A 55,533-nucleotide genomic window follows, 5' to 3' on the forward strand; every position below is an offset into this window, starting at 1 on the left:
GGCCCGCAGGTGGGAGCGCAGGGCGCGCGGGTCGGAGGTGGGCGCGTCGCAGACGAACCTGCGGCAGACATACGCCGCCGCGCGCCCGGCCCGTGTTGGGCGGCCCCGCAGCAGCGGGAACTCCCCGGCGCCCTCCTCCCCGACGGCCACCACGGCGCCGGGCGCCGCGGCCAGCAGCGCGGTGCGGTGCAGTTCCTCGGTGAGCGGGTCGCCGACCGCGCCGACGACCGCCACCTCGCGCGGCCCGTCGAGCATCGCCTCGGCCACCGCCAGCCCCCACCCGACGAAGCGCGGCGCGCGGGCGGCCAGCGCGCCCACCACCCCGAGCGCGCGCTCCGCGGTCGTACGGTGCCGCTCCGACCCGGTGTGCGCGGCGTACGACAGCAGGGCGCCGGCCGCCGCGTTCCACCCGGAGGGCACCGCGTTGTCCGTGGGGTCCTGCGGGCGGCGGATCAGCGCCTCCGCGTCGTCCGCGGTGTCGTAGAGGGTGCCGTCCGGCGCGGTGAAGCGGGTGAGCACCGTGTCCAGCAGCAGGCCGGCGAAGTCCAGCCAGACGCCCTCGCCGGTGACGGAGGCGAGCGCCAGGAAGCCCTCGGCGACGTCGCCGTAGTCCTCCAGCACGCCCGCGTTGGTGCCCGGGGTGCCGTCGCGGGAGGTGCGCAGCAGCCGCCCGTGCACGTCGAGGTGGACCCGGACCAGCAGGTCGGCGGCGTCGACCGCGGCCTGCACCAGGTCGGGGCGGTCGAAGTAGGCGCCGGTCTCGGCGAGTGCGGCGATGGCCAGGCCGTTCCAGGCGGCGACCACCTTGTCGTCCCGGCCGGGCCGCGGGCGGCGGGCCCGGGCTTCGAGCAGCCGCTCGCGTACGGCGGCCACCCGGTCGGCGTCCACCACGCCGTTGCCCTGCGGCAGGCGCAGCACCGAGGTGCCCTCCTCGAAGTTGCCCTCCTTCGCCACTCCGAAGTAGCCGGCGGCGAACTCCCCGTCGGCCGCGCCGAGTTCCTCCGCCAGTTGGGCGGGCGTCCATACGTAGTAGGCGCCTTCGACGCCGCGGCCGGTGCCGTCGTCGCTGTCGGCGTCCAGCGCGGAGGCGAACCCGCCCTCAGCGGTGCCGAGTTCGGCGACCATGAAGTCCGCGGTCTCCAGGGCGATCCGGCGGGCGAGGTCGGAGCCGGTGGCCCGCCACAGGTGCGCGTACACCCGGGTGAGCAGCGCGTTGTCGTAGAGCATCTTCTCGAAGTGCGGCACCTGCCACGCGCGGTCCACGGCGTACCGGGCGAAGCCGCCCCCGAGTTGGTCGTAGATCCCGCCGCGGGCCATCGCCTCGCAGGTGTCCCGCACCATGCGCAGGGCGCCCTCGGCGCCGGTACGGGCGTGGTGGCGCAGCAGGAACTCCAGCGCCATCGACGGCGGGAACTTCGGGGCACCGCCGAACCCGCCGTGCGTCTCGTCGTACGCCCGGGTCAAACCCACCAGCGCCGCGGTGAGTTCGCCCTCCCCCACGCTGCCGGCCGCGCCGCCGTACGCCCCGGCCCGCTCGGCCAGTTCCCGTACGATCCGGGCGGCCACCTCGCCGACCTCCTCGCGGCGCTCCCGCCACGCGCCGACGACGCCCTCCAGCACCTCCCGGAACCCGGGCAGCCCGCCCCGCGCGCGCGGCGGGAAGTACGTGCCGAAGTAGAACGGCTCCCCGTCGGGGGTGAGGAAGACCGTCATCGGCCACCCGCCCTGCCCGGTCGCCGCCTGCACCGCCTCCATGTACACCGCGTCGACGTCCGGCCGCTCCTCCCGGTCCACCTTGACCGCGACGAAGTGCTCGTTCAGGTACGCGGCGACCGCCTCGTCCTCGAAGGACTCGTGAGCCATCACATGGCACCAGTGGCAACTGCTGTAGCCCACGCTCAACAGCACCGGCACCCCCCGCTTGCGCGCGGCGGCGAAGGCGTCCTCCCCCCACGGCCACCAGTCCACCGGGTTGTCCGCGTGCTGGAGCAGGTAGGGCGACTGCGAGTTGCCCAGTCGGTTCATGCCGCCATCGTCGCACGGCTCCAGCCGCGCTGGTGGGTGGCGCGAGGCTGAACCGGCGCGGCCGGTCGCCGGGGTTCGCGTCGCCGAGGCGTCCCGCACGGCCGCCGGGGCCTGCGCGTTCGGCCCACCCGAGCGGCGACCGGTCACCTCCGCGAGGAGTTCCTCCTTGCCTTCCCGTACGGCCTCCTCGCAGCCGGCACGGGCGACGTACTCCGCGCGGATGTCCTGCCAACGGGTGTAGCCGCTCATGGCCAGGCCGACGCAGGCCGTCAGCGGGCGTCGGTCTCGGGGCGGGGCAACTCGTCCAGGTCGAGGGTGTACGTCCGCCCGTCGGCCAGTTCGATCGGCAGCTTGCCCGAGCCGTACTTGTGCGTGTGCGCGGCGATGTACCCGGAGCCGGTCGGCCGGGTGTGGACGACGACCTCCGCGGCGTACGGGTCCACCACCACGTAGACCGGGATACCGTAGCGGCCGTACTTCGCGGTGCAGTCGTCGTAGTCCTTGCGTGCGGAGGACACCGACACCACCTCTGCGATCAGCAGCACGTCCTCGAAGCCGTAGCGCTTGCCCTGCCGCTGCGCGTCCTCCCGCAGGATCGCGAAGTCCGGGGCCGAGTTCTCGTCAGCCGGGAAGTCCAGATACACGTCGGAGGCGGTCTTCGCGTGCCGGCCGAGCGAGAGCGAGTCGATCTGCATCGACTTGATCGTGCTGGAGTGCTCAATGCTCTGCGGAGTCATGACCACCTTCCCCTCGGTACCGAAGAAGACCACGTGCCCAGCAGGAAACTCGGTGTTCATGACCGCATCGACGCTCATCAACGGCTCCTTCCTGTCGCCTCTCAGAATATGGGACCACGGTCCTGTACGGGGCCGACGACGAGCAGGCCGACTGGGGGCGTCCACCAGGCGCCGGCGCGGACCGCGCCCGTTCCGGATCGGGCGGGCCGGCGGGCCGGGACAGTAGGCTGATCCGAGCAGCGCCGGAACTGCCGAGGCTCCTCGAGGGAGGTACTCCGTGAGCGCCGAGATGGTGGCGCCCGCGTGGATGCACACGCAGATCAGCGCGGAGCAGTACGACTCCTGGTCCGAGGAGCCGTGTGCCGGCATCGAGATCGTGGACGGGATGGTCGTCGTGAGGCCGGGTGCCTCCAAGCGGCACAACCGGCTGGCCCGCATCCTGGCCAATGCCCTGGACGCCGCCGCGGGCCCGGACTGGAACGCCGACACGGACTTCGACGTCCGCCTGCAGGACGTCCCGCTCACCAACCGCCGTCCCGATGTCACCGTCTACCGCGCGGAGGCCATCGACCTCACGCCCACCCGACCCGAACACGTGCTGCTGGTCGTCGAGGTGGTGTCGCCCGGTTCGGAGACCACGGACCGGATCGTGAAGGTGGACCAGTACGCCACGGCGGGCATCCCCTTCTACTGGCGCGTCGAACAGGCCGCCACCGGTATGCCGATCGTCTACACGTACGTCCTCGACCCGGCCAGCAGGGCCTACCGCGACGGCGAGGTGTTCACCGGCGTGATCAGGCCGCCGCTCCCTTCGCCGTCACCGTGGACCTGGGCACCCTCTGACCGGCGGCCAGTCGCGGCGCCGGGTCGGTCGGGGGGCGTGTCCACCGGTTACCGGGGCCCGCGGGGAGAAAGGACGTGGCGGTCGCGGCTGGCGGCGATGCCGCCGGCGAGTTGCAGGAGCAGCAGCGCACCGAGGACGAGCAGCGGAACGCCCCAGCCGCCGGTGAGCGTGTGGACCAGGCCGATGCCGACCGGGCCGAGGCCCGCGAAGAGGTAGCCGACGCCCTGCGCCATCGTGGAGACGTGGCCGGTGTGCCGCGCGTCCGGGGAGCGCAGCACGATGTACGTCAGGGACAGGCTGATCGCGGCGCCCTGGCCGAGGCCGAGCAGGGTCATCCAGACGTAGGCCCCGGCCACCGGCGCGGTGCCCAGGCCGAGGTAGGCGGCGCCGGTGAGCAGGACGGACAGCAGCACCGGCAGCCAGGTGGGGCGCATCCGCCGGGCCATCCCGGGGACGAGCAGCGCCGCCACGATCCCGGGGAAGGCGGAGTAGGCGATCAGCCAGCCGGCGGTGTGCTGGTCCGTGCCGTGGTCCTGCAACAGCGTCGGGAGCCAGGTCAGGCAGGCGTAGTACGCCAGGCTCTGCGTGCCCATGAGGGTCGTCACCGCGATCGCGACGGGGTCCTTGAACAGGGCCCGGAACGTCGGCTCGCCCCGCTCGGAGGGCGCGTCGGCCACCTCCCGCGTGCGCGGGTCGCGCCGCGGCGCGCGGACCATCTGCGGCAGGACCGCGCCGAAGGCGACGATCGCGGGGATCGCCCACACCGCCAGCGCCGCGCGCCAGGACCCGCCGACCGCCGAGGCCAGCGGCGCCGTGAGTCCCGAGGCGAGGGCGGCGCCGACGAACAGGGCCGTCGAGTACAGGCCCATCATCAGCCCGGACTGGCGGGCGAAGTCGCGCTTGACCGCCGCGGGCATGACGACATTGGCGACGGCTATCGCCGCGCCCACCAGGACGGTGCCGGTGAACAGCCCGGCCAGGCTGGGCTGGAGCCGCAGCGCGATGCCCGCGGCCAGCGCGAGCATTGTGAGGCCGAGCAGGCGGTGCATGCCGAAGCGGCGGGTCAGCGCCGGGGTGAGGAACGCGAACGCGCCGAACGCGACGATCGGGATGGTCGTCAGCAGGCTCGCCACGGACGCCGGAAGTCCCAGGTCGTCGCGGATGCTGGACAGGACCGGCCCGATGGAGGCGACCCCGGGGCGGAGGTTCAGGGCGGTCAGCAGCAGGCCGCCGGCCAGCACCGCGGTACGTACGGGGGTGCGCGCCGACCGGTCGCCGGGGTGCTCGGGCCGGGAAGGGCCACCCGTCCCGCCGACCGCGCTCCGGTCGCTCTCACGCGTCTCCACGTTGTCTCCCTCACCTGTCGTGACCAGCGCCTTCTGCCTGGTGGACACCGTCAAGTCAACGCCCTGCCGCCTGGGCCGACCACTGTTAATCTGACGCGTGATGCCCGAAACCCGACACACGTCGACGCGCCCGGAGCAGTACCTCCTGCTCGGGCACGACGAGCGCACCCACGCGCACGCGCACACCCGCGGCCACCTGGTCTACCCGGCCTCGGGAGTGCTCTCGATGGTCACCGAGGCCGGGGCGTGGGTCGCGCCGCCGAACCGGATCGTGTGGATTCCGGCCCGCTTCACGCACGAGCACCGGGCGCACGGCGCGACCGACATGCGGATCGTCTTCCTGGCGCCCCGGCTGGCGGAGCTCCTGCCGCCGCGCCCGGCGGTGCTCGCGATGACGCCGCTGGCCCGGGAGGCCGTCCTCGCGCTGACCGCCGGCGAACCGCGCTCCCAGGCCGCCCGCGCCCGCCTGCGCCGCGTCGTCATCGACGACGTCGTCGCCGCGCCCGAGCAGCCCCTGCACCTGCCCGCGCCCCACGACCCCCGCCTCGTGGCCGTGACCGGGCTCGTCCAGCAGGACATGTCCGCGCCCGCCACGCTCGCCGCGCTCGGCCGCGGCGTGGGGGCCAGCGAGCGCACCCTCAACCGCCTGTTCAAGAGCGAGACCGGGATGAACTTCGTGCAGTGGCGCACCCAGTTGCGCATCCACCGGGCCCTGCTGCTGCTCACCGACGGGAAGTCCGTCACCCGGACCGCGGCCGCGTGCGGCTGGGCCAACCCGAGCGCCTTCATCGGCGCGTTCACCTCCCTCGTCGGCCAGAGCCCCGGCCGCTACCAGCGCTCGCTGAGCGCCCCGTCCGAGCCCGCACGGGAGGGGAGCCGGACGCCGCGGCGGGGTTGAGGCGGAGCCGGTACGGGAACCTCCTACTACCCGTGGACTGTCGTACGCCACGGGGGCCGGAAGGCAACGGGAGGGCATGTGGCGGATACGCGGAGCGCGTTGCGGGGGGCGGACCGGGCCGAGGTGGAGCGGTTGCTGCGGCGGGCGGCGGCCGGTGCCGCGGGCGACCGGCGCGGGCTGCTGGCGCGCGGCCGCAAGGAGCTGGACACGCTGGCGGCCGCCGCTCCGGCGGAGTACGCCGCCTACCGTACGGCGCTGCGCGAGGGCCGGGCGGCGTCCCATGTGTCGGCGGCGGCGCCGGGCTCGGTCCCGGGGCTCGCCGCGATCACGGCGGCGGTGGCCGCGTTCTGCGTGGACCTCGCGCACGGCCTGTCCGCCGGTGCGGCCGTGACCACCGCGCTGGTCGCCGCGGCCGCCACCTTCGCCGTCGCGGCGCTGCGCACGCTGCGGGCCCACCAGGCGCTGCCGGCCGGCGCCGCGCAGGCCAGGGCCGCTTGGCTGGCGGCCGTGGAGGAACGCGCCATAGGACCGTTCGTACGGCAGGCGCAGGCGCCCCGGGCGGCGAAGGCCGCGGCACCGAAGCGGCCGCGGCCGGCCGCCCCCGCGCCCGTGCCCCCGCCGCCACCGGAGCCGGCCGCCGCCCACCACGCCCCCGTTCCCCCGCCGCCGCGCGCGGCCGAGCGGCCCCCGGTGGCGAAGACCCGGCGCGGCGGGGGCGACCGCAGCGCCGCCGCCCGCACCCGCGCCGTCCTGGAGCAGTCCTTCCAGCAACTCCCGGAGTCCGAGGGCCCGTTCGCGGGCCGCCGGGCCCACCTCGCCCGGATCGCCCAGTGGGTGCACCAGTCCCGTGCCTCGACTGCCGTACGGCCCACGGTCGTTGTCCTGCACGGTCCGGCAGGCGGCGGCCGCACCTCCCTGGCGGTGCGCGCGGCACGGGAGTTGAGGGACCAGTTCAAGGGCGCGTGCGTGGTGGACCTGCGCGGCGCGGGGCCCAGCCCGCTGCCGGTCCGGGACGCGCTGCTGCACCTGCTCAACCGGCTCGGCGCGCCCCGCGACCAGCTGCTGTTCCGGGAGCGGCCCGAGCGGCAGGACCACGGCCAGCACCTGACCCGCCTCGCCGAGCAGTACCAGCAGCACCTGACCGGTGTCCCGGTGGTGATCGTGCTGGACGACGCGACCGACGCCGAGCAGGTCCGGCCGCTGGTGCCCGAGCGCTCCGAGAGCCTGGTGCTGGTCACCGCCGCGGAACCGTTCGACCCCGACGTGCCGGGCGCGGTCGTGCACCACCTGCCCGTGGGCCCGCTGGACCTCGACGACACCTTCGAACTGCTCGGCGAGATCGCCGACGCGGCCGGCACGGACACCGCGCCGCCCGAACAGGCCGAGCGGCTGCGCGCGTTGACCGCCGGGCTGCCCATCGCCCTGCGGATCGCCGGCTCCGGGCTCGCCGCACACGGCGGCGCGGCCCGACTGGCCGACGACATCGAGGTGTTCGGGCCGCGCGACCCGGTCGACCGGGTGCTCGCCCTGCGCTACCACGACCAGCCCGAGCCGGGCCGCCGCCTGCTGCGCCGCCTCGCGCTCGCCGGGCGGGCCAGCTTCGGGGCGGCCGCCGCGGCGGCGCTGCTGGCCACCGACGAGCAGGAGGCCGGCCGCCGCCTGGCCGAACTCGCCGCCGCCGGACTGCTGGAGAACGTCCGCGGCAGCCGCTACCGGCCGCACGACCTGGTCCGGGCGTTCGCCGCCGAGCGGCTGCTCGACGAGGAGGACCCGGTCGAGCGCGCCGCCGCCCACGAGCGGCTGATCCGCTCCTACGCCGACCTCGCCGACACCGTGATCCGGCTGGTCGAGGGGAAGACGTCGACCCGCGCCGGGCGGTTCGGCCCGCACGGCTTCGCCTCCCTCGACCTCGCGCTGCGCTGGCTGGACGAGGAGTCGTCGTTCATCACCGCCGCGCTGCGCGACACCGCGGGGGTGGACCAGGCCGCCGTGCAGGCGCTGCTGGGCGCGCTGTGCGACTACTGCCTGCTGCGCGGCGACCTGTACCGGCTCGGCGAGATCAGCGAGATGGCCCAGGCGCAGCAGGCGGCCGGCGGCCGCTCGGGCCCCGAGGGCGACCGCTCGGTGCTGGTGCGGTCGGTGCAGTGGCGCACCGGCATCGCGGCCCGGCAGTTGGGCGAGCTGGACCGTTCGAAGTCGACCCTCAGTGCCGTGGTGGACCTGTACTTCGAGGCGGAGCACCCGGCCGGCGCCGCCCGCGCCCTGGACAGCCTCGGCATCACCCTGCACCACCAGGGCAACCTGAAGGAGGCCGAGCTGCGGCTGCGCGAGGCGGTCGACATCCAGGGCGCGCCGGGCCTGGAGGAGGACCGGGCGTGGACGCTGCACGCGCTGGGCGCGGTGCTGCGCGACCGGGACGAGGTCGTCCAGGCCCTCGCGCTGCTGGAGGAGTCGCTGGCGCTGCACCGGGAGAACGAGAGCGTGCAGGGCGAGGCGTGGGCGCACCTCCAACTCGGGCAGGTGCAGTTGCGGCTGGGCCGGCTGGACGAGGGCGAGGAGGAGCTGCGCGCGGCCGGGCGGTGCTACGCGCTGGCCCGCGACCCGCGCGGCACCGCGTGGACGCTCACCCAGCTGGCCCGCGCGCGGCTGATGCGCGGCCAGGCCCGGGAGGCCGCCCACGACCTGGACGAGGCGGTGCAGCGGCACCGGGCGACGGAGGACGCCCGCGGCGAGGCGTGGACGCTGTACTACCTCGGGCACGCGCTGGAGGAGAGCGGCGACACCGACGCGGCGCTGCGCACCCTGGAGCGGGCGCGCAGCATGTTCTCCCGGATGCGGGACGTCTACGGGCTGGCCTGCGCCCGGCACCACTCGGCGCGGGTGACCCGCGACCAGCGGGCGGCCCGGACCGGGAACCTGCGCAACAGCGGCTTCGCCCGGCAGCTGCTCCAGGACGCGCGGCAGGACTTCCGGCGAATCGGGGTGGCGCACGGCGAGGCGTGGTCGTGCGTGGAGCTGGCGGTGATCGACGCGGGCAACGGGCGGCTGCTGGAGGCGCTGTCGCTGCTGGACGAGGCGGGCGGGCTGTTCGCCGGGCTCGGCGACCGGCGCGGCCACGACTGGGCGGTGTTCCTGCGGGCCACGGTGCTGCCGCTGCTGGCCCCGGACCCGGCCGGGCCGGACGGCGCGGCCCGCGCGGACGAGGAGCTGCGGGCGCTGCTCGCCGCGTCCTTCCCCGAGCGCGACCCGGACCTGGCGGAGTACGCGGAGGCGTATCTGCTCCTGCTGGCGCGCGGCTCGATCGTCCCCGGGTCGCCCTGGAACGCGTGGGAGCTGGGCATGACCCCGACGAGGTCCGCCCGCATGGTCATGGCGGTGCCCACGTAGGGGCGGCGGACACCGGCCCGGTGGGGTACCGGCCGGTGGAGTACCGGCTGCCGGCGTACTGGATGACGCCCTAGTCGCGGGCCGCCGGGATGGTGGGCTTGGGCTCCGGGGCCGGCTGCTCCTCGAAGTCGATCTTCTTCATCTGCTTGTTCATGTTCTTCATGAGCGCCCACAGGCCGACGGCGATCACCGCGAAGACCACGAATCCGAGCAGCCCCGGGGTCACCTTGTTCTTGTCGAGCTCCTGGGCGAGCGGGACGAGCGGGTGGAGGGCGTGGTAGTCAGTCACGCCCTCCATTGTTGCTCAGACCGGAAAGCTCCCCGCAGTCAGGCCCCGCGAACGCCCGCGAACAGGTCGTCCTCGGGGAGGGAGACGTCCACCCGGGAGCGGGCGAGTTCGTAGTCCTCGGTGGGCCAGACCTCGCGCTGGACGTCCATCGGCACCCGGAACCAGCCGCCGTCGGGGTCGATCTGGGTGGCGTGGGCGAGCAGCGCCTTGTCCCGGATCTCGAAGAACTCGCCGCACGGCACGTGCGTGGTGAGGTTCCGCTCGGGCCGGTCGGACTGCTCGAACCGCTTGATCCAGTCCTCGTAGGGCGACTCCAGGCCGCGGGCGAGCAGCGCCTCGTGCAGGGCGAGGGTGCGGGCCTTGTTGAAGCCCTGGTTGTAGTAGAGCTTCAGCGGGGTCCACGGCTCGCCCGCCTCCGGATAGCGCTCGGGGTCCCCCGCCGCCTCGAACGCCGCCATCGAGATCTTGTGGGTCATGATGTGGTCGGGGTGCGGATAGCCGCCGTTCTCGTCGTAGGTGGTGATGACGTGCGGCCGGAACTCGCGGATGAGCTTCACCAGCGTGCCGGCGGCGGTGTCGACGTCCACCAGGCCGAAGCAGCCCTCGGGCAGCGGCGGCAGCGGGTCGCCCTCGGGCAGCCCGGAGTCCACGTAGCCCAGCCACGCCTGCTTGACGCCGAGGATCTGCCGGGCCTCGTCCATCTCCTTGGCCCGGACCTCGTGGATGTGCTCCTCGACGTAGGGGTCGCCCTGGAGCTTGGGGTTGAGGACGGAGCCGCGCTCGCCGCCGGTGCACGTCGCCACCAGCACGTCGACCCCCTCGGACACGTACTTGGCCATCGTGGCGGCGCCCTTGCTCGACTCGTCGTCGGGGTGGGCGTGCACGGCCATCAGTCGAAGCTGATCGGTCAAGGCTGGCTTCCTTATGTCTCCGGTCATCACAACAGTCTCGATCCCCTCCGAAACAACGGCCGGGGGCACCTCCTATAGTGACGGGAGACGGGGGCGATTAATTCCGCGGTCCCCGACGGGAGGACGATCATGACGGCCGTGCAGCCGGGTCCGGCACCGTCGCTGCCCGAGGGGCGGTACGGCGGCGGCGCAGACGCCGACGCACGCAAGGACCGGGCGCTGCGCAGGGCCGCGGTCGTGCTGGGCGTGCTGCTGGCCGCGGCTGTCGGCTACTTCGGCTGGCACTCCCTCCAGGAGAGCCGGATCAGCGCGCAGGTCGTGTCCTTCCAGGCGGTGTCCGCGCACTCCCTCCAGATCCACCTGGAGGTCCACAAGGGCGCCGGGACGACCGTGGTGTGCACCGTCCGCTCCCAGGACGACGACCACAACGAGGTCGGCCGCAAGGACGTGCGGATCAGCGAGCACGCCAAGGACGTCGACACGATCGTGACGTTGCGCACCACCGCGACCGGCAGCACCGGCGAACTGGTCGGCTGCCAGTCGGCGAAGAACAGCTGAGCCGGGTCCGGCCTGCGGCCGGGCTCAGTGGGTCAGCGCGTTCGCGCCCACGATGACCAGGCCGATCACCACGTCCACGATGCCGACCCGGCAGGACGGCGCCCAGTTCTGCCCGGCCGCGCGGGCCGCCCACAGGCCCCAGCCGAAGAGCGTCGCGGTGTTGACCAGCAGCACCACGCCGACGCCGCCGCTCTCGCTCCACCACCCGGCCGACGCGCCGAGCAGCGCGACCAGTGTCGGGGCGACGGCGGCGACCAGCGGCCACTCGTCCAGCATCGACCGGAGCGTCTCCACGGTGGGCCGCTGCCCGCCCGCGGTCCAGTGGGCGATGGTGTGCGCGTAGCCGTGGGCGGCGGCCGCGGTGAGCGCGGCCACCAGAATCCACAGCGCGTCGTAGCGGGGGTCGGGCTGCCCGGTGTCCTGGTCCAGGGCGGAGGCGAGCGAGCTGGCCAGCACCGTGCCGTAGACCCCGCCGAACAGCAGGCGCTGCCGCGGCACGCCGAGGGGCGCGTACGGTGCGTGCTGGTGCGGGTCGTCCGGCATGGCGCCCCTTTCGACGCGGTGGCGGCGCGGTCGGCACCGGGGGGTGTTCCGCCGCACACGATGTAACCGCATATGGGGCAGCCTCGCCGGTCAGGAATTGTTAGGCTCGTGGTTTCGTCCCGGCGCCGGGTGGCAATGCACTTGTGCACCGGGAGGGGACACGCACCAGAACACCGCATGACCGTATCGACGAGGAGCACCAGTGACCCAGACCAGCGACAACGTCACCTGGCTCACCCAGGCGGCGTACGACCAGCTCAAGGCCGAGCTGGAGCACCTGTCTGGTCCGGCCCGCGCCGAGATCGTCGCCAAGATCGAGGAAGCTCGTCAGGAAGGCGATCTCAAGGAGAACGCCGGCTACCACGCGGCGCGTGAGGACCAGGGCAAGCTGGAGCTGCGCATCCGGCAGCTCAACCAGATCCTGGAGACCGCGAAGGTCGGCGAGGCGCCGGCCGACGACGGCGTGGTGGCGCCCGGCATGGTGGTGACCATCGCCTTCGACGGCGACCCGGACGACACCCTGACCTTCCTGCTCGGCTCGCGCGAGGGTGTCAGCAGCGACCTCGAGACGTACTCGCCGCAGTCCCCGCTCGGCCGCGGTGTGACCGGCAAGCGCAAGGGCGAGGACGCCACGTACGAACTGCCGAACGGCAAGACGGCAGCGGTGAAGGTCCTCGACGTGAAGCCCTACCAGGGCTGACCCCCTCCTCCTCCCCCCACCCGCCCCCGCAGCAGCCCCGCCCGTCCCCCGACGGCCGGGGCTGCGCTGCGTGGGCTGCCCCGGAGCCGCCTCGGAGCCGCCGCGGGACATCGCCACTCGGGAAGAGTTGCGAATATTTCGAATACTGCGGATACTTCGAATATCAGGAGAAGGGGCACTCACATGGCCGCAGCAACAGAAGGCCGCAAGATCGCGCCGGGCACGGTCGACGCCGAAAGCGCGCAGCGAGCCCTCCGCAGGATTCGCGACTACCTCGCACACGACACCGACGTGACCACCGACGTCACCATCCTCGGCGAGCACGGCGATGACGACCCGCTCGTCCTGCCGCGTGCCACCGTCGAGATGTTCGCCACGATGCTTGCCGCGCTCGCCAACGGCCAGGGTGTTCAGCTCATGCCGGTCAACGCCATGCTGACCACCCAGCAGGCAGCGGACATGCTGAACGTCTCCCGGCCCTACCTGGTCGGGCTCCTCGAGAGCGGCAAGATCCCGTTCGGACTCGTCGGCCGGCACCGCCGGGTGAAGTTCAACGACGTCATGGAGTACAAGCGCAGGGACGACCGGGAACGGAAGGACGCCGCCGACTCCCTCACCAGTCTCGACGAGGAGCTGGGGCTCCTCTGAGATGGCCTTCACCGTCCTGTACGACTCGAACGTGCTCTACCCGAACACCGTCAGGGACCTGCTCATCCGCCTCGCTCGGCACGGCATCGTCCAGGCGAAGTGGACGGAGCAGATCCTGGACGAGGTGCAGGAGGCCCTGCGGCGCAACAACGTCGGCGACGACGCCAAGCGCGCAGAGCTCCGGCGCCGCATGAACGCAGCCGTCCGCGACTGCCTGGTGACCGGTTACGAGTCGCTGACCGAGGGCCTCAAGCTGCCCGACCCGGACGATCGGCATGTCCTTGCTGCCGCCGTCAAGTCCGGCGCACAGGTCATCGTGACCAACAACCGCAAGCACTTCCCCCCCGACTGCCTTGCCGAGTGGGGCATCGAGTCGAAGACGGCCGACGACTTCGTCATGGACCTGATCGACTTGGACGACCGGGTCATCTACGGCTGTGTCATGGAGATAGCGAACAGCCGCACACGGACGCCCGTCACGTTCGACGACGTCCTGGACCAGTTGGAGAGGTCTCAGCTGATCGGCGCCGTGAGCATGCTCCGTACGGGCTCCGGCCCGAGCACCTGACGGCGGCTGCGTCGACGGCCCGACCCGGGGCCCTCACCGCCAGGTCGGCTGTCCGTCGCTTTGCCGAACAGCCGACCGGGCACGTCGCACACGCGAGCGCGGCTAGGCGGTGGCGGAGCGGTATTTGCGGACGGCGAGGGTGCGGAAGACCGCGACGATCAGGACGGACCAGGCCAGTGAGGCCCATACCGGGTGCTGCATCGGCCAGGCCGAGGAGTGGACGACGCCCGGGTTGCCGAAGAGGGTGCGGGAGGCCTGGACGGTGGCGCTGAAGGGGTTCCACTCCGCGACGTGCCGCAGCCAGGGCGTCATGTTCTGCGGGGAGACGAACGCGTTCGAGACGAACGTCACCGGGAAGAGCCAGACCAGGCCGCCGGAGGTGGCCGCCTCCGGGGTGCGCACCGTCAGGCCGATCAGCGCGCCGATCCAGGAGAAGGCGTAGCCGAGCAGCAGCAGGAGCGCGAAGGCGCCGAACATCTTCGGCAGGCCGTTGTGGATGCGCCAGCCGACGAGCAGCCCGACGCAGGCGAGCACCACGACGGTCAGCGCGGTCTGCACCAGGTCGGCGAGGGTACGGCCGGTGAGCACCGCGCCGCGGGACATCGGCAGCGAGCGGAACCGGTCGATCAGGCCCTTGTGCATGTCGTCGGCGATGCCCGCGCCGGCGCCGGCGGTGGCGAACGTCACGGTCTGCGCGAAGATCCCGGCCATCAGGAAGTTGCGGTAGTCCGAGGCGCTGAACGACCCGCCGACGTTGACCGACCCGCCGAAGACGTAGCTGAAGAGCACCACGAACATGATCGGCTGGAAGAGGCCGAAGATCACGACCTCGGGGATGCGCATCATCCGCAGCAGGTTGCGCTTGGCGACGACCAGGGAGTCGTGCAGCGAGCCGAGCGCGCCGCCGCGCGGGGTCGGCGCGAGGGTGGTCCGCGGGCTGTCCGGGGTGCCGGTGGCGACGCTCATTTCACGGTCTCCTTCGAGGATGCGGAGTCCGGGCCGCCGTCGCCGTCCCGCGCGGCCCGCGCCTCGGACTCCTCGGCGGTGTGCCCGGTCAGCGAGATGAACACGTCGTCGAGGGTGGGGCGGCGCAGCCCGATGTCGTCGATCTCGATGCTCTCGGCGTCCAGTTCGCGGATCACCTCGGCGAGCAGCTTGGCGCCGCCGGTGACCGGCACGGTCACCTTGCGGGTGTGCCGGTCGACGCTGACGGCGTCCTGGCCGCCCCGGCCGTACCGGACCAGTACGGCCACGGTGTCCTCGATCCGGCTGTGGTCGTGGGCGACGACCTCGATCCGCTCGCCGCCGGTCTGCGCCTTGAGCTGGTCGGCGGTGCCGCGGGCGATCACCACGCCGTGGTCGATGACGCAGATGTCGTGGGCGAGGTGGTCGGCCTCCTCCAGGTACTGCGTGGTGAGCAGCAGCGTGGTGCCGCCGGCCACCAGTTCCTGGATGACCTCCCACAGCTGCTGCCGGTTGCGCGGGTCCAGTCCGGTGGTGGGCTCGTCCATGAACATCACCGGCGGGCTGACCACGAGGGCCGCGGCCAGGTCCAGCCGGCGCCGCATGCCGCCGGAGTAGGTCTTGGAGACGCGGTTGGCGGCGTCGGCGAGGTGGAACCGCTCCAGCAGCTCGTCGGCGCGGGCCCGGGCCCGCTTGGCGCCGAGCTGGTAGAGCTGCGCGACCATCTGGAGGTTCTCCCGGCCGGTCAGGTACTCGTCGACGGCCGCGAACTGGCCGGACAGCCCGATGTGCCGGCGGACCTCGTTGGGGTGCTTGAGTACGTCGATGCCCGCGACGACGGCTCTGCCGCTGTCCGGGCGGAGCAGGGTGGTCAGGACGCGGACGGCGGTGGTCTTGCCCGCCCCGTTGGGGCCGAGCAGGCCGAGGACGGTGCCCTCCGGCACGTCGAGATCCACTCCCCCCAGTGCCCTGACATCCCCGAAGGTCTTCACCAGACCCTCGGCGTAGATGGCGCCGGCCATGTCTTCGCTCCCGTCGGTTGTCCGTGTGTACACGTCCGCGGGGGGTTGTCCCGGGGTACGCGCGGTCAAGGCGCCCGGCGGCCGTGCGCGCGGCCGGGTCCCGCTTCCCCGTTCGACCGGTGCGCCGACCGAAACTCATCGGCGGCCGGCACCCTCGCGATAGTTCGCGACTATGACAGACGCGATATATCGCGTCAACTGTTTTCGCCGCCGGCCCCGGGAACGTCGGGCCGATCGGACCAGGCGAGCGGGTGAGCGAGTGAGCGGTCAGGCCAGGACGGCCCAGGTCAAGCCACGCCAGGACGGGTCAGGCCAGGCCAGGTCAGGCCACGCCAGGACGGGTCAGCCGATCACCGTGTAGCCCGCGTCCTCCAGCACCGCCGCCACCGCCGCGCGGTGCTCGGGCCCCTTCGTCTCCAGATGCACCTCGACCTCCGCCTCGGTGAGCCCGAGCCGTGGGTCGGTGCGCATGTGGCTGATGTCCAGCACGTTGGCGTCCGCCTGCGACAGCGTCGCCAGCAGCCCGGCCAGCGCGCCCGGCCGGTCGGTCAGCCGCAGCCGCAGCGACAGGTAGCGGCCGGCCGCCGACATGCCGTGCCGCAGGATGCGCTGCATCAGCAGCGGGTCGACGTTCCCACCGGACAGCACCGCCACCACCGGCCCCTCGAACGACCGCGGCGCCGCCAGCAGCGCCGCCACCGAGCTGGCCCCGGCCGGCTCCACCACGAGCTTCGCCCGCTCCAGGCACAGCAGCAGCGCGGAGGACAGCGCGTCCTCCGAGACCGTCACCACGTCGTCGACCAGCTCGCTGACCACCGCGAACGGCACGTCGCCGGGCCGGCCGACCATGATGCCGTCGGCCATGGTGGCCACCGAGCCCAGCGCCACCGGGCGGCCGGCCGCGAGCGAGGGCGGGTACGCCGCCGCGCCCGCCGCCTGCACCCCGACGACCCGCACGTCCGGCCGCAGCGCCTTGACCGCGACCGCCATCCCCGCCACCAGCCCGCCGCCGCCCACCCCGACCAGCACCGTGCGCACCTCGGGGCACTGCTCCAGCACCTCCAGGCCCACCGTGCCCTGCCCGGCGATGATGTCCGGGTGGTCGAAGGGGTGGATGAAGACCGCGCCGGTGGACTCCGCGTACGCGATCGCCGCCCGCAGCGTCTCGTCCACCACGGCGCCCTCCAGCCGGACCTCGGCGCCGTACTCGCGGGTCGCGGCGACCTTCGGCAGCGGGGCGCCCACCGGCATGAACACGGTGGAGCGCACCCCCAGCAGGGAGGCGGCGAGCGCGACGCCCTGCGCGTGGTTGCCGGCGCTGGCGGCCACCACGCCGGCCGCGCGCTCCTCGGGCCGCAGCCCGGCGATCCGCACGTAGGCGCCGCGGATCTTGAACGAGCCGGTGCGCTGGAGGTTCTCGCACTTCAGGTACACCGGCGCGCCGACCAGGTCCGACAGGTGGCGGGAGCTCTCCATGGCGGTGACCCGCGCGACCCCGGCGAGCATCTTGTGCGCTCCGCGCACGTCGTCCAAGGTGACCGGCTGGAACCGCGTGTTGTCCATGGGGCACAGTGTCGCAGTCCGGCCGGGCGATCACGGGCAGGCGTTCACCCGCGAAGTCGCACATGCGGCCGCGAGGCTCCCGGTGGCCTCCGGGGCCGCGTACTCTTCTCCCAACTTCCCGCCGTTCCGGCGCCGTACGCCCGTCTGCCCGCCGCGACCGCAATCCGCGCCGGCGCGCATCCACCGAACCGACAGAACGCGAGCTTGAAGGTCATGTCCAACCCTCCGGAGACCTCGACCGAACTCCTCGAGAGCCTCCAGCACCAGGTCGCCCTCTTCGCCCGCCGCGCCGAGCAGACCCGGCTCGGCGGGATCGGCGGGGCCCGCAACTCCATGGACCGCGCCGCCTACCTCCTGCTCAACCGGCTCGACCACGAGGGCCCGATGGGCGTCAAGGCGCTCGCCGAGGCGATGGGGATCGACTCCTCGACGGTGACCCGCCAGGTCGCGCCGCTGGTGGACACCGGCCTGGTCAAGCGCACCTCGCACCCCGAGGACGGGCGGGCGGTGGTGCTCGCGCTGTCCCCGCGCGGCCGCGCCCGGCTGGGCGAAGTACGGGACTCACGACGGCAGTTGATGGCGAAGGTCACCGAGGACTGGTCGGAGCAGGAGCGCGAGCTGTTCACCGAGCTGCTCGGCCGGTTCAACATCGCGCTCGCCGACTGGCACGCCGGCCTCACCCAGCGCGACCCGGAACGCGCCGACCGGTAGCGGACGGGCGGCGTCCGGCAGCGGACAGGGGACGGCCCGCCAGCGGACGGGCGGCGGTCCCGGCGGCAGTACCGCAACGGCCCGGCGGCAATCCCGGCAGCGAGCCCGGTCGCGGGTATTGACCGCGTGGCCGCCCGTGCCGTCCCATGTCCGCGTGGGCACCCCAGGGGGTCGGCGCCGGGCGGCCGCGGAGGCCCGCAGGGACGCCGAGTTCGCCGATTTCGTCGCCGGCGCGGGCGGGCGGCTGCTGCACTCCGCGCTGCTGCTGACCGGTGATCCGGCCGCGGCCGACCGGCTGCTGACCGGCGCGCTCGCCCGGCTCTACGCCCACTGGCCGGAGCCGGCCGGCGACGACCCCTACGACCGCGCCCGCGCGGAGCTGTTCGTACGGTACGGCTACCGGCCGTGGCGGCGCCCGCACGGCGGCCCGCTGGACGGCCTGACGGTGCGTCAACGGCTCGTCGTCACCATGCGGTACTTCGAGGGGATCGGGGAGGAGCAGACCGCGGCGATGCTCGGGATGGCGTGCGAACGGGTCGCCCTGATCGCGGCGCGCGGCAGCGCGCGGCTGCGCAGCCGGCGGTGAGCCCCGCCGGCGGGCTGCCGCCGAACCGCCGCGAAGCGGAGGTGCGGCGGCTCCTCGACACCCCGCACCCCCCGCTCCCGCCGGACCTCGCCGAGCGTGCTGCCCGCAGGGGCCGCGCCCTGCTGCGGCGCCGCCGCACGCTCCGCCGCGCCCTCTGCGCCGCCCTGCTGCTCACCGCCGCCCTGGCCGCGGCCCTCCTCCTGACCTGAGCCCGGGGACCGAACGCGTCAGCCGAGGGCCTGGCGGAGGTCCTCCACGAGGTCGTCGGCCGCTTCGATGCCCACCGAGATCCGTACGAGGTCGGCCGGGACCTCCAGCGCCGAGCCGGCGGCCGACGCGTGGGTCATCCGGCCCGGGTGCTCGATGAGGGACTCCACGCCGCCGAGCGACTCCCCGAGGGTGAACAGCCGCGCCCGGTCGCAGACGGCGACGGCCGCCTCCTCGCCGCCGGCCACCTGGAAGGACACCATCCCGCCGAAGTGGCGCATCTGCTTGGCCGCGACCTCGTGCCCGGGGTGCGAGGAGAGCCCGGGGTAGTGCACCCGGGTCACCTTCGGGTGGCCCTGGAGCATCTCCGCGATCCGCCCGGCGTTCTCGCAGTGCCGGTCCATGCGCACCGCGAGCGTCTTGATCCCGCGCATCACCAGCCACGCGTCGAACGGCCCGGCCACCGCGCCCATCGCGTTCTGGTGGTACGCCAGTTCCTCGCCGAGCCCGGCGTCGGAGGTGACCAGCGCGCCGCCGACCACGTCGGAGTGGCCGCCCATGTACTTCGTCATGGAGTGCACCACCACGTCCGCGCCCAGCGCCAGCGGCTGCTGGAGGTAGGGGCTGGCGAAGGTGTTGTCGACCACCAGCCGCACCCCGGCCTGCCGGGCCACCCCGGCCAGCGCGGCGATGTCGGTGATGCCGAGCATCGGGTTGGAGGGCGTCTCCACCCAGATCAGCTTCGTCTCGGGGCGTACGGCGGCCCGCACGGCCTGCACGTCGGAGGTGTCGGCGACCGACCAGAGCACGCCCCACCGCTCGGCGACCTTCGCGAAGAGCCGGAAGGTGCCGCCGTAGGCGTCGTCGGGGATGACCACGTGGTCGCCGGGGGTGAGCACCGTACGCAGCAGGCAGTCCTCCGCGGCCAGGCCGGAGGCGAACGCCAGGCCGCGGCGGCCGCCTTCGAGGGCCGCGAGGTTCTCCTCGAGCGCGGTCCGGGTCGGGTTCGCCGACCGGCTGTACTCGTAGCCGCCGCGCAGGCCGCCGACGCCGTCCTGCTTGTACGTCGACACCTGGTAGATCGGCGTGACCACCGCACCGGTCTGCGCGTCGGCCGGCTGGCCGGCGTGGATCGCCAGGGTCTCGAAGTGCTGGTGGGCACGCGGGGGGTGAGGGCTATCGTTCATGCGCCGAGCGTAGCCGCCGTACGGTCCCGTCCGCTGACCGCCGCCGCGGGCCGAACCGTACGGGCGCGCGGGCGTTCAGACCCGCGCGGCGCCGCGGGCGGGCACGTGCGGGACTGCCGCGGCCGGGTCGTACCCGGCGAAGACCAGCCCGATCACCAGGCCCGCCGCCTCCTCCAACTGCCGGGCCCGGCGCAGCGGTCCGACCACCGCCGCGGTCCCGCCCGCGTCGCCCGCGAGGACGGCGACCGTCCGCAGCGCGGCCTCGTCGTCACCCGCGACGGGTACGGTGACCGGTCCGCCCGCCGCCGACCACCGCGCGGCGGGCAGGAGGTGGAACGCCTTGACCACGCGGGCGCCCGGTGCGAGGTCCGCGATGTGCTCGGCGGCGGCGCGGCCGTCGGTCAGCAGGTGCTCGCCGACGCCGTGGTCCACCGCGTTGACCGGGTCGACCAGCACCGTGCCGGCGAGCGCGCCGCGGTCGGCGCCCGCCGCGCGCAGGATGTCGGGCACCCCGGCCCAGGAGACGGCGAGCAGCACCGCGTCCCGCCCGGCGGCCGCCTCCGCGGCGGTGGCGGCCGCGCGGGCCGTCCCGCCGCCGTCCGTACGGCCGTCGCCGCCGCCCATCGCCGCCGCGGCGGCCGCGGCCCGCTCCGCCGAGCGGCCGCCGACCAGCACCTCGTGCCCGGCCCGTACCCACGCCGTGCCCAGGGACGTCGCCAGGGCGCCGGTGCCGAGAATTCCGATCCTCATGGTGTGCTCCCGAAGTGTCGGGCGGCGCTCTGCCGGTCGCAGCCGCCGCGGGAGCGCCACCGTAGGAGAACCGATACGCACCGGACGGTAGGAAACAGGTGCGGGAGGATGGGGGCATGGCAGCGACCACGGGCACGGACGGCGGCGGACCGGGGCGGGGCGCGGGGCAGGCGGACGCCCTGCGCGGGCGGACGCTCGTGGACTGCCGGCTGCGCGCGGCCACCGAGCTGCTCGCGCACACCTGGGACCCGGTGATCCTGGCGGGGCTGAGCGCGGGGCCGCTGCGGCGGGCCGGGCTGCGGGCGCTGGGCGGGGGGATCAGCGACAAGGTGCTCACCGAGTCGCTGCGCCGCCTGCTCGCCAACGGGCTGGTCGAGCGCCGCGCCTACCGCGCCGCGCCGCCCCGGGTCGACTACGGGCTCACGCCGCTGGGCGCCAGCCTGGTGGAGGGCCCACTCCGGGCGATGGGCGACTGGACCCGGGAGCACGGCGAGGAACTGCTCGAGGCCCAGGAGCGGGCCGCCGGGCAGGACCTGACCGGCTGACCGGCGGCCCGCCGGCCCGGCTGACCGCCCGTGCCCAAGGCAGCAGGGCACGGGCGGGGCTCAGGAGCGGCGGGGCTCACTTCTTGGCGGACTCCCGCACCGTCAGGGTGCCCTTGCGGATGGTGGCCAGGCGGGGGGCGCGCTTGGCGATGGTGGAGTCGTGGGTGACGAGGATGAAGGTCAGCCCGCGGTCGCGCCACAGCCCTTCGAGCAGCCCCATGATGTCGTCGCGGGTGCTCTCGTCGAGGTTGCCGGTCGGCTCGTCGGCGAGCAGCACCTTGGGCTCCTTGACCAGGGCCCGGGCTATCGCGACGCGCTGCTGCTGGCCGCCGGACAGTTCGGACGGCAGGTGGGTCAGGCGCTCGCCGAGGCCCACGGACTCCAGGGCGGCCGCGGCGCGGGTGCGGCGCTCGGCGGGCTTGACGCCCATCGGCACCAGCGCGGTCTCCACGTTCTCCTGCGCGGTGAGCGTGGGGATGAGGTTGAAGCTCTGGAAGATGAAGCCGATGTTCTCCGAGCGGACCTTGGTCAGCCGCGCCTCGCTGAGCTTGGCCAGGTCGGTGCCGTCGAGTTCGACGGCCCCGGTGGTGGGGCGGTCGAGTCCGCCGAGCATCTGGAGCAGGGTGGACTTGCCACCGCCGGTGGGGCCTTGGATGACGACCTGGTCGCCGTCGGCGATGGTGAGGTCGATACCGCGCAGGGCGTCGACGGTCGTCTTGCCCCGGCGGTACTGCTTGGTCACGCCGTTGAGCTGGTACATGGCTGGACTCCTGGGAGCGGAAGGGAAGGTGGGCGGCCGGGGTGGACGGCCCTGGCCGGCCGCCGCCCGCCCAGGGGAGGTGCGGGCGGCGGCCGGACCGGCGGCGGCTACTCGACGCGGCGCAGCGCGTCGGCCGGGCGCAGCCGCGAGGCGCGCCAGCCGCCGAAGGCACCGGCGATCAGTCCGCCGCCGATGGCCAGGCCGACGGCCAGCACGATGGTGCCGGCGCTGACCGGCGCGCTCAGCGCGATGTCGAGCGTCTTGGACGCGGCCTGCCGGGCACCGCCGCCGAAGCCGCCGCCCCCGCCGGGGCCGCCCGTGCCGCCGCCGGTGGAGGCGGTGGAGCCGAGCTGGGCGCTGAGCGTGGGGCTGATCTCGGTGACGGCGAACGCGCCGGCCAGGCCCAGCGCGATCCCGAGCACACCGCCGATCAGGCCGTTGACCAGGGCCTCGCCCATGACCTGGCGGGTGACGCGGCCGCTCTTCCAGCCGAGCGCCTTGAGCGTGCCGAACTCGCGCACCCGGCGGCTGACCGCCGAGGAGGTGAGCAGGCCGGCGACGAGGAACGCGGCGATCAGCACCGCGATGGACAGCCACTTGCCGACGTTGGAGGCGAGCGAGGAGGCCGTGGACAGCGAACCGGAGACCGTGGAGGCCAGGTCGGCGGAGGTGGTGACGGTGGTGCCGGAGATGTTCTTCTGGATCTCGGACTTCACCGTGGAGATCTGCTTGGAGTCCGACGCCTTGACGTAGATCGTGGTGATCTTGTTCGCCGAGGAGGCGAGGGTCTGCGCCTGCTTCAGCGGCAGGTAGAGGTTGGCCGCGGAGTCACCGCTGTCGGCGGTGGCGATGCCGATCACCTTGTACTTGGTGCTCTTGACGGTGACGGTGGAGCCGACCTTGAGCTTGTTCTGCTTGGCGTAGGCGGAGTCGGCGACCATCACCTTGGCGTTGCTGTCGGCGGAGGTGAAGGTGGTGCCGGAGGTGATCTTGGAGGAGGAGAGCGGGCCGAGCGCCAGGTTCGACACGTCCACGCCGTACATCGTGTAGCTGTTGGCGTCGAACTGCGCGCCGCCGCCCCTGACCTGGCCCTGCGGGGTGCTGCTGCCGGAGCCGCCGGGGAAGCCGCCGCCCCCGCCGGAGCTGCTGGAGCCGCTGGTCTTGTTCTGCTGGAACTGGCCGGGCGTGAAGGTGCCGTCGATCTTCAGCACCTGGAGGTTGAGGCCGCCGACCGCGCTGGCGACGTTCTTCTGCTTGCCGACGCTGGTGACGACCGAGGAGGCCAGGGTCTGGAAGCCCTGCACGGTGACCCGGTCGCTGCTCTGGGACGAGCCGTCGCTCTTGGCGTCGAAGTCGAACTTCGGGCGGGTGGTGGAGCCCGAGCCGGAGGCGGGCGCGGCCTTGGTCACCGTCATGTCGGTGCCCAGGCCGTAGAGCGACTTGAGGACCTTGCCCTGGGCCTGGTCCATGCCGGACGAGACCGAGTCGACCGTGATGACGAGGCCGATGCCGAGCGCGAGGCCCAGCGCGACCACGAGCGCCGCCTTGCGCCGGCGACGCAGCTCGCGCCGGAGATACGTGAAGAACATCCGATTCCTCGTGTTGGCAGGGATACGCAGGGGAACCGCACCAGGACAGGTGCGAGGAGCAGGGGGTGGACGCGAGGAGGGCGAAGCGTCCACCCCCTGCTCCCACTGCGGCGCAACGGTAGGAATCGGTGGTGAGGGCGCCGTGAGGCGAATGTGAGGGGGAGTTGAGAAATGCCACGCGGGGATGAGAGCTCGCTGAGCGAAGGATTATTTCTTCCTTGGACAGGCCGCGCACGGCCTGTTCACAGCCGGTCCCCAGGTTCGTGCGGGAGTCTGTTCCGTCGCCCGGCCCGGCGTGCGCGCGACCTGCGCGGCCGGCGCACGCCGCACGGCTCAGCGCACGCCGAGCAGGTGGTCCATGGCGAGCTGGTCCAGCGCCTCGAAGGCCATCCCGCGCTCGCCCACGGCGTCCGCGTCGAAGTCCTCGTAGGCGCTGCGGTCGGCGAGCAGGTCGGCCAGCGTCTCACCGGAACCCAGCGTGCTCTGCCCCAGCTCGTCCAGACCGGAGGTCCGCAGCGCCTCCTGCACGACCGGGTCGGCGCGGAAGGCGGCGGCCCGCTCCTTGAGGATCAGGTAGTTGCGCATGCCGCCGGCCGCGGACGCCCACACCCCGCTCATGTCCTCGGTGCGCGGCGGCTTGAAGTCGAAGTGCCGCGGGCCCTGGTAGCCGCCCCGCTCCAGCAGGTCCACCAGCCAGAACGCCGAGCGCAGGTCGCCGGCGCCGAACCGCAGGTCCTGGTCGTACTTGATGCCGGTCTGGCCGTTGAGGTCGAGGTGGAAGAGCTTGCCGTGCCACAGGGCCTGGGCGATGCCGTGCGGGAAGTTCAGCCCGGCCATCTGCTCGTGGCCGACCTCGGGGTTGACGCCCACGATGTCGGGGCGCTCCAGCGAGTTGATGAACGCCAGCGCGTGGCCGACGGTGGGCAGCAGGATGTCGCCGCGCGGCTCGTTCGGCTTGGGCTCCACCGCGAAGCGCAGGTCGTAGCCCTGCTCGGTGACGTACTGGCCGAGGATGTCGAAGGCTTCCTTCATCCGGTCCAGGGCGACGCGTACGTCCTTGGCGCCGCCGGACTCCGCGCCCTCGCGGCCGCCCCAGGCGACGTAGGTCTCGGCGCCCAGCTCCACCGCCAGGTCGATGTTGCGGATCACCTTGCGCAGTGCGAAGCGGCGCACCTCGCGGAGGTTGGAGGTGAAGCCGCCGTCCTTGAACACCGGGTGGGTGAAGAGGTTGGTGGTGGCCATCGGCACCTTCATGCCGGTCTCGGCCAGCGCCTGCCGGAAGCGCTTGACGTGCTGCTCGCGCTCGGCGTCGGAAGAGCCGAAGGGGATCAGGTCGTCGTCGTGGAACGTCACGCCGTACGCGCCCAGCTCGGCGAGGCGGTGCACCGACTCGACCGGGTCGAGCGGCGCGCGGGTGGCGTCGCCGAACGGGTCGCGTCCTTGCCAGCCCACCGTCCACAGTCCGAAGGTGAACTTGTCGGCGGGGGTGGGAGTGAGGTTCGTCTCGGATGTCATGGCGGTCGGCTCCTATTCGTCAGACTGTTGAACAAATTAGTATGCGAGCCCGGTGTTGGGAAGTGGGACCGTGCGAAAGGACCCGGATCACATGGCGGGACAAGGGCAGGTCGTGCTCGGTGTGGACAGCTCGACGCAGTCCACGAAGGTGCTGGCGGTGGACGTGGACAACGGCGAGGTGCTGGCCCGCGGCCAGGCCGCGCACACCGTCAGCGCCGGCGCCGGGCGCGAGACCGACCCCGAGGTGTGGTGGCGCGCCCTTCAGGATGCGCTGGGCCAGCTCGGCGGGTACGCCGGGCGCGCCGACGCGATAGCGGTCGGCGGGCAGCAGCACGGCCTGGTCGTGCTCGACGAGCGGGGCCGCCCGGTGCGGGACGCGCTGCTGTGGAACGACGTGCGGTCCGCTCCGCAGGCCGAGGAGCTGGTGGCGCGGCACGGCGCGGACTGGTGGGCCGAGCGGATCGGCTCGGTGCCCGCGGCGAGCTTCACCGTCGCCAAGTGGGAGTGGCTGCGCACCCACGAGCCCGAGGCGGCCGCGGCCGCCGCCGCGGTCCGGCTGCCGCACGACTTCCTCACCGAACGGCTGAGCGGCGCCGCCGTCACCGACCGCGGCGACGCCTCCGGCACCGGCTGGTGGGCGGCGAGCACCGGGGCGTACGACGAGGCGCTGCTCGCCGAGGTCGGGCTCGACCCGAAGCTGCTGCCCGCGGTGCTCGGGCCCGGTGAAGCGGCCGGCACCGTACGGGAGGGCGCCGGGGTGCGGCCCGGCGCGCTCGTCGGCGCGGGCACCGGCGACAACGCGGCCGCCGCGCTCGGGCTCGGGGTCGCCCCCGGGCAGCCGGTGCTCAGCCTCGGCACCTCCGGGACCGTCTACGCCGTCGCCCGCCAGCGTCCCGCCGACCCGTCCGGGACCGTCGCCGGGTTCGCCGCGGCCGACGGCGGCTGGCTGCCGCTGGCGTGCACGCTGAACTGCACGCTCGCGGTGGACAAGGTGGCGGAGCTGCTCGGGCGCGGCCGGGAGGAGGTCGAGCCGGGCGGCTCGGTCGCCTTCCTCCCCTTCCTCGACGGCGAGCGCACCCCCAACCTCCCCTACGCCTCGGGGCTGCTCACCGGAGTACGTCACGACACCACCGCCGGGCAGATCCTCCAGGGCGCGTACGACGGGGCCGTCTACGCCCTTCTCGCCGCGCTCGACCTCGTCCTCGCCGTCGACGGCGCCGGGCACGCCCCGGACGAGCCGATCCTGCTCATCGGCGGCGGCGCGCGCGGCGCCGCCTGGCGCGACACCGTACGACGGCTGTCCGGCCGCGCCGTCCAAGTACCCGCCGCCTCCGAACTCGTCGCCCTGGGCGCCGCCGTCCAGGCCGCCACCCTCCTCACCGGCGAACAGCCCGCCGCCGTCGCCGCCCGCTGGCGCACCGACCACGGCGACCTCCTCCCCCCGCTCCCCCGCGACCACGCCACCCTCGCCCGCCTCGCCGCCGCCCTCCCCCTCGCCGGCTGACCCCTCCCCCCCCGCGCCCCGCCCCACCGGGGCGCGGGCTCCACCCGGGATGCTGCCGCATCGGGCAGACGCGCCCGCAGGGGCGCGGGGAACTGCGCGACCAGCCCACCACCCGGGACAGCCGGGGACGCGGGCGCAGCTCCGCGGCGGGCGGCCGGGACCAGAAGCGTGCCGTCGGGCAGAAGCGGGCGGGTGGGCGGGGAGAACACCCGGAAAGCCCCCGCACATAGGGTGGACGCAGCCCCGAAAACGGAAGGAGCCCCCTGATCAAAATCAAACGCACCGGCGCCCAATCGGAACTACGCCACCGCAACCTCTCCCTGGTCATGCGAGCCCTGGCAACGGAAGAAGACCTCACCCGCGCCACGGTCGCGACGACAGTCGGCCTCACCCGCGCCACCGTCTCCACCCTCGTCGACGAACTCCTCGCCGCCGGCCTCCTGGAAGAACGCGGCGCCCGCCGCCCCGGCACCGTGGGCCGCCCGGGCACCGCCCTCGCGCTGCCCGCCACCGGCCCCGCAGGGCTCGGCGCGGAAATCGGCGTCGACCACCTCGCCGCATGCGTCGTGGACCTGCGCGGCGAGGTCCGCTGCCGCACCGAGCTGCCCGCCGCGAACCGCGGCCGCCCGGCCCCCGCCGTCCTCGCCGAACTCGCCGGCCTGACCGCCCAGGTCACGGAGGAAGCCGCCGCCCTGGACCTGCACCCGGTCGGCGCCACCGTCGCCGTCCCGGGCCTGGTCGGCCGCGACCGCGGCACCGTCCTGCGCGCCCCGAACCTCGGCTGGGAGAACGTCCCCGTCACCGCCCTGGGCCCCCACCCCACCGTCGTGGAGAACGAGGCGAACCTCGGCGCCCTCGCCGAACTCTGGCTCGGCGGCCACCACCGCCTCGCCGACTTCGTCCACGTCTCCGCCGAGATCGGCATCGGCGCCGCCCTGATCGTGGAGGGCCGCCTCTTCCGCGGCGCCCGCGGCTTCGCCGGCGAGCTCGGCCACGTACCGGTCCGCCCCGACGGCCCCCTGTGCTCCTGCGGCGCCCACGGCTGCCTGGAGACCTTCGCGGGCGAGACCGCCCTGCTGCGCGCGGCCGGCGCCGCCACCCCCGCCGACCTGCGCGCGGCCGCGGCCGCGGGCGACAGCGCCGCCCTGGACGCGCTGGATCGGGCCGGCGAGGCCCTGGGCACCGCGCTGAGCGGCGCCGTCAACCTGCTCGACCCGCAGGCCGTGGTGGTCGGCGGCCCGCTCGCGGACCTCGCGCCCTGGCTGCTGCCCGGCGCCCGCCGCGAACTGGCCGCCCGCGTCACCGACCGCCGGTGGCGCCCGCAGGACGTGATCACCTCGCGGCTGGGCCGCGACGGGGTGCTGCGGGGCGCCGCGTACAGCGCGGTCCGGGCCGTCCTGGACGACCCGGCCGCCTGGATTCACACCGCCGCGGCCCCCGCCGCGACGGCGCCCTGACTACAGCGCCCTGACTACAGCGCCGAACCGGCCACCCACTGGCTCCACGACAGGTTCCAGCCGTTGAGCCCGTTGGACGCCTGGATCGTCTTGTCCTGCGAGTTCTTCACCACGACCACGTCGCCGATCAGCGAGTTGTCGTAGAACCACGCCGCGTCCGTCGTGTCGTCCTTGCCGCCCTTGACGTCGCTCAGGCCGATGCAGCCGTGGCTGGTGTTGGCGGTGCCGAAGACGGACTTCGCGGTCCAGTAGTTGCCGTGGATGAAGGTCCCGGAGTCGCTCAGCCGCATGGCGTGCGGCACGTCCGGGATGTCGTACTCGCCCTTGCCGTCGCTGTCGGTGAAGCCGACGGTCGCCCCGTTCATCCGGGTCGTCTGGTCCTTCTCCTCGATGACCATCTGGCCGTTGTACGTGCTGTGGTCGTCACTGCCCGCGGAGATCGGCAGCGTCTTGATCACCTTGCCGTCGCGGACCACGGTCATCGTGTGCGTGGACGCGTCGACCGTGGAGACCTGCGAGCGGCCCACGTCGAAGCTGACGGTCTTGTTCTGCACGCCGTACACGCCCGCGGAGCCCTCGACGCCGGCCAGCTTGAGCTTGAGCGTGACGTGCGAGCCCGCCGCCCAGTAGGTCTGCGGCCGCAGGTCGAGCCGGGTGGAACTGAACCAGTGGCCCACCACCGCCTGCCCGCTGCTGGAGCTCACGCTGATCCCGCGCTGCACCGCGGCCCGGTCGGCGGAGGAGATCGCCTTGCTGAAGTTGATCGAGACCGGCATGCCCACGCCCACGGTGGAGCCGTCCTCCGGGGTGAAGTACCCGACGAAGGTGCCGGTGCTCGACTTGGTGCCGAACGTCGACTGCGCGCTGGTGGTACGCCCCTGCGTGTCGGTGGCGGTGGCGGATATGTGGAACTGGATGCCGTGGGCGAGCGTGCCGTTCGGCGTCCAGGTGGTGCCGTCGGACGACAGCGTGCCGGAGACGGTGTGGCCGGACGCGACGCCGGTCATCGTCACCTTCGTCAGCTTGCCGCCGGTGGCCTTCACCTGCACCGCGCCGCTCACCGCCGCACCGGTGGTACCGGTCTTCGGCGTGATGGTGATCTTCGCGGCCGAGGTCTGCTTGGCGGCGGCCGCGTCCGCGGCGGCCTGGGCCGACGCGGAGCTGCTCGGGCTCGCGCCGCCACCGGACGCACCGGACGCACCGGAGGAGGAGGCGCTCGCGGTCGGGGAGATCGTCGCGGCCGCGTTCTGGCTGCTCGCGCTGCTGCTGTGCCCGCCGCACGCGGTCAGGCCCACCGCGCCACCGGCCACCACCGCGAGCGCCGCCAGGGTGCTGCGGCGGAAGACCTTCCGCTTCCGGCGGGCGGCCGCGGCAGGACCGTACGCGGCGGGACCGTCCTGCTCGGAGGTGGGGGTGTTTCCGGTGTCGGGCGGCGTCACGCGTCTCTCCCAAAAGTCGGGGTCGCCCGCAGGCCGAAGCGATCGGAGCGGGGCTTCTTCCACCACCCATGGAAACAGCCGAGCCGCCGCGTATGTCCTTTCCGCTGGAAATTGTGGGCTTTGACACGCCATCCGCCGTGATGCCCGTCACGCGGCTTTCCGTAGCGCTCCGGCCACGCACCGCGCACCGCCCCGCGGCCCCCCGCCGCTTCCCACCGGCCGCCGCCAGTCACTACGATCGGCGCCTACGGTCAACTCGCCGCATCCGCTGGGGGATCAGATGGCCATGCCCCGCCCGTACGTCGCCGCGGCCGCTGCCGCCGTACTGGCGGCGCTTTACTTCGTCCCCTCCGCGCACGGCGCCACCGCCGCGGACACCGCACCGGTCGCGGCCACCGCACCCGCACCCGCCGCCGCCTCCGCCTCCGAGACGCAGGCCGCGCCGTTGTCGGGCCGGCTCGCCGAGACCGGCATGATCGACACCAAGCCCTACCTGATAGGCGGCGGCGTCTTCCTGCTGGCCGGCGCCGGCCTCGTCGTCAACGCCACCCGCCGCTCCCGCCAGGCGCTGGAAGCCGCCGACGCCGAGGACCCGGCCCCCGAGCCGTAGCCTCCTCCCGCGGAAAGGCCGGATCAGGGGCGCCCGGACGCGGGCCGGCGGATCAGGCCAGCGGCCCCGTCACGCTCTCCGCGGCCCGCACCAGCGAACCGTCGCGGACGAAGGCGCACGCGGCCTCCAGGTCGGGCGCGAGGAACCGGTCCCGCCCGGGGCCGGGCACCCCGGCCGCGCGCAGCGCCGCGAGCACCGCGGCGGTCGCGGGCGCGGGCCGCGCCCGCGTACCGGTGGTCCGGATCTCCAGCGCCCGCGTGGCGGCGAACATCTCGACCGCTACCACCCGCGCCAGCGCGTCCACCGCGGTCCGCAGCTTCCGCGCCGCCGACCAGCCCATCGACACGTGGTCCTCCTGCATCGCCGAGGACGGGATCGAGTCGACCGACGCGGGCACCGCGAGCCGCTTCATCTCGCTGACCAGCGCCGCCTGCGTGTACTGGGCGATCATCAGCCCGGAGTCCACCCCCGGGTCGTCCGCGAGGAAGGGCGGCAGCCCGTGCGACCGGTTCCGGTCGAGCAGCCGGTCCGTACGGCGCTCCGCGATCGAGGCGAGGTCGGCCGCCGCGATCGCCAGGAAGTCCAGCACGTAGCCGACCGGAGCACCGTGGAAGTTGCCGTTCGACTCGACCGTGCCCGCCTCGGTCACCACCGGGTTGTCGATCGCCGCGGCGAGCTCGCGCTCGGCGACCAGCCGGGCGTGCGCCAGGGTGTCCCGTCCGGCCCCGGCGACCTGCGGCGCGCACCGCACGGAGTACGCGTCCTGCACCCGCGGCGCGTCGTCCTGGTGGTGCCCGGTCAGGCCGGAGCCGGCGAGCACCCTGAGCATGTTGTCCGCGCTGGCCGCCTGCCCGGGGTGCGGGCGGATCGCGTGCAGTTCGGGCGCGAGCACCCGGTCGGTGCCGAGCAGCGCCTCCAGCGTCAGCGCGGCGGTGACGTCGGCCGCGGTGAACAGCCCGGCCAGGTCCGCGCAGGCCATCACCAGCATGCCGAGCATGCCGTCGGTGCCGTTGATGAGGGCGAGGCCCTCCTTCTCCCGCAGTTCGACCGGCTCGATGCCGTGCTCGGCGAGCAGTTCGGCCGCCGGGCGCACCACGCCGTCCGGCCCCTCCGCCTCGCCCTCCCCCATCAGCACCTGCGCGCAGTGCGCGAGCGGCGCGAGGTCCCCGGAGCAGCCGAGCGAGCCGTACTCGTGGACGACCGGGGTGATCCCCGCGTTCAGCACCGCCGCCATCGTCTCCACGACCACCGGCCGCACCCCGGTACGGCCCGACGCCAGCGTCTTCAGCCGCAGGAACATCAGCGCCCGCACCACCTCGCGCTCCACCCGCGGCCCCATCCCCGCGGCGTGCGAGCGTACGAGGCTGCGCTGCAACTGCGCCCGCAGCTCCGGGCTGATGTGCCGCACCGCCAGCGCGCCGAACCCCGTCGACACCCCGTAGACCGGTTCCGGCTTCGCCGCCAGCGCCTCGACCGCCTCCCGAGCGCGCGCCACCCCCTGAAGCGCCTCCGCCCCGACCTCCACCCGGGCGTCCCCCCGCGCCACGGCCACCACGTCCTCGGCCGCGACCCCGTACGCCCCCACCACCACGTTCTGCATATTCATATTCACAAACCCTAAGCACTGAATCCCCCGCTGTCACCCGCCCCCACGCCCGCCTCCGAGCCCCACGCCTCAGAACCCCGCGGGCATGCCCGGGTCAGGGGTGATGGCCGCGGAGCGTGCGGCGGTCGGCGTCGGGATGCGGCGGCGGGGTGTCGGCGAGCCGCACCACCGGGTCCTGCGGGCCCTCGCGGCCGGCCACCACCGGGTGGTCCGCGCGCAGCGCCTTCGCCCGGTACTGCGCCGCGTCCGCCAGCCGGAAGAGCCGCCGCGCGGACCGTACCGGCCCGATCGGGTCCTCGGTGGAGGCCACCCCGCACGCCACCCCGTCGCCGACCTCCAGTTCGGCCGCACGGCGGCACAACTCGTCGGCGGCGCGCACCACTTCGTCCGCGCTCTGCCCCACCGCCACGATGCAGAACTCGTCCCCGCCCAGCCGCGCCGCCAGGCTCCCGGGCAGCATCGCCCCGCACAGCGACAGCAGCGAGCCGAACCGTTCCAGCAGCCGGTCCCCGACCGCGTGGCCGAGCCGGTCGTTGACCCGCTTCAGCCCGTTGAGGTCGCACACCATCAGGCTGACCACCACGCCCTGCCGCCGGTGCAGCTCCAGCGCCTCGTCCAGCCGCACGTCCACCGCCCTGCGGTTGCCCAGCCCCGTCAACGGGTCGGTGAACGCCAGGAGCCGGACCTCCGCCAGCCGCTCGGTCTGCGCGATGCCCGACGCGAGCAGCGTGGCCAGCACCGTGGCGAAATCCGCGTCCTTGCGGTCGAAGCCCGCCTCGCCCACCCGCCGCGCGACGTACAACTCGCCCCAGGCCCGCCCGTGCAGCACGATCGGCGCGACCACGCAGCTGCCGCGGCCGCGCCGGCGCAGCGCCGCGGCCCGGCCCCAGCTCCCGCCGCCGGGCGAGGTGCCGGACGCGTCCTCGGTCTCCACCCAGGCGTGCGGCTCGCCGCCGGCCGCCCAAGTGCCGTGCAGGAACTCGGCGATCTCCGGGAAGTCGTGCACCGAGTACGACTCGTCGGCCGGCTCCGGCTCCTCACCGGGGGCCAGGTCGCCGTCGTTGACCAGCACCCGCAGCCGGCCGGACTCCCGCTCCCAGGACGAGACCGCGGCGAAGGCGCCCTGCATCGCCAGCCGGGCGCCCCGCGCCCCTGCCCGCACCGTGGCGAGCGGGGTCTGCGCCGTGGCCAGCGCCTGCGCCAACTCGACGACCGCCCGCAGCCGCACATCGGCCGTACCTTCCGCCATCACCCCAGGCTAGGCACCTTTGCCCGGGCTCGACGGGCGACCCGGCCCCGCACTGGGCCGAACGGACCTGCCACTGCTCTCGCCGGGTTCACCACCCCGGCCAGGCCGGCCGCCGCTTCTCGTTGAACGCCGCGACGCCCTCCGCCCGGTCGGCGGAGAAGGCGACGGTGCGCCAGGCCGCGTCCTCGACCTCCATCCCCGCCCGCAGGTCCAGGCCGTGGCCGACCCGCAGGGCCTGCTTGGCGGCGCGCAGCCCCACCGGGGAGTTGGCCGCGATCCGCGCCGCCAGCTCCAGCGCTGCGGTACGGGCCCGGCCGGCCGGTACGACCTGGTCGACCATGCCCAGCGCCAGCGCCTCGGCCGCCGGGACGCGCCGCGCGGTGAAGACCAGTTCCGCCGCCTTGGCCGCCCCGACCCGGCGCGGCAGCAGCTGGGTGCCGCCGCCCCCGGGGATCACCCCCACCGAGACCTCGGGCAGGCCGACCACCGCGGCCTCGTCCGCCACGATCAGGTCGCAGGACAGCGCGAGTTCGTAGCCGCCGCCCAGCGCGAAGCCGCCCACCGCGGCGATCGCGGGCATCGGCAGGTCCAGCACCCCGCCGTAGGCCGCCCTGGCCCGCGGGCGCTGGCGCAGCAGTTCGGCGTCGCTCAGTTCGTTGCGCTCCTTCAGGTCCGCGCCGGCGCAGAAGGCGCGCTCGCTGGAGGAGGTCAGGACGGCGACGCTCACGGCCGGGTCGGCGGCCAGCGCCGCGCACGCCGCCGCGATCGCCTCGGCCATCGCGGTGGAGACCGCGTTCATCGCCTGCGGGCGGTCCAGCACCACTTCGGCGACGTGCTCGCCATGCCGCCGCACCTCGACGACGTCCCCGAACCTGCGCGCGCCGCCGGTGTTCCCCTGCTCGCCCATGCCGCCCGTCCCTCCCGTGCAGTTAACGATCGCGAACCTCGCGCCATCCTCGCACGGCCCGGCCCGGGCGCCCCCGGAGAAGCCCGGTCAGGTGCCTGCGGGCCGCCCCGGTCAGGTGTCGCGGCGGGACAGCAGCCAGGGCTCGACCACGCCGAGCCCGCGGACCGGGCGGCGCCACATCGGCTGGAGCGCGAAGCGGTACTTCTCGGTGGTCGCGTCGTCCGCCTCGACGTCCGCCTCCGACAGGGGCGCCTCGCCCGCCGCGCCGAGCGCCTCCGCGAAGTCGCCGTCCACCAGGACCGCGTCCCGGGGCGCTATCGAGGTGAGGCGGGAGGCGAGGTTGACGGTGGTGCCGAACACGTCGCCCATGCGCGTGGTGACGGTGCCGAAGGCCATCCCCACCCGCAGTGCGGGCATCGTCTCGTCGCCGGTCATCGTCTCGATCAGCCGCATCCCGATCTCGGCCGCCGTACCGGGGTCGTCGGCGACGAAGAGCACCTCGTCGCCGAGCGTCTTGATCAGCCGCCCCCCGTACGCGGCGACCTGGTCGGCCGCGGTGGTCTCGAACGCCTCGACCAGCTCGCCGAGTTCCTCCTCCTCCAGCCGGCGGGTGAGCCGGGTGAAGCCGACCAGGTCGGCGAAGCCGACGGCGAGCCGGCGGTCGACCGCCTCTTCGTCGTCGGACTGCACCACCCGGCTGGTGGCGGCCGCGACCTGGCGGCGCCAGACGTAGATCAGGAACTCCTCCAGCTCGGGCAGGAGCAACTCGACCAGCGGGTAGGCCACCTCGGCGCGGGTCATACCGGGCTCGGGCGGCTCGGTCAGCCCTTCGAGGAAGGAGTCGGTCTGCCAGTCGGCGAGCCGCGCGGTGGTCTGCCCGGTCGACCGCGCCACCTGGATCGCCATCGACTCGCTGAGCAGCCCCGCCTCGACCAGGCCCGCCAGCCGGCGCAGCGCCAGCACGTCGGCCTCGGTGAGCGCCTTGGCCTGGCCGATGTCGGCGAAGCCCATGGCCCGCCAGAAGCGGGAGGCCAGGTCCATGGACACGCCCGCGGTGCGGGCCGCCTGGAAGGGGGTGTACTGGCGCGGCGCGCCCAGGATCAGCTGCTCCAGCCGGAGGGCGAGCGGGTGTTCGCCCGGGCCCTCGGGGTCGCCGCCGTCCCCGGGGTCGCCAAAACTGCCCGGGTCACCCGGGTCGCCCGCCTCACCGGACACGTCCGGCTCACCCGAGGTCTCACCCGGCTCACCCGAAGACTCGTCCGAAGACTCACCCACGGTCCCGCCCGAAGGCTCACCCGCGGTCTCGTCCGGGTCCTGGACGGCACCGGCAGGCGCCGGCTCCCCGCCGCCCTCACCCTCGGACACGTGCCCGGGCCCGTCACCGGACGCGGCGCGCGCACCGCCCGCAGCGGCACGCGCACCGTCGGAGGCGGCATCGCCGCCGGGGGCGCTCGGCGGGGGGCTGTCGTTGTCCACGCTTACCGCCCGGCCCCTGAGAAGTCCCTGCGCACAGCCCTTCCGATCATCGAGACGACGCAGCCCCTCAACGATACGGCAGGTGTGCCCTGGCTCACTCTCCTTCGGTGGGGCGCAGATGGACGACGTCCCCGGCGTCGACCGGCTGCTCCCCCTGCGGCCCGGCGATCACCAGCCGCCCGTCGCCGTCGACCGCCACCGCCGTGCCGGACAGGTCCCGGCCGCCGGGCAGCTCGGCCCGCACCTGGCGGCCGAGCGTGGCGCAGCCGGCCGCGTAGGTCTGCTGGAGCCGGGAGGCGGCCGGGTCGCCGTCCGCGGCGCGCCAGGCGTCGTACCAGTCGCCGAGCGAGCGCAGCACCGCCCGCAGCAGCGGGTCGCGGTCGGTGCCGGCGGCCCCGGCCAGCGCCAGCGAGGTGGCGGTGCGCACCGGCAGTTCCTCGGCGCGCAGCGAGACGTTGAGCCCGATGCCGAGGACGACGGCGCCGTCTCCGACCCGCTCGGCGAGGATGCCGCCGGCCTTGCGCTCCTCGCCGTCGACGGTCAGCAGCAGGTCGTTGGGCCATTTGAGGGCCGTGTCGACGCCGGCGGCGCGGGACAGCGCGGTGGCGGTGGCCACCCCGGCCAGCAGCGGCAGCCAGCCCCACCGGTGCACGGGGACGGGCCGGCGCACACCGTCGGCGGTCGCGGCCGCCTCACCCGGTCGGAGCAGGACCGAGAAGAACAGTCCGGAGCGGGCCGGGGCGCTCCAGCGCCGGTCCAGCCGGCCGCGGCCGGTGGTCTGCTCCTCGGCGACCAGCACCGCGCCCTCCGGCGTGCCGGCGGCGGCCCGGGCGGACAGGTCGCTGTTGGTGGAGCCGGTGGCCTCCACCACATCGAGCGAGGTCCATACCGCTTCCGGTGTGACCACCGCCTTGCGCAGGGCCACGGCGTTGAGCGGCGGCCGTTCCAGGTCGGACCAGCGGCTGGACGTCATGCCCCCACCCTATGAGCCGCGCCCGCCGCCGGGTGCCGCGCCCGCCCGGCACGTACGGGATGTGGTGAACGCCGCACTGCTCGTTCGTCTCCGTCACCACTACGCTACGCAACAGCGTTACTCGCCAGTCACGTACGCGCGGACCGTACGCGTACGACCCGCCGAGAGCAGGAGAGCCGCCTCCATGGCCGAGCCGCAGTACGACATCCACACGACGGCGGGCAAGCTCGCCGACCTGCGCCACCGCATCGAGGAGGCGACGCACGCCGGCTCGGCGCGTGCCGTGGAGAAACAGCACGCCAAGGGCAAACTCACCGCCCGGGAGCGGATCGAACTGCTGCTGGACGAGGGGTCGTTCACCGAGCTGGACGAGCTGGCCCGGCACCGCTCCACCAACTTCGGCATGGCGGCGAACCGGCCGTACGGCGACGGCGTCGTGACCGGCTACGGCACCGTGGAGGGCCGCCCGGTGGCGGTCTTCTCACAGGACTTCACCGTCTTCGGCGGGGCGCTGGGCGAGGTGTTCGGCGAGAAGATCGTCAAGGTGATGGACTTCGCGCTGAAGACCGGCTGCCCGGTGATCGGCATCAACGACTCCGGCGGGGCCCGCATCCAGGAGGGCGTCACCTCGCTGGGCATGTACGGCGAGATCTTCCGCCGCAACACCCACGCCTCGGGGGTGATCCCGCAGATCAGCGTGATCGTCGGCCCCTGCGCGGGCGGCGCGGTCTACTCCCCCGCGATCACCGACTTCGTGGTGATGGTCGACCAGACCTCGCACATGTTCATCACCGGGCCCGACGTCATCAAGACGGTCACCGGCGAGGACGTCGGCATGGAGGAGCTGGGCGGCGCGCGCACCCACAACACCACCTCGGGCAACGCCCACCACCTGTCGGGCGACGAGAAGGACGCCTTCGAGTACGTCAAGGCGCTGCTGTCCTACCTGCCGGGCAACAACCTGGAGGAGCCGCCCGCCTTCCCGGCGACCGCGGACCTGGCCGCCACCGACGAGGACCGCGAGCTGGACACGCTGATCCCCGACTCGGCCAACCAGCCGTACGACATCCACCAGGTCATCGAACACGTGCTGGACGACGGCGAGTTCCTGGAGACCCAGGCGCTGTTCGCGCCGAACATCGTCACCGGGCTCGGCCGGATCGAGGGCCGGCCGGTGGGCGTGGTCGCCAACCAGCCGCTCCAGTTCGCCGGCTGCCTGGACATCAACGCCTCGGAGAAGGCGGCGCGGTTCGTGCGCACCTGCGACAGCTTCAACATCCCGGTGGTCACCTTCGTCGACGTCCCCGGCTTCCTGCCCGGCACCAGCCAGGAGTGGGACGGCATCATCCGCCGCGGCGCCAAGCTGATCTACGCCTACGCCGAGGCGACGGTCCCGCTGATCACGATCATCACGCGCAAGGCGTACGGCGGCGCGTACGACGTGATGGGCTCCAAGCACCTGGGCGCGGACCTCAACCTCGCCTGGCCGACCGCCCAGATCGCGGTGATGGGCGCGCAGGGCGCGGTGAACGTGCTGCACCGCCGCACGCTGGCCGAGGCGGCCACCCCGGAGGAGGCCGACGCGCTGCGGCAGCAGCTGATCACCGACTACGAGGACACGCTGCTGAATCCTTACGTCGCGGCCGAGCGCGGCTATGTGGACGCGGTCATCGAGCCGTCCAGGACCCGTGCCCACCTGGTCAAGGCGCTGCGCACGCTGCGCAACAAGCGGGAGAGCCTGCCGCCGAAGAAGCACGGCAACATCCCGCTGTGACGCCCGTGTCCGGCCGCTCGTGCGTGGTGTCCGCGCCCTTGCGCCCCGCGCTTCCGTGCTTCCGCGCTTCCGTGCTTCCGTCGACAGGAGGACCGCAGAGATGATGATCAAAGTGGAGCGGGGCCGGCCGACCCCGGAGGAACTGGCGGCGGTCGTCGCGCTGGTCCAGGCGCGGGCCGCGGCGGCCGACCTGGGCGGCGGGCCGGAGCCGGCCGTGCGCAGCTCGTGGTCCGACCCGGCGCGTACGGTGCCGGGCGTCGCGCCCCGCCCCGGGCCGGCGGCGTGGCGCACCTCGGTGTGGCCGGCCTGACCACCGGTCCCGACCGGGCGGCAGTGAGTACCCGTACTCAGGCGCGGGGCGGCGCCGCGGTCCACCCTTGACGGCATGCTCTGGTCCGACGATCAACCGCGCCAGCGCGACGAGGAGTTGCGCCGGGCCCAGCTGATGGTGCGCCGGGCCATGCTGGTGCTCGCGGTGGCGGCGGTCGTCGGGATGGCGGTGGCGGCCTGGCACGCGTGACGGGCCGTGCAGGCGTTGCGCGGCCGGAACGGGACCGCGGGGCCGGGGCAGCGGCGGGCCTCTCCTACGATGGCCCGGTGACCTCGACACCGCGCCGCGCCCTCGTCCTCGCGTCCGCCTCGCCCGCCCGCCTCGGGCTGCTGCGCCAGGCGGGGCTCGACCCGCGGGTGGTGGTCTCCGGCGTCGACGAGGAGGCGATCACCGCGCCCTCCCCCGCCGAGCTGGCCCGCGTGCTGGCCGAGGCGAAGGCCACCGCGGTCGCGGAGGGCGGGCTGCTGGACGGCGGTGAACTCGTGGTCGGCTGCGACTCGGTGCTGGAACTCGACGGCGGGGCGCTGGGCAAGCCGCGGGACGCCGCCGAGGCGACCGACCGCTGGCGCGCGATGCGCGGGCGCAGCGGGGTGCTCAGGACCGGGCACTGCGTCATCGACACGGCCGACGGCCGCCGGGTCTCCCGGACCGCCTCCACCACGGTGCACTTCGGCACCCCCGACGACGACGAGGTCGCGGCCTACGTCGCCAGCGGCGAACCCCTCCACGTCGCCGGTGCCTTCACCCTCGACGGCCGTTCGGCGCCCTTCGTCACCGGCATCGAGGGCGACCCCGGCAACGTCATCGGCCTGTCCCTCCCCCTGCTGCGCACCCTCCTGGCCGAACTGGGCACCCGCCTCACGGACCTGTGGGCGTAGCCGCCTAGGTGGCCGGGGCGGCCTCGGCCACTCCGGCGGAGTCGTCGCCCTCGTCGGGCGCGTACATCAGCAACGTCCCGACCAGCAGGGCGAGTACCACCATCATCGCCACGAAGGCGTACCAGCCGACCAGGCCCACCACGACCGCGCCGACCACGCCGTGGACGACCGCGCAGACGATGAGGACGATCCGCCCCACCCGCCCGGCCATCTCGTCGCGCAGCGCGATCCGCGCCACCAGTACCGCGCAGCACAGCAGGAAGAGCGCGAAGACGCCGCCGGCCGCCCACGCGCCGACGGTCATGGCGTGCGTCGGCAGCCCGCCGAGCGACATCTGCTGGCGGCGAACCGCCAGCCCGAGTATCCAGTTGACGGCCGCGATGGTCAGCGCGTCGAGCACGAGCACCACCGCGGTCGCCACGGCTATCCCTCTGCGCATTCCGTCCCCCTTGTCATGCCTGCCCGCCTTCGGGCCGGTTGGCCCCCGCGGCGCGCACCTGCGCCGCGGCCCGACCCGCCGGGATTTCCACGGGAGTTACCCCAGGTACCCAGGGCTCGCAGGCTACTCACGGGTATGCGCGGCGGCAAGGGTCCTGACCCAACCACCCGCCAGGGAACGCGCGGCAGCAAATTTTCCGTCCGCTGTTCGTAGGAATCCCACAAAGGATCGGCGCGTCGCAGGTCGGCCGACATGCGAGACGCGATCCACACCCGGGAGTGCGGGACATTGCGCCAATCCGCGCCGTACCTTGGAATGAGCAGGCTTTCACGGGGTTCTCCAGGCCCCTGGATCACCCTGCGTGTGGGCAACCTCACGTCCAGGGGCGCCTCGGTTTCAAGTGTGGCCATTGCCTAAACTCTGCTTGTTCCAAGGAGGGAGCCATCGTGCGCAAGGTGCTCATCGCCAACCGCGGTGAAATCGCTGTCCGTGTCGCTCGTGCGTGCCGGGACGCCGGCATCGGCAGTGTCGCGGTGTACGCGGAGCCGGACCGGGACGCCGTCCATGTCCGGGTTGCCGACGAGGCGTACGCGTTGGGTGGTGACACCCCGGCGACCAGCTATCTCGACATCGGGAAGGTGCTGGCCGCCGCAGCCGAGTCCGGGGCGGACGCGGTCCACCCCGGTTACGGGTTCCTGTCGGAGAACGCCGAGTTCGCGCAGGCCGTGCTGGACGCCGGACTGACCTGGATCGGCCCGCCGCCGCAGGCGATCCGCGACCTGGGCGACAAGGTGGCGGCCCGTCACATCGCCCAGCGCGCGGGCGCGCCGCTGGTGGCCGGCACCCCCGACCCGGTCTCCGGCGCGGAGGAGGTCGTGGCGTTCGCGAAGGAGCACGGCCTGCCCATCGCGATCAAGGCCGCCTTCGGCGGCGGCGGCCGCGGCCTGAAGGTCGCCCGCACCCTCGAAGAGGTCCCCGAGCTGTACGACTCCGCGGTGCGCGAGGCGGTGGCCGCGTTCGGCCGCGGCGAGTGCTTCGTGGAGCGCTACCTGGACCGCCCCCGGCACGTCGAGACCCAGTGCCTGGCCGACACCCACGGCAACGTCGTGGTGGTCTCCACCCGCGACTGCTCCCTCCAGCGCCGCCACCAGAAGCTGGTGGAGGAGGCCCCGGCGCCCTGGCTGTCGAAGGAGCAGAACGCGCAGCTGTACAGCGCGTCGAAGGCGATCCTGCGCGAGGCCGGCTACGTGGGCGCGGGCACCTGCGAGTTCCTGGTCGGCCAGGACGGCACGATCTCCTTCCTGGAGGTCAACACCCGGCTCCAGGTGGAGCACCCGGTCACCGAGGAGGTCTCCGGGATCGACCTGGTCCGGGAGATGTTCCGGATCGCCGACGGCGAGGCGCTCGGCTACGACGACCCGCCGTCGCGGGGCCACTCGTTCGAGTTCCGGATCAACGGCGAGGACCCGGGGCGCAACTTCCTCCCGGCGCCGGGCACGGTGACGCTGTTCACGCCGCCGTCGGGCCCCGGGGTGCGGCTGGACGCGGGCGTGGAGTCCGGCAGTGTGATCGGCCCGGCGTGGGACTCGCTGCTGGCGAAGCTGGTGGTGACCGGGGCGACGCGCGAGCAGGCGTTGCAGCGCGCGTCCCGTGCGCTGGGCGAGTTCACGGTGGAGGGGATGGCGACCGCGATCCCGTTCCACCGCGCGGTGGTGGTCGACCCGGCGTTCGCCCCGGTGGACGGGAACCCGTTCACGGTGCACACCCGCTGGATCGAGACGGAGTTCGTCAACACCATCCCGCCGTTCGCCGGGCAGGCGGCCGACGAGGAGGAGGGCGGCGGCCGGGAGACCGTCGTCGTCGAGGTCGGCGGCAAGCGCCTGGAGGTCTCGCTGCCCGCGCACCTGGGCATGACGCTGGCCCGTACGGGGCTGGCCGCCGGTGCCAAGCCGAAGCGGCGGGCCGCGGCGAAGGCGACCGCGGCGGCGTCCGGTGACACGCTGGCCTCGCCGATGCAGGGCACCATCGTGAAGGTGGCCGCCGAGGAGGGCCAGAAGGTCGCCGAGGGCGACCTGATCGTGGTGCTGGAGGCGATGAAGATGGAGCAGCCGCTCAACGCGCACCGCTCCGGCACCGTCGTGGGCCTGAAGGCGGAGGTCGGCGCGTCGATCTCCTCCGGCGCGCTCATCTGCGAGATCAAGGACTGAGGTCCGCGCGGGGCGCCCGGCGTACGGGGCGCGGCAGCGGGCGGCGGGCGACCTTCGGGTCGGCCGCCGCCCGCTTCTCGGCTCCGCGGCCGCTCAGCGCAGCCGGGGCTTCGGGGGCGCCTTGAGCAGCAGCACCATCACCAGGGCGGCCGCCACGAAGACCGCCGCGAGGGTGAACGCGGCCGTGGCGCCGCTGATGAACGCGTCGCCGTGCGTGTGCCGGGAGACCGTGCCGAAGACGGTGACCAGGACCGACAGCCCGAGGCTGCCGCCGACCTGCTGCATCGTCTGGAGCAGGCCCGAGGCGGAGCCGGCCTCCTTCGGCTGGACGCCGGAGAGGATGAAGGTGTTCAGCGGCATCATCGTCCAGCCCACCCCGAACCCGATCAGCATCAGCGGGCCGAGCAGCCCGGCCGCGTAGCCGTCGGAGCTGCTGAGCTGGGTGATCCAGACCGTGCCCGCCAGGTTGAGCGGCAGCCCGAGGGCCACCACCGTCTTCGCGCCGAACCTGCCGATCATGCGTGGCGCGAGCCGCGCGGCGACGAACAGCAGCCCGGCCAGCGGCAGGAACGCGAAGCCGGTCCGCAACGGGCTGAAGTGCAGATAGGTCTGGAGGTACTGGGTGGTGAAGTAGAAGACGCCGAACATCCCGGCCGGCACCAGCAGCATCACGCCGTAGGCGATGGCGCGGTTGCGGTCGGCGAACAGCCGCAGCACCACCAACGGCCGCTCCACCCGCGTCTCGTTGACCAGGAACGCGCCGAGCAGCGCGATGGCGGCCACGAACGAGGTGATCGCGCGTCCGTCGCTCCAGCGGCTCTCGCCCACCCGGATGAAGCCGTAGACCAGGGTGGCCATGCCGAGGGTGCCGGTCAGGGCGCCCGCGACGTCGAAGCGGCCGCCGCGGTGGCGCTCGGTCTCCGTGACGAAGCGCGGGGCCAGCAGCAGGATCGCGGCGCCCACCGGCACGTTGACGAAGAACACCCAGCGCCAGGTGCCAAGGTCGGTGAGGATGCCGCCGGCGGTCAGCCCGATCGCCGAGCCCGCGCCGGAGACCGCGGAGAACACGCTCAGCGCCCGGTTGCGCTCGGTGCCCTCGGCGAAGGAGGTCGCGATCAGGGCGAGGGTGCTGGGTGCGGCGAGCGCGGCGGCCGCGCCTTGGAGGCCGCGGGCGACCAGCAGGGTGGTGGCGTCGTTGGCCAGCCCGCCGGCGATCGAGGCGACGGTGAAGGCGCCGACGCCCCAGACCATCGCCGTCCGGCGTCCGACCAGGTCGCCTATTCGGCTGCCGAGCAGCAGCAGGCCGCCGAAGGCGAGGGTGTAGACGTTGAGCACCCAGGACATGCCGGTCGCCGAGAAGCCCAGGTGGGAGCCGATACCGGGGAGTGCGACGTTCACCACGGTCGCGTCGAGCAGGATCATCAGCTGGGTGCCGACGATGGCACCCAGCACGAGGTACGGATGGGCACGGCCGCGGGCTGAACGGTCCGCGCCCGGGAGACGGGTCGCGCTGGTCGCAGGGGCCGCAGGGGTCGAGCTTCTCGGGCGGGGTGAGCCGTCGGAGTCACGCGTCGTGGGCGTGGGCATGGCGAGGAAGCCTCCAGCGGTGGAAGTAAACGGAGGTCGTCTCCGAAACTATACGGAGACTTCCTCCGGAACCACCACCGGAACTACCATCTATTTCGGCGGGATGTTCCGGGACGGAGGCGTGACCAGGATGCGGGCAGACGCACAGCGCAACTACGACCGTTTGCTCGAAGAGGCGCGGCAGGCGTTCATCGTGCACGGCACCGACGTCGCACTGGAGGACATCGCCCGGCACGCGGGCGTCGGCATCGGCACCCTCTACCGCCACTTCCCCAACCGTTACAGCCTGATGAACGGCGTCTTCCACCGCGAGATCGACGCGCTGTCCGAGCGGGCGGCCGAACTCGCGACCGCGGCCGACCCGACCGAGGCCCTCACCACGTGGCTGTACGCGATCGCGACGCACTCCACCCTCTACCGCGGCATGGCCGCCGCCATCGGCGAGGCGTCGGACACACAGATGCCCGCCTGCAAGGTGCGGATGCGCGAGGCGGGTTCGGTGCTGCTGACCCGCGCCCAGCAGGAGGGCGACGTCCGGGCGGACATCCAGATCGGCGACCTGCTGAAACTCACCTACGCGGTGGTGCAGGCGGCCGAGAAGGACCCCTCGGAGCACGGGGTGTTCAAGCGGCTCATGACGCTGATGATGGAGGGCATCCGGGTCCGGCAGCCGGCACCGGAACTCCAGCGGTGAGCGCCCACCGGGCGGCGGCTCCCCGGGGGCGCTTCCCCGGGGAGCCGGCCGCTCGCGTTCAGCGGCGGCGGACGTCCGCCAGGCGGGCCGCCGAGCCCTCGCCCGCCGAGCCCAACGGCGGGGCGCCGCGCAGCGGGTGGTGCCGCCGGGGGCCGGGCAGCCCCCGTCCGGAGGCGAGCGTCTCGGCGGTGGCGGCCGAGGCGGCCGCCGCGCCGGCACCCGGCACCGGTGCCACGGTCACCTGCACACCGCGGTCGGCCAGCGCCTGGAGTTCGGTACCCGCCCGCTCGTCGTCGGGCTCGGAGTCGTCGGTGACGAGATGGGTGATCTGGTCGGTCGGCACGGTCTGGAACATCGTGTCCGTACCGAGCTTCGTGTGGTCGGCGAGCACCACCACCTCCGCCGCGGCCTGCACCAGCGCCCGGTCCACGCTCGCGGAGAGCATGTTGGACGTCGACAGCCCGCGTTCGGCGGTCAGCCCCGCGCCGGACAGAAACGCCCGGGACACCCGCAGCCCTTGCAGCGACTGCTCGGCGCCGCTGCCGACCAGCCCGTAGTTCGAGCCGCGCAGGGTGCCCCCGGTCATCACCACCTCGACACGGTTGGCGTGCGCCAGCGCCTGGGCCACCAGCAGGGAGTTGGTCACCACGGTCAGCCCGGGCACCCGGGCCAGCCGTCTGGCCAGTTCCTGCGTGGTGGTGCCCGCACCGACCACGATCGCCTCGCCCTCCCCGACGAGGCCGGCCGCGAGATCGGCGATGGCCGTCTTCTCCGCGGTCGCTAGATGGGATTTCTGCGGGAAGCCGGACTCCCTGCTGAAGCCACCCGGCAACACCGCACCGCCATGCCGGCGGTCCAAGAGTCCTTCCGCCTCCAGCGCCCGCACGTCCCTGCGCACGGTCACTTCGGACGTCTGGACGACCCGGGCGAGCTCCCGGAGCGACACCGCTCCGTTGGCCCGCACCATTTCCAGAATCAACTGACGACGTTCTGCAGCGAACACAGAACCGACAGTAATGCCAACGACCGGACGGTTTCAGCGTTTTGCGCCCGTTGATGGAAGTCGTTCACAAAACAGACCGCCAAGTGCTATACCTCGACCGCACGTTCCCTTCCCACCCTAGGCGCGCCCGAGGTCCTTCAGGCGCACCGCTCCGGGCGCGAAGCTGCTGGAGTCGATGGCGACGTCCATGTTCCCCAGGTCGATGGACTGCACCTGCCACAGCCGCCCCGCGAACTCGACGGTACCGCCGACCGGCACGTCGCGGAACGTGCCTCCGCCCTCCTTGCCCATCACCGTGCTGATGTCGCACCGCGGCGGGTCCGCGGCGATGTCGGTCACCACGATGGACTTGTCGACGCCGCTGTCGTCCCGCGAGTTGACCGGCACGTGCCAGAGCAACGACAGCACACCCGCGCGGGTGGTGGGCCAGTCGGACATCTTCCCTCCCGTCTCGGCCGGAGCGTGCAGCCCCGGGCCGGTCAGAACGACGCGGTAGGTGCAGATCTCCGCGACGGTGTACACATGCCCGGCGAGGGTGACGTGCTGTGCGACCTTCACCGTGTGCCGGATGGAACCGGTTGCCAGCTCCGCGGTGCGGCTGGTGCCGTCCGCGTGCGCCGCGTCGTAGGCCACTTCCGTGCCGCCGGGCAGCGTGGCCTTGGCGTGGAGCAGGACGTGCAGCCCCTGCGCCGCTTTCCGCCCCGCGCACTCCGGCCCCGGGTCCATGGACGCGGAGACGGAAGGGCTCGGGGGATGCCCGGCTGTCGTACCCGAGTTGCCGCACGCGGCCGCAGCCAGGAGGCAGATACCGGCCCCCACCGCCCGGGCCCGCTTCCTCGACACGTCCATCAGCCCACCGAGAGCCGCTGCGGAGCGGTGAAGTAGTCGTGGTACTGCTGCGGCGTGACGGTGATGTCGCGGTCCGGCCCCCAGGGGTTGCCCAGGATCATGTTGCCGTCGCCGTCGAAGCCCTTCACATAGAAGACGTGCCGCGTCACGTACTTGTCGTTCCAGTGGGGATCGAGGCCCTTCGACTTCAGGTCGGCGTCGGACGGCGTGGCGACGATCACCGGATGGCTCGACTGGTACGCCTTCTTGACCCCGTCGAAGCCGCCGTCGATCGACTTCGACTTGTCGCCGGTGACATAGGGCGGCGCCTTGTCGGTCTCGTCCCACTCGGTGGCGCCGTAGTCGCCCTGCTCCGTGCGGTCGTAGAGCGGGTCGTCCTCGTGGCCGTCCGGGGCGCCGCCCTTGTCGCCCGCGTACATCAGGGCGAACGCCTTCTCGTAGTAGGCCGGCCAGCTCTCTCCGGTGCCGTAGGCGGACACGGGGACGTCGTTGCCGTCCATCGGGATGTCCGGTGTGACCGTCACCCAGTGCATCTTGCCGCTCTTGTCCCAGATCCGCACGTTCACCGTGCCGTTGGGATTCTGCTTGATGCCGTCGGCGATGAACTTCGGGTCGGCCTGGGCGGTCGCCTCCAGCGACGCCATGTACCAGCAGTCCGCGATCTGGCCCTGTGACACCCCGGAGGCATCGACGGTCCCGGGGTTCTTGAACAGCGGGTCCGTCGGCATGCCGTAGTGCATGTCCGGTACGCCCTCGCCCCGCTGGGAGTTCTGGCCCTCCAGCCAGGCATCCGTCGTGTCGAATCCCGGCTGCACCGGGAAGGCCGCCTCGATCTTGGGCCAGTGCGTGGGCCCCGCCTTGGCCAGCAGCGAACTGGTGAAGTCGCGGTACTCGCCGGCGGGCAGGCCGTTGTCGTGGTCGAAGGGCCAGATGCCGCTGCTGCCGGTGTGGGCGGCGACGGTGTTGAAGTGGGCGAGGTCGCCGGCCGGGACCTTGTCCAAGAAGGCGTCGAGTTCCGCCGGGGTGAGCCCGTCCAGGTCGCCCTTGATCCGCTCCAGGTCCGAGCGGCCGGCGGTGTCCCCGGCGTCCTTGCCGTTGAGCTTCGCGAGGTCGCTCATCGCAGCGTTGATCTTCTTCTGGTCCGGCGCCGTCTCGTCGTCGAAGTAGAGCGAGGGGTCGATGTGGTAGCCGCCGTCGACGAGGGCCTTCACTCCGGTGAGCTGGGCGTTGCGGCGCTTCATCGACGCCTGGGTGCCGTCGAGCTCGCGGACCAGAGTGCCGGGCAGGCAGCGGTAGTTGCCGAAGAAGATCCCTCCCATCAGGTCGCCGACGAGCGGCTGGAGCAGGGAACTGGTGGTGACCGGTGTGCTGCCGTCGAGCAGTTCGTCGGCGCGCGTGAGCAGGGCGGCGGTCCTGCGGTGGAGGCCACCCGCGCCCTCGCTCGCCTTCTGCAGGTCCCCGGCCAGCGTGGCGATCTTGTCGGTGTCGAAGCCGGCGAACTCCATCAGTGCGCCCCCTTCGCGGCCTCGTCCTCCAACGTCTGGGCCGCGTTCTCCCAGCGCTTGGCGTCGGCGACGAGGTCGGACGCCATCTGGTGGAGTGTGGACTTGCGCGAGCCGAGCATCGCGGTCGTCGTCTCGGCGTACGGGCCTTTCCAGATCCCGGAGTTGGCCTGGGCGACCGCACTGTCCAGATACGGCCCCAGAGAGCCCGCGATCGTGCGGGCGTCGCGCGCGCAGTCGCGTAAGTCGTTCGCTCGCTGCTTCTTCTGAGCGGGCGTCTCGCCCGGTTCGTCCGGCGCTCGTCCCATGTGGCACCCCCCGATGGACACAAAGTGGTGCCACCGTAGGGGGCGGGGAACGCGGATGGAGGGCGGACAGACCGGGCGTTACGGAACCGCAACGACCGTGACCGTCCGGTGACAACCAGTGATCACCGGCCGGGGGCGGGGCGTCAGTTGGCGTGGTTGACCTTGCGGGTGTGGAGTTGGCGGGCGACTTCGGCGATCGAGCCGGACAGCGAGGGGTAGACGGTGAAGGCGTTCGCGATCTGCTCGACGGTCAGGCTGTTGTCCACCGCGATCGAGATGGGGTGGATCAGCTCGCTGGCCTTGGGCGCGACCACCACGCCGCCGACCACGATCCCGGTCCCGGGGCGGCAGAAGATCTTGACGAAGCCGTCGCGGACGCCCTGCATCTTCGCCCGCGGGTTGCGCAGCAGCGGCAGCTTGACGACGTTCGCCTCGATCCGCTTGGCGTCGATGTCCGCCTGGGAGTAGCCGACGGTGGCGATCTCCGGGTCGGTGAAGACGTTGGAGGAGACGGTCTTGAGGTTGAGCGGGGCCACCGCGTCGCCGAGGAAGTGGTACATCGCGATCCGGCCCTGCATCGCGGCGACCGACGCGAGCGCGAAGACACCGGTGACATCGCCGGCCGCGTAGACGCCGGGGGCGCTGGTGCGGGAGACCTTGTCCGTCTTGATGTGGCCGGCGTCGGTGAGCTTGACGCCCGCCTCCTCCAGGCCCATCCCGCCGGTGTTGGGGATCGCGCCGACCGCCATCAGGCAGTGCGTGCCCTCGATCACCCGCCCGTCGGCGAGCGCGACCTCGACCCGGTCGCCGACCCGCTTCACCGACTGCGCCCGGGAGCGCGCCATCACGTTCATGCCGCGGCGGCGGAAGACGTCCTCCAGGACGGCCGCCGCGTCCGGGTCCTCGCCCGGCAGCACCCGGTCCCGGGAGGAGACGAGGGTGACGCGCGCGCCGAGCGCCTGGTACGCGCCGGCGAACTCCGCGCCGGTGACGCCGGAGCCGACCACGACCAGCTCCTCCGGCAGCTCGTCGAGGTTGTAGACCTGCGTCCAGTTCAGGATGCGCTCGCCGTCGGGCAGCGCATCCGGCAGCTCGCGCGGGCGCGCGCCGGTCGCGATCAGCACCGCCTCCGCGGTCAGCCGCTCGGTGCTGCCGTCGGCCGCCTCGACCACGACACACCGGGTGCCCCCGGCGGTCTGGCACCCCTCCAGCCGGCCCCGGCCGCGCATCACCCGGGCGCCGGCCCGGGTCACGGCCGCGGTGATGTCATGCGACTGGGCGAGCGCGAGCCGCTTCACCCGGCGGTTGACCTTGCCGAGGTCCACCCCGACCACCCTGCCGGAACGTTCCAGCGGCGGCGCGTCGTCGCCGACGATGATGCCCAGCTCCTCGTAGGAGGAGTCGAAGGTCGTCATCACCTCGGCCGTGGCGATGAGCGTCTTGGACGGCACGCAGTCGGTCAGCACCGACGCACCGCCCAGCCCGTCGGTATCCACGACGGTCACCTCCGCGCCGAGCTGCGCCGCAACGAGCGCGGCCTCGTAGCCGCCGGGTCCGCCACCGATGATCACGATCCGAGTCACGTACCCCATTGTCCCGCACGTGCCAAGCGACCGCCGCCAGGGTCCCGCCCGTACGGCGGAAGGGCGCGCGGAAGCGATCGCGGAAAGAGCGCGCACCCCGCCCCTGACCTGCCGCCGACCCGCCTTCCGCTCCTTACGCCGGGTGAACGCCGCTCCCGTACTCTCGTGTCCATGTCGCTCTACGCCGCCTACGCCGGCAACCTCGACGCGCGGCTGATGACGCGCCGCGCCCCGCACTCCCCGCTGCGCGGCACCGGCTGGCTCGACGGGTGGCGGCTGACGTTCGGCGGCGAGCAGATGGGCTGGGAGGGCGCGCTGGCCACGCTCGTGGAGGCACCCGAGGAACAGGTCTTCGTCGGCCTCTACGACATCGCCGAGGTGGACGAGGAGTCGATGGACCGCTGGGAGGGCGTGCCCCTGGGCATCTACCGGCGCACGACCCTGCGGGTCCACACCCTCGACGGCGACGTGGCGGCCTGGCTGTACGTCCTCAACGACTACGAGGGCGGCCTGCCCTCCGCCCGCTACCTCGGCGAGATCGCCGACGCCGCCGAGTCCGCCGGGGCGCCCCACGACTACGTGATGGAGCTGCGCAAGCGGCCCTGCTGAGGTGGCGCAAGCGGCCCCGCTGAGGCGGCCCGCACGGCCCCGCCCACCCGGGTGGACGAGCGCCGACCCCCTCGTAGATGGTCGGAAGATCCGATTTCCCACCACCAGGTCTTCGCGGCGTCTACGCGCGTAGGGAAACACGGGTTACTCTCATCCGCGTGAACGCTTCCCCAGAACCCGATCCCTACGCCGCGGCCGAGGCCGCCGCCGCCCGCCTCCGCGAGCTGACCGGCGCCGACACACACGACGTGGCCCTCGTCATGGGCTCGGGCTGGGTGCCCGCCGCCGACGCACTCGGCGCCCCCGACCACGAGGTACCGGTCACCGATCTGCCCGGCTTCCCCGAGCCCGCCGTCGCCGGGCACTCCGGACAGGTCCGCTCGGTACGGATCGGCGCGGTGCGCGCCCTGGTCTACCTCGGCCGCACCCACCTCTACGAAGGGCGCGGCGTCGACACCGTCGTCCACGGCGTCCGCACCGCCGTCGCCGCCGGCTGCAAGACCATCGTCCTCACCAACGGCTGCGGGGGGCTGCGCCCCGGCTTCCTCCCCGGGCAGCCCGTCCTCATCAGCGACCACATCAACCTCACCGCCACCTCGCCCCTGCGCGGGCCGCGCTTCGTCGACCTCACCGACCTCTACTCGCCGCGGCTGCGGACGCTGTGCCGCGAGGTCGACCCCACCCTGGAGGAAGGCGTCTACGTCCAACTGCCCGGGCCGCACTACGAGACGCCCGCCGAGATCGGGATGGTGCGGGCGATAGGCGGGGACCTCGTCGGGATGTCCACCGCCCTCGAGGCGATCGCTGCGCGCGAGGCGGGGGCCGAGGTGCTCGGGATCTCCCTCGTCACCAACCTCGCGGCCGGGATGACCGGGGCGCCCCTCAACCACGAGGAGGTCCTCGAGGCGGGGAGGGTTTCCGCGACGCGGATGGGGGCGCTCCTCTGCGAGGTGCTGGGCCGCCTCTGAACGGTGCCCATCCCGCCCGCCCGCCCCTTTGCCCTCAATCGCCGGGCAGGCCGATCATCGGTACCCGCCACAAACAAGCCCGCCCGGCGATTGAGGGCAGGCACACGGCACAACCCGCACAAACCCCGAGCCCGCCCGGCGTTTGAGGGCAGGCGAGACCGGAAGAAGGTGAACCGACGGTGCGGCTGGAGCCCACGCAGTGGATCGCTGAGGACCCCGACCCCGAAACCCGCGCTGAGCTGGAGGCTCTGGTAGGGGCCGCGGCGGAGGGCGACGAGGAGGCCCGGGCGGATGTGGCGGACCGTTTCCGGGGGACCCTGGAGTTCGGTACCGCCGGGCTGCGCGGGGCGATGGGCGCGGGCCCGATGCGGATGAACCGGGTGGTGGTGATGCGCGCCGCGGCCGGCCTGGCCGCGTACGTGAAGGACGCGTTCCCGGACCACCCGGGCGGCGGCCTGGTCGTGATCGGGTACGACGCACGGCACAGGTCGGAGCGCTTCGCCCGGGACACCGCGGCGGTGCTGACGGGTGCGGGCCTGCCCGCTGCGGTGCTGCCGCGCCCGCTGCCGACCCCGGTCCTGGCGTTCGCGATCCGCCATCTCGGCGCCGCCGCGGGCGTGATGGTCACCGCGAGCCACAACCCGCCGCAGGACAACGGCTACAAGGTGTACCTCGGCGACGGCTCGCAGATCGTGCCGCCCGCGGACGCGGAGATCGCCGCGCGGATCGCGGCGGTGGGCCCGTTGAAGACGGTGCCGGCCCCCGAGGACGGCTGGACCGTGCTGGGCGAGGAGGTCGTGGCGGCGTACCTGGAGCGCGCGGTGGGGGTCGTCGCGCCGGGCGGCCCGCGCGAGGTGTCCACCGTGTACACGCCGATGCACGGGGTCGGCCTGGAGACGCTGCGCGCCGCGTTCGACCGGGCCGGCTTCCCCGCGCCCGCGGTGGTGCCGCGGCAGGCGGAGCCCGACCCGGACTTCCCGACGGTGGCGTTCCCCAACCCCGAGGAACCCGGTGCGATGGACCTCGCGTTCGAGGCCGCCCGCGCGCACGGCCCGGACCTGGTGATCGCCAACGACCCGGACGCGGACCGCTGCGCGGCGGCCGTACCGGACCCGGCCGCGCCCGGCGGCTGGCGGATGCTGCGCGGCGACGAGCTGGGTGCGCTGCTCGCGGTCCACCTGGTGCGGCGCGAGGTGGCCGTACCGGGCCGGGACACCTTCGCGGCGAGCATCGTCTCCTCGTCGCTGCTGTCGAAGATCGCCGCCCGCGCCGGCCTCGGCTACGCCGACACCCTCACCGGTTTCAAGTGGATCTCCCGCGTGCCGGGCCTGCGCTACGGCTACGAGGAGGCGCTCGGCTACTGCGTCGACCCGGCGGGGGTGCGCGACAAGGACGGGATCACCGCGGCGCTGATGGTCGCCGAACTCGCCGCCGACCTGAAGCGGGAGGCCCGTACGCTCGGCGACCTGCTCGACGAACTCGCCCTCGAGCACGGGCTGCACGCCACCGACCAGCTCTCCGCGCGCGTCGCGGACCTGTCACTGATCGGCGCGGCCATGGAGCGCCTGCGGGCGCACCCCCCGGCCGCCCTCGCGGGGCTGGACGTCACCGGCGTCGACGACCTGGCCGCCGGGTCGGCGGAACTGCCGCCCACCGACGGCCTGCGCTACCGCCTGGCCGGGCCCGGGGTGGACGGTGCCCGGGTGGTGGTCCGGCCCAGCGGCACCGAGCCGAAGCTCAAGTGCTACCTGGAGGTGGTGGTGCCGGTCGCCGCCGCCGCGGCCCTGCCCGCGGCCCGCGCCGCCGCGGCCGGCCTGCTCACCGCCCTCAAGCGCGACCTGGCGGCCGCGGCGGGCATCTGAACCGGCGTACGCCGCGGCGCCGTGCGCCTTCTTCGCGCACGGCGCCGCGGCGTACGGGCGAACGGGAGGTACCGGTCCCGTTCAGGCGGCTGTCTCAGGCGGTGGCCGCCAGCACCGCCAGCACGATCGCGCCGGCCACCGATGGCGCGATGACCTCGTAGCACCAGCGGATCACCGGGTGCGCCTGCTCCTCCTCGCCCGGCCGCGCCTCGTGGCGGTCGGCCAGTTCGCGCAGTTCGTACACCGCGCGGTCGGACGGCGCCCGTACGGTGCCGTCGGCGTCCGGCTGCCCCGGGCGGCGGCGCGGGATCGGGCCGAACGGGTCGCGGCGGCCGCCCCCGGACTGGGCCCGCTCGGTCTGCTTGGCCGCGCTCTTGCGGGCCCGCACCGACACCGGGATCGCCCACAGCTGGAACTTGCGGCCGCCGGCCAGCATCTCCGTCGAGTAGCCGGAGCGGATGCTCTCCACGCCGGGCCACGGCACCGTGATCGTACGGAAGGGGTTGCGCACCCGGATGCGGTCGTCGTTGGCGTAGACCACCGGACGCAGGGTGAACGCCACGATCAGGGGGACCGCGCAGAGCATCGCGGCGAGCGCGAGCCACGGGGTGTGGCCGGTGCCGCGGGCGACCGCGTCGCCCCCGATCCACCCCACCAGGACGAGCAGCAGCACACCGCCCACGACCCCCGCGACCGAGCGGTAGGCGCGGTCGGCGTACTTCGGCTGCCCGTCCCCGGCCGCGGCCGGACCCGAGCGGTCCTTCTTCGAGCTCGTCATCCCCCGATTCTGCCTCACGGCGCGCCGGACCCCCCGGTCTGCCCCGTCCGCGGGGCTGCGGGACCTTGCGGTGGGTGGGTGGCCCTGACCCTCCCGGCTGCCCCGTCCTGTGGTTCCGGGACCACCTCCCGGTGGGTGGGCCCTCCGGGCTGCCCCGTCCTGTGAGTGCCGGGGCCTTGCGGTCGCCACGGGCTGGTCGCGCAGTTCCCCGCGCCCCTGGTAATGCTCGGCTCCTCCCGCGAAAGAAGCTCGCGCCGCAAAGGGGCGCGGGGAACGGCGCGCGCAACAGGTCACCGGCCCGCCGCCGGGCGCGCGCCGCAATCACAACGGCGAGAGCCCGAGGGGCGCGGGGAACGGCGCGGTCAGCCGGACGCCGGGGGGTGGTCCCGGGACGGGGGGAAGCGCGCACCCCGGGGGGACTGGCCGACCTGTTACGCGCGTAGATATGGTGATGTGGTGACCATGTCCTCCGAAGTTCCCCCGCCCCCTCCCGACGTCGCCGACGCCGTCGGCGTGCCCGGCACCCCCGGCGTCCCCGGCGTGCCCGGCCTCGCGGACGTCGCCTCTTCCGCCCAGGCCCTGCGCAGCTACCTGCACGGACTGCCCGGCGTGGACGCCGTCGGCCTGGAGGCGCGGGCGGCAGCCCTGGGTACGCGCTCGATCAAGACGACCGCGAAGGCGTACGCGATCGACCTGGCGATCTCGATGATCGACCTGACCACGTTGGAAGGCGCGGACACGGCCGGCAAGGTCCGCGCCCTGTGCGCGAAGGGCGTCCGCCCGGACCCCACCGACCGTACGGCCCCGCGCGTCGCGGCGATCTGCGTCTACGGGGACATGGTCGCGACCGCGAAAGAGGCGCTGGCGGCGGCGGGCGGCGAGCAGGTGCACGTCGCCGCGGTGGCGACCGCGTTCCCCTCCGGCCGGGCCGCGCGCCGCGTGAAGCTCGCGGACACCGCGGAGGCGGTCGCGGCGGGCGCGGACGAGATCGACATGGTGATCGACCGCGGCGCGTTCCTGTCCGGCCGCTACCTGGACGTCTTCGAGGAGATCCGGGAGGTGCGGGCGGCCTGTGTCCGCCCCGACGGCACCCGCGCCCACCTGAAGGTGATCTTCGAGAACGGCGAGCTGTCGACGTACGACAACATCCGCCGCTGCTCGTGGCTGGCGATGCTGGCGGGCGCGGACTTCATCAAGACCTCGACCGGCAAGGTCTGGGTGAACGCCACCCCGGCGAACACCCTGGTGATGCTGGAGGCGGTCCGCGACTTCCGCCGCGCGACCGGCGTGCAGATCGGGGTGAAGCCGGCCGGCGGCATCCGTACCGCGAAGGACGCGGTGAAGTACCTGGTGATGGTGAACGAGACCCTGGGCGACGACTGGCTGTCGCCGCAGTGGTTCCGCTTCGGCGCCTCCAGCCTCCTCAACGACCTGCTGATGCAGCGGCAGAAGCTCAGCACCGGCCGGTACTCCGGTCCCGACTACGTCACGGTGGACTGATCCCTCATGGCAGACCAGAAGTTCGCGTACGCGCCCGCGCCGGAGTCCCGCGCGGTCGTGGAACTCGCGCCCTCGTACGGCTTGTTCGTGGACGGCGAGTTCACCGAGGCCGCCGACGGCCGGGTCTTCAAGACCGTCTCCCCCGCCACCGAGGAGGTGCTCGCGGAGGTCGCGCGGGCCGGTGAGGCGGACGTCGACCGCGCGGTGCGGGCGGCGCGCAAGGCGTTCGGGAAGTGGTCGGCGCTGCCGGGCGCCGAGCGCGGCAAGTACCTCTTCCGGATCGCCCGCATCCTCCAGGAGCGGGCCCGGGAGCTGGCGGTGCTGGAGACGCTGGACAACGGCAAGCCGATCCGCGAGACCCGGGACGTGGACCTGCCGCTGGTGGCGGCGCACTTCTTCTACTACGCGGGCTGGGCGGACAAGCTGGAGTACGCCGGCTGCGGGCCCGCCCCGCGGCCGCTGGGCGTGGCCGGGCAGGTCATCCCGTGGAACTTCCCGCTGCTGATGCTGGCGTGGAAGGTCGCGCCGGCGCTGGCCGCGGGCAACACGGTGGTGCTCAAGCCGGCCGAGACCACTCCGCTGAGCGCG

52 protein-coding genes and 1 pseudogene (1 of these 53 only partly in view) are annotated in these 55,533 nt (G+C 73.5%); 25 read left to right on the forward strand and 28 right to left on the reverse strand.

The window, feature by feature from the left end:
* Together WA788_RS27275 and WA788_RS27280 are read right to left on the reverse strand one after the other, a co-directional pair.
* A partial coding sequence (locus tag WA788_RS27275; RefSeq protein WP_335981819.1) for a thioredoxin domain-containing protein occupies positions 1 to 2,025 on the reverse strand: 2,025 nt, incomplete at its 3' end.
* A gap of 269 nt (positions 2,026 to 2,294) precedes the next feature.
* On the reverse strand, positions 2,295 to 2,840 hold the full coding sequence (locus WA788_RS27280; protein ID WP_335981643.1) for a Uma2 family endonuclease: 546 nt from the start codon (positions 2,838 to 2,840) through the stop codon (positions 2,295 to 2,297).
* Positions 2,841 to 3,039: 199 nt separating this feature from the next.
* On the opposite strand from WA788_RS27280, the pseudogene WA788_RS27285 reads away from it, so the two are divergent.
* Positions 3,040 to 3,605: pseudogene (locus WA788_RS27285) on the forward strand (Uma2 family endonuclease).
* Positions 3,606 to 3,653: 48 nt separating this feature from the next.
* On the opposite strand, the gene WA788_RS27290 reads toward WA788_RS27285, so the two are convergent.
* Positions 3,654 to 4,952: a CynX/NimT family MFS transporter gene (locus WA788_RS27290; RefSeq protein WP_335981645.1), complete on the reverse strand. Its 1,299-nt coding sequence runs from the start codon at positions 4,950 to 4,952 to the stop codon at positions 3,654 to 3,656.
* A 100-nt stretch (positions 4,953 to 5,052) separates the two neighbouring features.
* Between WA788_RS27290 and WA788_RS27295 the strand changes: the two genes are divergently transcribed.
* Positions 5,053 to 5,850, forward strand: a complete 798-nt coding sequence (locus tag WA788_RS27295) for an AraC family transcriptional regulator (protein ID WP_335981648.1) — start codon at positions 5,053 to 5,055, stop codon at positions 5,848 to 5,850.
* A gap of 78 nt (positions 5,851 to 5,928) precedes the next feature.
* The gene (locus WA788_RS27300) at positions 5,929 to 9,237 is read left to right on the forward strand and encodes a tetratricopeptide repeat protein (protein ID WP_335981650.1); all 3,309 of its coding nucleotides are present in this window, start codon (positions 5,929 to 5,931) and stop codon (positions 9,235 to 9,237) included.
* A gap of 70 nt (positions 9,238 to 9,307) precedes the next feature.
* Here WA788_RS27300 and WA788_RS27305 read toward each other — a convergent pair whose 3' ends face one another.
* Together WA788_RS27305 and mca are read right to left on the reverse strand one after the other, a co-directional pair.
* Entirely contained in the window at positions 9,308 to 9,535 is a 228-nt protein-coding gene (locus WA788_RS27305; RefSeq protein WP_335981653.1) for a hypothetical protein, read from the reverse strand.
* A gap of 29 nt (positions 9,536 to 9,564) precedes the next feature.
* Positions 9,565 to 10,437 carry a mycothiol conjugate amidase Mca gene (mca, locus tag WA788_RS27310; protein WP_335981656.1) on the reverse strand — a complete coding sequence of 291 codons (873 nt, stop codon included), beginning with the start codon at positions 10,435 to 10,437 and terminating at the stop codon, positions 9,565 to 9,567.
* 129 nt (positions 10,438 to 10,566) lie between these two features.
* Between mca and WA788_RS27315 the strand changes: the two genes are divergently transcribed.
* Complete coding sequence (locus WA788_RS27315) at positions 10,567 to 10,995, forward strand: DUF4307 domain-containing protein (protein WP_335981658.1); 429 nt, start codon at positions 10,567 to 10,569, stop codon at positions 10,993 to 10,995.
* A 24-nt stretch (positions 10,996 to 11,019) separates the two neighbouring features.
* On the opposite strand, the gene WA788_RS27320 is transcribed toward WA788_RS27315, so the two are convergent.
* A complete protein-coding gene (locus WA788_RS27320) occupies positions 11,020 to 11,538 on the reverse strand; it encodes a hypothetical protein (RefSeq protein WP_335981660.1) in 519 nt (172 codons plus the stop codon).
* Between the two features lie 202 nt (positions 11,539 to 11,740).
* Between WA788_RS27320 and greA the strand changes: the two genes are divergently transcribed.
* From greA to WA788_RS27335, 3 genes are all read left to right on the forward strand, one after another.
* Complete coding sequence (gene greA / locus WA788_RS27325; RefSeq protein ID WP_335981662.1) at positions 11,741 to 12,238, forward strand: transcription elongation factor GreA; 498 nt, start codon at positions 11,741 to 11,743, stop codon at positions 12,236 to 12,238.
* A 183-nt stretch (positions 12,239 to 12,421) separates the two neighbouring features.
* Positions 12,422 to 12,886, forward strand: a complete 465-nt coding sequence (locus WA788_RS27330; RefSeq protein ID WP_335981664.1) for a helix-turn-helix domain-containing protein — start codon at positions 12,422 to 12,424, stop codon at positions 12,884 to 12,886.
* Between the two features lies 1 nt (position 12,887).
* On the forward strand, positions 12,888 to 13,454 hold the full coding sequence (locus tag WA788_RS27335) for a PIN domain-containing protein (protein WP_335981666.1): 567 nt from the start codon (positions 12,888 to 12,890) through the stop codon (positions 13,452 to 13,454).
* A gap of 102 nt (positions 13,455 to 13,556) precedes the next feature.
* On the opposite strand, the gene WA788_RS27340 is transcribed toward WA788_RS27335, so the two are convergent.
* The 3 genes from WA788_RS27340 to ilvA all read right to left on the reverse strand — a co-directional run bounded on the left by WA788_RS27340 (position 13,557) and on the right by ilvA (position 17,002).
* Entirely contained in the window at positions 13,557 to 14,420 is an 864-nt protein-coding gene (locus WA788_RS27340; protein ID WP_335981668.1) for an ABC transporter permease, read from the reverse strand.
* Positions 14,417 to 15,439: an ATP-binding cassette domain-containing protein gene (locus WA788_RS27345; protein ID WP_335981670.1), complete on the reverse strand. Its 1,023-nt coding sequence runs from the start codon at positions 15,437 to 15,439 to the stop codon at positions 14,417 to 14,419. Before WA788_RS27345 ends, WA788_RS27340 begins: the two co-directional genes overlap by 4 nt.
* A gap of 342 nt (positions 15,440 to 15,781) precedes the next feature.
* Positions 15,782 to 17,002, reverse strand: a complete 1,221-nt coding sequence (gene ilvA, locus WA788_RS27350) for a threonine ammonia-lyase (RefSeq protein ID WP_335981672.1) — start codon at positions 17,000 to 17,002, stop codon at positions 15,782 to 15,784.
* Between the two features lie 213 nt (positions 17,003 to 17,215).
* Between ilvA and WA788_RS27355 the strand changes: the two genes are divergently transcribed.
* The 3 genes from WA788_RS27355 to WA788_RS27365 all read left to right on the forward strand — a co-directional run bounded on the left by WA788_RS27355 (position 17,216) and on the right by WA788_RS27365 (position 18,508).
* Positions 17,216 to 17,713 carry a MarR family winged helix-turn-helix transcriptional regulator gene (locus tag WA788_RS27355; protein WP_335981674.1) on the forward strand — a complete coding sequence of 166 codons (498 nt, stop codon included), beginning with the start codon at positions 17,216 to 17,218 and terminating at the stop codon, positions 17,711 to 17,713.
* A gap of 154 nt (positions 17,714 to 17,867) precedes the next feature.
* Positions 17,868 to 18,299, forward strand: a complete 432-nt coding sequence (locus tag WA788_RS27360; RefSeq protein ID WP_335981677.1) for a sigma factor-like helix-turn-helix DNA-binding protein — start codon at positions 17,868 to 17,870, stop codon at positions 18,297 to 18,299.
* Positions 18,296 to 18,508 (forward strand): hypothetical protein, encoded by a 213-nt coding sequence (locus WA788_RS27365; RefSeq protein WP_335981679.1) that lies wholly within the window; start codon positions 18,296 to 18,298, stop codon positions 18,506 to 18,508. The genes WA788_RS27360 and WA788_RS27365 overlap by 4 nt, the downstream gene beginning before the upstream one ends.
* Positions 18,509 to 18,526: 18 nt before the next feature.
* Here the strand turns inward: WA788_RS27365 and WA788_RS27370 are convergent, their stop codons facing one another.
* Together WA788_RS27370 and WA788_RS27375 are read right to left on the reverse strand one after the other, a co-directional pair.
* Entirely contained in the window at positions 18,527 to 19,693 is a 1,167-nt protein-coding gene (locus WA788_RS27370) for a cystathionine gamma-synthase (protein WP_335981680.1), read from the reverse strand.
* A gap of 75 nt (positions 19,694 to 19,768) precedes the next feature.
* Positions 19,769 to 20,443, reverse strand: coding sequence for an NADPH-dependent F420 reductase (locus tag WA788_RS27375; RefSeq protein WP_335981682.1), 675 nt, complete (start codon positions 20,441 to 20,443; stop codon positions 19,769 to 19,771).
* 116 nt (positions 20,444 to 20,559) lie between these two features.
* On the opposite strand from WA788_RS27375, the gene WA788_RS27380 reads away from it, so the two are divergent.
* Positions 20,560 to 20,988, forward strand: a complete 429-nt coding sequence (locus WA788_RS27380) for a winged helix-turn-helix transcriptional regulator (protein WP_335981684.1) — start codon at positions 20,560 to 20,562, stop codon at positions 20,986 to 20,988.
* Between the two features lie 76 nt (positions 20,989 to 21,064).
* Here WA788_RS27380 and WA788_RS27385 read toward each other — a convergent pair whose 3' ends face one another.
* The 3 genes from WA788_RS27385 to xylA form a co-directional block, all read right to left on the reverse strand.
* On the reverse strand, positions 21,065 to 21,748 hold the full coding sequence (locus WA788_RS27385) for an ABC transporter ATP-binding protein (protein ID WP_335981686.1): 684 nt from the start codon (positions 21,746 to 21,748) through the stop codon (positions 21,065 to 21,067).
* Between the two features lie 107 nt (positions 21,749 to 21,855).
* Positions 21,856 to 23,337 carry an ABC transporter permease gene (locus WA788_RS27390; RefSeq protein ID WP_335981688.1) on the reverse strand — a complete coding sequence of 494 codons (1,482 nt, stop codon included), beginning with the start codon at positions 23,335 to 23,337 and terminating at the stop codon, positions 21,856 to 21,858.
* A gap of 333 nt (positions 23,338 to 23,670) precedes the next feature.
* Complete coding sequence (gene xylA / locus WA788_RS27395) at positions 23,671 to 24,852, reverse strand: xylose isomerase (RefSeq protein WP_335981690.1); 1,182 nt, start codon at positions 24,850 to 24,852, stop codon at positions 23,671 to 23,673.
* Between the two features lie 91 nt (positions 24,853 to 24,943).
* Here xylA and xylB point away from each other — a divergent pair, with 91 nt between their 5' ends.
* A complete protein-coding gene (gene xylB / locus WA788_RS27400) occupies positions 24,944 to 26,356 on the forward strand; it encodes a xylulokinase (protein WP_335981692.1) in 1,413 nt (470 codons plus the stop codon).
* A gap of 326 nt (positions 26,357 to 26,682) precedes the next feature.
* On the forward strand, positions 26,683 to 27,813 hold the full coding sequence (locus WA788_RS27405) for an ROK family transcriptional regulator (RefSeq protein WP_335981694.1): 1,131 nt from the start codon (positions 26,683 to 26,685) through the stop codon (positions 27,811 to 27,813).
* Between the two features lie 14 nt (positions 27,814 to 27,827).
* Here the strand turns inward: WA788_RS27405 and WA788_RS27410 are convergent, their stop codons facing one another.
* The gene (locus WA788_RS27410; protein WP_443034103.1) at positions 27,828 to 29,108 is read right to left on the reverse strand and encodes a L,D-transpeptidase; all 1,281 of its coding nucleotides are present in this window, start codon (positions 29,106 to 29,108) and stop codon (positions 27,828 to 27,830) included.
* Positions 29,109 to 29,532: 424 nt separating this feature from the next.
* Here WA788_RS27410 and WA788_RS27415 point away from each other — a divergent pair, with 424 nt between their 5' ends.
* Entirely contained in the window at positions 29,533 to 29,862 is a 330-nt protein-coding gene (locus tag WA788_RS27415; protein WP_335981695.1) for a hypothetical protein, read from the forward strand.
* A 52-nt stretch (positions 29,863 to 29,914) separates the two neighbouring features.
* Here WA788_RS27415 and hutH read toward each other — a convergent pair whose 3' ends face one another.
* From hutH to WA788_RS27440, 5 genes are all read right to left on the reverse strand, one after another.
* A complete protein-coding gene (gene hutH / locus WA788_RS27420; RefSeq protein ID WP_335981696.1) occupies positions 29,915 to 31,468 on the reverse strand; it encodes a histidine ammonia-lyase in 1,554 nt (517 codons plus the stop codon).
* Positions 31,469 to 31,562: 94 nt separating this feature from the next.
* On the reverse strand, positions 31,563 to 32,717 hold the full coding sequence (locus WA788_RS27425) for a GGDEF domain-containing protein (RefSeq protein ID WP_335981699.1): 1,155 nt from the start codon (positions 32,715 to 32,717) through the stop codon (positions 31,563 to 31,565).
* A gap of 88 nt (positions 32,718 to 32,805) precedes the next feature.
* The gene (locus tag WA788_RS27430) at positions 32,806 to 33,624 is read right to left on the reverse strand and encodes an enoyl-CoA hydratase/isomerase family protein (RefSeq protein WP_335981701.1); all 819 of its coding nucleotides are present in this window, start codon (positions 33,622 to 33,624) and stop codon (positions 32,806 to 32,808) included.
* 111 nt (positions 33,625 to 33,735) lie between these two features.
* Positions 33,736 to 34,899, reverse strand: a complete 1,164-nt coding sequence (locus tag WA788_RS27435; RefSeq protein WP_335981702.1) for an adenylate/guanylate cyclase domain-containing protein — start codon at positions 34,897 to 34,899, stop codon at positions 33,736 to 33,738.
* 295 nt (positions 34,900 to 35,194) lie between these two features.
* The gene (locus WA788_RS27440) at positions 35,195 to 36,073 is read right to left on the reverse strand and encodes a biotin--[acetyl-CoA-carboxylase] ligase (protein WP_335981704.1); all 879 of its coding nucleotides are present in this window, start codon (positions 36,071 to 36,073) and stop codon (positions 35,195 to 35,197) included.
* Between the two features lie 184 nt (positions 36,074 to 36,257).
* On the opposite strand from WA788_RS27440, the gene WA788_RS27445 reads away from it, so the two are divergent.
* The 4 genes from WA788_RS27445 to WA788_RS27460 all read left to right on the forward strand — a co-directional run bounded on the left by WA788_RS27445 (position 36,258) and on the right by WA788_RS27460 (position 39,056).
* The gene (locus WA788_RS27445; RefSeq protein ID WP_335981705.1) at positions 36,258 to 37,847 is read left to right on the forward strand and encodes an acyl-CoA carboxylase subunit beta; all 1,590 of its coding nucleotides are present in this window, start codon (positions 36,258 to 36,260) and stop codon (positions 37,845 to 37,847) included.
* Positions 37,848 to 37,947: 100 nt separating this feature from the next.
* Complete coding sequence (locus WA788_RS27450; protein ID WP_435124818.1) at positions 37,948 to 38,157, forward strand: acyl-CoA carboxylase epsilon subunit; 210 nt, start codon at positions 37,948 to 37,950, stop codon at positions 38,155 to 38,157.
* 75 nt (positions 38,158 to 38,232) lie between these two features.
* Positions 38,233 to 38,367 carry a morphogenic membrane protein MmpB gene (mmpB, locus tag WA788_RS27455; RefSeq protein WP_335981706.1) on the forward strand — a complete coding sequence of 45 codons (135 nt, stop codon included), beginning with the start codon at positions 38,233 to 38,235 and terminating at the stop codon, positions 38,365 to 38,367.
* Between the two features lie 77 nt (positions 38,368 to 38,444).
* Positions 38,445 to 39,056 (forward strand): nucleoside triphosphate pyrophosphatase, encoded by a 612-nt coding sequence (locus WA788_RS27460; RefSeq protein WP_335981707.1) that lies wholly within the window; start codon positions 38,445 to 38,447, stop codon positions 39,054 to 39,056.
* Between the two features lie 4 nt (positions 39,057 to 39,060).
* Here the strand turns inward: WA788_RS27460 and WA788_RS27465 are convergent, their stop codons facing one another.
* Entirely contained in the window at positions 39,061 to 39,495 is a 435-nt protein-coding gene (locus WA788_RS27465; protein ID WP_335981708.1) for a hypothetical protein, read from the reverse strand.
* A gap of 446 nt (positions 39,496 to 39,941) precedes the next feature.
* On the opposite strand from WA788_RS27465, the gene WA788_RS27470 reads away from it, so the two are divergent.
* Positions 39,942 to 41,702 carry an acetyl/propionyl/methylcrotonyl-CoA carboxylase subunit alpha gene (locus WA788_RS27470; RefSeq protein ID WP_335981709.1) on the forward strand — a complete coding sequence of 587 codons (1,761 nt, stop codon included), beginning with the start codon at positions 39,942 to 39,944 and terminating at the stop codon, positions 41,700 to 41,702.
* A gap of 93 nt (positions 41,703 to 41,795) precedes the next feature.
* Here WA788_RS27470 and WA788_RS27475 read toward each other — a convergent pair whose 3' ends face one another.
* Complete coding sequence (locus WA788_RS27475; protein ID WP_335981711.1) at positions 41,796 to 43,289, reverse strand: MFS transporter; 1,494 nt, start codon at positions 43,287 to 43,289, stop codon at positions 41,796 to 41,798.
* Between the two features lie 130 nt (positions 43,290 to 43,419).
* On the opposite strand from WA788_RS27475, the gene WA788_RS27480 reads away from it, so the two are divergent.
* A complete protein-coding gene (locus WA788_RS27480; RefSeq protein ID WP_335981713.1) occupies positions 43,420 to 43,983 on the forward strand; it encodes a TetR/AcrR family transcriptional regulator in 564 nt (187 codons plus the stop codon).
* A gap of 58 nt (positions 43,984 to 44,041) precedes the next feature.
* Here WA788_RS27480 and WA788_RS27485 read toward each other — a convergent pair whose 3' ends face one another.
* The 5 genes from WA788_RS27485 to WA788_RS27505 form a co-directional block, all read right to left on the reverse strand.
* Positions 44,042 to 44,950, reverse strand: a complete 909-nt coding sequence (locus WA788_RS27485) for a DeoR/GlpR family DNA-binding transcription regulator (protein ID WP_435172850.1) — start codon at positions 44,948 to 44,950, stop codon at positions 44,042 to 44,044.
* A gap of 153 nt (positions 44,951 to 45,103) precedes the next feature.
* Positions 45,104 to 45,712, reverse strand: a complete 609-nt coding sequence (locus WA788_RS27490; RefSeq protein WP_335981716.1) for a hypothetical protein — start codon at positions 45,710 to 45,712, stop codon at positions 45,104 to 45,106.
* A gap of 122 nt (positions 45,713 to 45,834) precedes the next feature.
* Positions 45,835 to 47,340 carry a C2 family cysteine protease gene (locus tag WA788_RS27495; RefSeq protein ID WP_335981718.1) on the reverse strand — a complete coding sequence of 502 codons (1,506 nt, stop codon included), beginning with the start codon at positions 47,338 to 47,340 and terminating at the stop codon, positions 45,835 to 45,837.
* On the reverse strand, positions 47,340 to 47,645 hold the full coding sequence (locus WA788_RS27500) for a hypothetical protein (RefSeq protein WP_335981719.1): 306 nt from the start codon (positions 47,643 to 47,645) through the stop codon (positions 47,340 to 47,342). The genes WA788_RS27495 and WA788_RS27500 overlap by 1 nt, the downstream gene beginning before the upstream one ends.
* Positions 47,646 to 47,788: 143 nt before the next feature.
* Positions 47,789 to 49,237 carry an NAD(P)H-quinone dehydrogenase gene (locus WA788_RS27505; RefSeq protein WP_335981721.1) on the reverse strand — a complete coding sequence of 483 codons (1,449 nt, stop codon included), beginning with the start codon at positions 49,235 to 49,237 and terminating at the stop codon, positions 47,789 to 47,791.
* A 162-nt stretch (positions 49,238 to 49,399) separates the two neighbouring features.
* Between WA788_RS27505 and WA788_RS27510 the strand changes: the two genes are divergently transcribed.
* The 3 genes from WA788_RS27510 (at position 49,400) to WA788_RS27520 (ending at position 52,667) form a co-directional block, all read left to right on the forward strand.
* Positions 49,400 to 49,837 carry a gamma-glutamylcyclotransferase gene (locus WA788_RS27510; RefSeq protein WP_335981722.1) on the forward strand — a complete coding sequence of 146 codons (438 nt, stop codon included), beginning with the start codon at positions 49,400 to 49,402 and terminating at the stop codon, positions 49,835 to 49,837.
* A gap of 158 nt (positions 49,838 to 49,995) precedes the next feature.
* Positions 49,996 to 50,805, forward strand: a complete 810-nt coding sequence (locus WA788_RS27515) for a purine-nucleoside phosphorylase (RefSeq protein ID WP_335981724.1) — start codon at positions 49,996 to 49,998, stop codon at positions 50,803 to 50,805.
* Between the two features lie 179 nt (positions 50,806 to 50,984).
* Positions 50,985 to 52,667: a phospho-sugar mutase gene (locus WA788_RS27520; RefSeq protein ID WP_335981726.1), complete on the forward strand. Its 1,683-nt coding sequence runs from the start codon at positions 50,985 to 50,987 to the stop codon at positions 52,665 to 52,667.
* A 94-nt stretch (positions 52,668 to 52,761) separates the two neighbouring features.
* On the opposite strand, the gene WA788_RS27525 is transcribed toward WA788_RS27520, so the two are convergent.
* Complete coding sequence (locus tag WA788_RS27525) at positions 52,762 to 53,445, reverse strand: PH domain-containing protein (protein ID WP_335981728.1); 684 nt, start codon at positions 53,443 to 53,445, stop codon at positions 52,762 to 52,764.
* Positions 53,446 to 53,907: 462 nt separating this feature from the next.
* Between WA788_RS27525 and deoC the strand changes: the two genes are divergently transcribed.
* Both deoC and WA788_RS27535 read left to right on the forward strand, forming a co-directional pair.
* On the forward strand, positions 53,908 to 54,945 hold the full coding sequence (gene deoC / locus WA788_RS27530) for a deoxyribose-phosphate aldolase (protein ID WP_335981824.1): 1,038 nt from the start codon (positions 53,908 to 53,910) through the stop codon (positions 54,943 to 54,945).
* Positions 54,946 to 54,951: 6 nt separating this feature from the next.
* Positions 54,952 to 55,533, forward strand: the beginning of a protein-coding gene (locus WA788_RS27535; RefSeq protein ID WP_335981730.1) for an aldehyde dehydrogenase family protein. 876 nt of this gene lie beyond the right edge of the window; 582 of the gene's 1,458 nt are visible here — the first part of the coding sequence; its start codon is at positions 54,952 to 54,954; its stop codon lies beyond the right edge, outside the window.

It is taken from the genome of Streptomyces sp. CA2R106 (assembly GCF_037034245.1).
Classification (GTDB): Bacteria; Actinomycetota; Actinomycetes; order Streptomycetales; family Streptomycetaceae; genus Actinacidiphila.

Bases quoted from the DNA above. Each gene is read 5' to 3' on its own strand.
- WA788_RS27280 (WP_335981643.1), bottom strand. From the start codon at position 2,840: ATGAGCGTCGATGCGGTCATGAACACCGAGTTTCCTGCTGGGCACGTG.
- WA788_RS27295 (WP_335981648.1), top strand. From the start codon at position 5,053: ATGCCCGAAACCCGACACACGTCGACGCGCCCGGAGCAGTACCTCCTG.
- WA788_RS27305 (WP_335981653.1), bottom strand. From the start codon at position 9,535: ATGGAGGGCGTGACTGACTACCACGCCCTCCACCCGCTCGTCCCGCTC.
- WA788_RS27315 (WP_335981658.1), top strand. From the start codon at position 10,567: ATGACGGCCGTGCAGCCGGGTCCGGCACCGTCGCTGCCCGAGGGGCGG.
- WA788_RS27320 (WP_335981660.1), bottom strand. From the start codon at position 11,538: ATGCCGGACGACCCGCACCAGCACGCACCGTACGCGCCCCTCGGCGTG.
- WA788_RS27330 (WP_335981664.1), top strand. From the start codon at position 12,422: ATGGCCGCAGCAACAGAAGGCCGCAAGATCGCGCCGGGCACGGTCGAC.
- WA788_RS27335 (WP_335981666.1), top strand. From the start codon at position 12,888: ATGGCCTTCACCGTCCTGTACGACTCGAACGTGCTCTACCCGAACACC.
- WA788_RS27340 (WP_335981668.1), bottom strand. From the start codon at position 14,420: ATGAGCGTCGCCACCGGCACCCCGGACAGCCCGCGGACCACCCTCGCG.
- WA788_RS27345 (WP_335981670.1), bottom strand. From the start codon at position 15,439: ATGGCCGGCGCCATCTACGCCGAGGGTCTGGTGAAGACCTTCGGGGAT.
- ilvA (WP_335981672.1), bottom strand. From the start codon at position 17,002: ATGGACAACACGCGGTTCCAGCCGGTCACCTTGGACGACGTGCGCGGA.
- WA788_RS27355 (WP_335981674.1), top strand. From the start codon at position 17,216: ATGTCCAACCCTCCGGAGACCTCGACCGAACTCCTCGAGAGCCTCCAG.
- WA788_RS27370 (WP_335981680.1), bottom strand. From the start codon at position 19,693: ATGAACGATAGCCCTCACCCCCCGCGTGCCCACCAGCACTTCGAGACC.
- WA788_RS27375 (WP_335981682.1), bottom strand. From the start codon at position 20,443: ATGAGGATCGGAATTCTCGGCACCGGCGCCCTGGCGACGTCCCTGGGC.
- WA788_RS27380 (WP_335981684.1), top strand. From the start codon at position 20,560: ATGGCAGCGACCACGGGCACGGACGGCGGCGGACCGGGGCGGGGCGCG.
- WA788_RS27385 (WP_335981686.1), bottom strand. From the start codon at position 21,748: ATGTACCAGCTCAACGGCGTGACCAAGCAGTACCGCCGGGGCAAGACG.
- WA788_RS27390 (WP_335981688.1), bottom strand. From the start codon at position 23,337: ATGTTCTTCACGTATCTCCGGCGCGAGCTGCGTCGCCGGCGCAAGGCG.
- xylA (WP_335981690.1), bottom strand. From the start codon at position 24,852: ATGACATCCGAGACGAACCTCACTCCCACCCCCGCCGACAAGTTCACC.
- xylB (WP_335981692.1), top strand. From the start codon at position 24,944: ATGGCGGGACAAGGGCAGGTCGTGCTCGGTGTGGACAGCTCGACGCAG.
- WA788_RS27405 (WP_335981694.1), top strand. From the start codon at position 26,683: ATGCGAGCCCTGGCAACGGAAGAAGACCTCACCCGCGCCACGGTCGCG.
- WA788_RS27415 (WP_335981695.1), top strand. From the start codon at position 29,533: ATGGCCATGCCCCGCCCGTACGTCGCCGCGGCCGCTGCCGCCGTACTG.
- hutH (WP_335981696.1), bottom strand. From the start codon at position 31,468: ATGAATATGCAGAACGTGGTGGTGGGGGCGTACGGGGTCGCGGCCGAG.
- WA788_RS27425 (WP_335981699.1), bottom strand. From the start codon at position 32,717: ATGGCGGAAGGTACGGCCGATGTGCGGCTGCGGGCGGTCGTCGAGTTG.
- WA788_RS27430 (WP_335981701.1), bottom strand. From the start codon at position 33,624: ATGGGCGAGCAGGGGAACACCGGCGGCGCGCGCAGGTTCGGGGACGTC.
- WA788_RS27440 (WP_335981704.1), bottom strand. From the start codon at position 36,073: ATGACGTCCAGCCGCTGGTCCGACCTGGAACGGCCGCCGCTCAACGCC.
- WA788_RS27445 (WP_335981705.1), top strand. From the start codon at position 36,258: ATGGCCGAGCCGCAGTACGACATCCACACGACGGCGGGCAAGCTCGCC.
- WA788_RS27450 (WP_435124818.1), top strand. From the start codon at position 37,948: ATGATGATCAAAGTGGAGCGGGGCCGGCCGACCCCGGAGGAACTGGCG.
- mmpB (WP_335981706.1), top strand. From the start codon at position 38,233: ATGCTCTGGTCCGACGATCAACCGCGCCAGCGCGACGAGGAGTTGCGC.
- WA788_RS27465 (WP_335981708.1), bottom strand. From the start codon at position 39,495: ATGCGCAGAGGGATAGCCGTGGCGACCGCGGTGGTGCTCGTGCTCGAC.
- WA788_RS27475 (WP_335981711.1), bottom strand. From the start codon at position 43,289: ATGCCCACGCCCACGACGCGTGACTCCGACGGCTCACCCCGCCCGAGA.
- WA788_RS27480 (WP_335981713.1), top strand. From the start codon at position 43,420: ATGCGGGCAGACGCACAGCGCAACTACGACCGTTTGCTCGAAGAGGCG.
- WA788_RS27485 (WP_435172850.1), bottom strand. From the start codon at position 44,950: ATGGTGCGGGCCAACGGAGCGGTGTCGCTCCGGGAGCTCGCCCGGGTC.
- WA788_RS27490 (WP_335981716.1), bottom strand. From the start codon at position 45,712: ATGGACCCGGGGCCGGAGTGCGCGGGGCGGAAAGCGGCGCAGGGGCTG.
- WA788_RS27495 (WP_335981718.1), bottom strand. From the start codon at position 47,340: ATGGAGTTCGCCGGCTTCGACACCGACAAGATCGCCACGCTGGCCGGG.
- WA788_RS27500 (WP_335981719.1), bottom strand. From the start codon at position 47,645: ATGGGACGAGCGCCGGACGAACCGGGCGAGACGCCCGCTCAGAAGAAG.
- WA788_RS27505 (WP_335981721.1), bottom strand. From the start codon at position 49,237: ATGGGGTACGTGACTCGGATCGTGATCATCGGTGGCGGACCCGGCGGC.
- WA788_RS27510 (WP_335981722.1), top strand. From the start codon at position 49,400: ATGTCGCTCTACGCCGCCTACGCCGGCAACCTCGACGCGCGGCTGATG.
- WA788_RS27525 (WP_335981728.1), bottom strand. From the start codon at position 53,445: ATGACGAGCTCGAAGAAGGACCGCTCGGGTCCGGCCGCGGCCGGGGAC.
- deoC (WP_335981824.1), top strand. From the start codon at position 53,908: ATGTCCTCCGAAGTTCCCCCGCCCCCTCCCGACGTCGCCGACGCCGTC.